Origin of the sequence: Burkholderia sp. (assembly GCF_018375725.1) — a bacterium.
In the GTDB taxonomy this organism is placed as follows: Bacteria; Pseudomonadota; Gammaproteobacteria; order Burkholderiales; family Burkholderiaceae; genus Burkholderia.
The window spans coordinates 1-53,299 of sequence record NZ_JAHACR010000006.1 but is presented as its reverse complement, the minus strand read 5'-3'; the positions used below and the strand labels follow the sequence as shown (position 1 = coordinate 53,299).

At 65.3% G+C, this 53,299-nt stretch carries 46 protein-coding genes, 1 tRNA gene, 1 pseudogene and 1 riboswitch; of the genes and pseudogenes, 22 read left to right on the top strand and 26 right to left on the bottom strand.

From position 1 onward, the window contains the following. Positions 1–79: 79 nt before the first annotated feature. Entirely contained in the window at positions 80–271 is a 192-nt protein-coding gene (locus KH616_RS02930) for a hypothetical protein (RefSeq protein WP_292236229.1), read from the bottom strand. A gap of 318 nt (positions 272–589) precedes the next feature. On the opposite strand from KH616_RS02930, the gene KH616_RS02925 reads away from it, so the two are divergent. Continuing rightward, positions 590–4,180 (top strand): indolepyruvate ferredoxin oxidoreductase family protein, encoded by a 3,591-nt coding sequence (locus KH616_RS02925; RefSeq protein WP_292236228.1) that lies wholly within the window; start codon positions 590–592, stop codon positions 4,178–4,180. A gap of 127 nt (positions 4,181–4,307) precedes the next feature. Here the strand turns inward: KH616_RS02925 and KH616_RS02920 are convergent, their stop codons facing one another. Then, complete coding sequence (locus KH616_RS02920; RefSeq protein WP_292236226.1) at positions 4,308–6,578, bottom strand: NADP-dependent malic enzyme; 2,271 nt, start codon at positions 6,576–6,578, stop codon at positions 4,308–4,310. Between the two features lie 454 nt (positions 6,579–7,032). Here KH616_RS02920 and KH616_RS02915 point away from each other — a divergent pair, with 454 nt between their 5' ends. The 6 genes from KH616_RS02915 to KH616_RS02890 all read left to right on the top strand — a co-directional run bounded on the left by KH616_RS02915 (position 7,033) and on the right by KH616_RS02890 (position 13,750). After that, the gene (locus KH616_RS02915; RefSeq protein WP_292236225.1) at positions 7,033–7,719 is read left to right on the top strand and encodes an orotate phosphoribosyltransferase; all 687 of its coding nucleotides are present in this window, start codon (positions 7,033–7,035) and stop codon (positions 7,717–7,719) included. A 277-nt stretch (positions 7,720–7,996) separates the two neighbouring features. Further along, positions 7,997–8,587, top strand: coding sequence for a YbhB/YbcL family Raf kinase inhibitor-like protein (locus tag KH616_RS02910; RefSeq protein WP_292236223.1), 591 nt, complete (start codon positions 7,997–7,999; stop codon positions 8,585–8,587). A gap of 147 nt (positions 8,588–8,734) precedes the next feature. After that, positions 8,735–9,682 carry an N-acetyl-gamma-glutamyl-phosphate reductase gene (gene argC, locus KH616_RS02905; protein ID WP_292236220.1) on the top strand — a complete coding sequence of 316 codons (948 nt, stop codon included), beginning with the start codon at positions 8,735–8,737 and terminating at the stop codon, positions 9,680–9,682. A gap of 438 nt (positions 9,683–10,120) precedes the next feature. Beyond that, on the top strand, positions 10,121–11,539 hold the full coding sequence (locus KH616_RS02900) for a DUF2957 domain-containing protein (RefSeq protein WP_292236218.1): 1,419 nt from the start codon (positions 10,121–10,123) through the stop codon (positions 11,537–11,539). Positions 11,540–11,655: 116 nt separating this feature from the next. Continuing rightward, positions 11,656–12,897, top strand: a complete 1,242-nt coding sequence (locus KH616_RS02895) for a DUF2957 domain-containing protein (protein ID WP_292236216.1) — start codon at positions 11,656–11,658, stop codon at positions 12,895–12,897. A 19-nt stretch (positions 12,898–12,916) separates the two neighbouring features. Next, positions 12,917–13,750 (top strand): OmpW family outer membrane protein, encoded by an 834-nt coding sequence (locus KH616_RS02890; RefSeq protein ID WP_292236214.1) that lies wholly within the window; start codon positions 12,917–12,919, stop codon positions 13,748–13,750. Between the two features lie 352 nt (positions 13,751–14,102). On the opposite strand, the gene KH616_RS02885 is transcribed toward KH616_RS02890, so the two are convergent. Continuing rightward, positions 14,103–14,741, bottom strand: coding sequence for a LysE family translocator (locus tag KH616_RS02885; protein ID WP_292236212.1), 639 nt, complete (start codon positions 14,739–14,741; stop codon positions 14,103–14,105). A gap of 149 nt (positions 14,742–14,890) precedes the next feature. On the opposite strand from KH616_RS02885, the gene KH616_RS02880 reads away from it, so the two are divergent. Beyond that, the gene (locus KH616_RS02880; RefSeq protein WP_292236210.1) at positions 14,891–15,628 is read left to right on the top strand and encodes a Mut7-C RNAse domain-containing protein; all 738 of its coding nucleotides are present in this window, start codon (positions 14,891–14,893) and stop codon (positions 15,626–15,628) included. Between the two features lie 72 nt (positions 15,629–15,700). Here the strand turns inward: KH616_RS02880 and KH616_RS02875 are convergent, their stop codons facing one another. Beyond that, the gene (locus KH616_RS02875; protein WP_292236208.1) at positions 15,701–15,928 is read right to left on the bottom strand and encodes a hypothetical protein; all 228 of its coding nucleotides are present in this window, start codon (positions 15,926–15,928) and stop codon (positions 15,701–15,703) included. A gap of 521 nt (positions 15,929–16,449) precedes the next feature. Between KH616_RS02875 and KH616_RS02870 the strand changes: the two genes are divergently transcribed. From KH616_RS02870 to KH616_RS02855, 4 genes and pseudogenes are all read left to right on the top strand, one after another. Beyond that, positions 16,450–17,658 (top strand): efflux RND transporter periplasmic adaptor subunit, encoded by a 1,209-nt coding sequence (locus KH616_RS02870; RefSeq protein ID WP_292236234.1) that lies wholly within the window; start codon positions 16,450–16,452, stop codon positions 17,656–17,658. Between the two features lies 1 nt (position 17,659). Next, complete coding sequence (locus KH616_RS02865; RefSeq protein ID WP_292236206.1) at positions 17,660–18,352, top strand: ABC transporter ATP-binding protein; 693 nt, start codon at positions 17,660–17,662, stop codon at positions 18,350–18,352. A 21-nt stretch (positions 18,353–18,373) separates the two neighbouring features. Further along, a complete protein-coding gene (locus tag KH616_RS02860) occupies positions 18,374–19,528 on the top strand; it encodes an ABC transporter permease (protein WP_292236204.1) in 1,155 nt (384 codons plus the stop codon). 8 nt (positions 19,529–19,536) lie between these two features. Further along, positions 19,537–20,703 (top strand): annotated as a pseudogene (locus tag KH616_RS02855) (ABC transporter permease). A gap of 124 nt (positions 20,704–20,827) precedes the next feature. On the opposite strand, the gene KH616_RS02850 reads toward KH616_RS02855, so the two are convergent. The 3 genes from KH616_RS02850 to KH616_RS02840 form a co-directional block, all read right to left on the bottom strand. Then, the gene (locus KH616_RS02850; RefSeq protein ID WP_292236231.1) at positions 20,828–22,552 is read right to left on the bottom strand and encodes a methyl-accepting chemotaxis protein; all 1,725 of its coding nucleotides are present in this window, start codon (positions 22,550–22,552) and stop codon (positions 20,828–20,830) included. A gap of 328 nt (positions 22,553–22,880) precedes the next feature. Beyond that, positions 22,881–24,083, bottom strand: a complete 1,203-nt coding sequence (locus KH616_RS02845) for an exo-alpha-sialidase (RefSeq protein WP_292236202.1) — start codon at positions 24,081–24,083, stop codon at positions 22,881–22,883. 32 nt (positions 24,084–24,115) lie between these two features. Further along, positions 24,116–24,385, bottom strand: a complete 270-nt coding sequence (locus KH616_RS02840) for a MoaD/ThiS family protein (RefSeq protein ID WP_292236201.1) — start codon at positions 24,383–24,385, stop codon at positions 24,116–24,118. Positions 24,386–25,035: 650 nt separating this feature from the next. Between KH616_RS02840 and vsr the strand changes: the two genes are divergently transcribed. Beyond that, the gene (vsr, locus tag KH616_RS02835) at positions 25,036–25,494 is read left to right on the top strand and encodes a DNA mismatch endonuclease Vsr (protein WP_366834250.1); all 459 of its coding nucleotides are present in this window, start codon (positions 25,036–25,038) and stop codon (positions 25,492–25,494) included. Between the two features lie 258 nt (positions 25,495–25,752). After that, positions 25,753–27,240 (top strand): DNA cytosine methyltransferase, encoded by a 1,488-nt coding sequence (locus KH616_RS02830; protein WP_292236198.1) that lies wholly within the window; start codon positions 25,753–25,755, stop codon positions 27,238–27,240. On the opposite strand, the gene KH616_RS02825 is transcribed toward KH616_RS02830, so the two are convergent. The 6 genes from KH616_RS02825 to KH616_RS02800 all read right to left on the bottom strand — a co-directional run bounded on the left by KH616_RS02825 (position 27,237) and on the right by KH616_RS02800 (position 31,025). Further along, entirely contained in the window at positions 27,237–27,983 is a 747-nt protein-coding gene (locus tag KH616_RS02825; protein WP_292236197.1) for a SinI family restriction endonuclease, read from the bottom strand. The two genes, KH616_RS02830 and KH616_RS02825, sit on opposite strands and share 4 nt — an antisense overlap. Positions 27,984–28,423: 440 nt before the next feature. Then, positions 28,424–28,499: transfer RNA gene (locus tag KH616_RS02820), tRNA-Ala, on the bottom strand. 50 nt (positions 28,500–28,549) lie between these two features. Then, positions 28,550–28,894, bottom strand: a complete 345-nt coding sequence (locus tag KH616_RS02815) for a c-type cytochrome (RefSeq protein WP_292236195.1) — start codon at positions 28,892–28,894, stop codon at positions 28,550–28,552. Further along, positions 28,891–29,685, bottom strand: coding sequence for a BON domain-containing protein (locus tag KH616_RS02810; RefSeq protein WP_292236193.1), 795 nt, complete (start codon positions 29,683–29,685; stop codon positions 28,891–28,893). The genes KH616_RS02815 and KH616_RS02810 overlap by 4 nt, the downstream gene beginning before the upstream one ends. Before the next feature lie 17 nt (positions 29,686–29,702). Continuing rightward, positions 29,703–30,293, bottom strand: a complete 591-nt coding sequence (locus tag KH616_RS02805) for an SIS domain-containing protein (RefSeq protein ID WP_292236191.1) — start codon at positions 30,291–30,293, stop codon at positions 29,703–29,705. Positions 30,294–30,512: 219 nt separating this feature from the next. Then, on the bottom strand, positions 30,513–31,025 hold the full coding sequence (locus KH616_RS02800) for a YraN family protein (protein ID WP_292236189.1): 513 nt from the start codon (positions 31,023–31,025) through the stop codon (positions 30,513–30,515). Between KH616_RS02800 and rsmI the strand changes: the two genes are divergently transcribed. Then, a complete protein-coding gene (rsmI, locus tag KH616_RS02795; RefSeq protein ID WP_292236188.1) occupies positions 31,024–31,902 on the top strand; it encodes a 16S rRNA (cytidine(1402)-2'-O)-methyltransferase in 879 nt (292 codons plus the stop codon). The genes KH616_RS02800 and rsmI overlap by 2 nt on opposite strands. 156 nt (positions 31,903–32,058) lie before the next feature. On the opposite strand, the gene KH616_RS02790 is transcribed toward rsmI, so the two are convergent. After that, on the bottom strand, positions 32,059–32,649 hold the full coding sequence (locus KH616_RS02790; RefSeq protein ID WP_292236186.1) for a septal ring lytic transglycosylase RlpA family protein: 591 nt from the start codon (positions 32,647–32,649) through the stop codon (positions 32,059–32,061). A 620-nt stretch (positions 32,650–33,269) separates the two neighbouring features. On the opposite strand from KH616_RS02790, the gene KH616_RS02785 reads away from it, so the two are divergent. From KH616_RS02785 to KH616_RS02775, 3 genes are all read left to right on the top strand, one after another. Beyond that, positions 33,270–33,914 (top strand): MBL fold metallo-hydrolase, encoded by a 645-nt coding sequence (locus KH616_RS02785; protein ID WP_292236184.1) that lies wholly within the window; start codon positions 33,270–33,272, stop codon positions 33,912–33,914. Beyond that, entirely contained in the window at positions 33,911–34,561 is a 651-nt protein-coding gene (locus tag KH616_RS02780) for an exonuclease (protein ID WP_292236183.1), read from the top strand. Before KH616_RS02785 ends, KH616_RS02780 begins: the two co-directional genes overlap by 4 nt. 79 nt (positions 34,562–34,640) lie before the next feature. Then, a complete protein-coding gene (locus KH616_RS02775; RefSeq protein WP_241294990.1) occupies positions 34,641–35,111 on the top strand; it encodes an Lrp/AsnC family transcriptional regulator in 471 nt (156 codons plus the stop codon). A gap of 54 nt (positions 35,112–35,165) precedes the next feature. On the opposite strand, the gene KH616_RS02770 is transcribed toward KH616_RS02775, so the two are convergent. Then, positions 35,166–36,326 carry a cation diffusion facilitator family transporter gene (locus tag KH616_RS02770; protein ID WP_292236178.1) on the bottom strand — a complete coding sequence of 387 codons (1,161 nt, stop codon included), beginning with the start codon at positions 36,324–36,326 and terminating at the stop codon, positions 35,166–35,168. On the opposite strand from KH616_RS02770, the gene KH616_RS02765 reads away from it, so the two are divergent. Further along, complete coding sequence (locus tag KH616_RS02765) at positions 36,325–36,552, top strand: hypothetical protein (protein WP_292236176.1); 228 nt, start codon at positions 36,325–36,327, stop codon at positions 36,550–36,552. The genes KH616_RS02770 and KH616_RS02765 overlap by 2 nt on opposite strands. 8 nt (positions 36,553–36,560) lie before the next feature. Here KH616_RS02765 and KH616_RS02760 read toward each other — a convergent pair whose 3' ends face one another. Together KH616_RS02760 and KH616_RS02755 are read right to left on the bottom strand one after the other, a co-directional pair. After that, entirely contained in the window at positions 36,561–36,854 is a 294-nt protein-coding gene (locus tag KH616_RS02760) for an H-NS histone family protein (protein ID WP_292236174.1), read from the bottom strand. Between the two features lie 409 nt (positions 36,855–37,263). Continuing rightward, positions 37,264–37,923 carry a pyridoxamine 5'-phosphate oxidase family protein gene (locus KH616_RS02755; RefSeq protein ID WP_292236173.1) on the bottom strand — a complete coding sequence of 220 codons (660 nt, stop codon included), beginning with the start codon at positions 37,921–37,923 and terminating at the stop codon, positions 37,264–37,266. Between the two features lie 199 nt (positions 37,924–38,122). On the opposite strand from KH616_RS02755, the gene KH616_RS02750 reads away from it, so the two are divergent. Beyond that, the gene (locus KH616_RS02750; RefSeq protein WP_292236170.1) at positions 38,123–39,325 is read left to right on the top strand and encodes an MFS transporter; all 1,203 of its coding nucleotides are present in this window, start codon (positions 38,123–38,125) and stop codon (positions 39,323–39,325) included. 79 nt (positions 39,326–39,404) lie between these two features. Here KH616_RS02750 and KH616_RS02745 read toward each other — a convergent pair whose 3' ends face one another. After that, positions 39,405–40,547 (bottom strand): branched-chain amino acid ABC transporter substrate-binding protein, encoded by a 1,143-nt coding sequence (locus tag KH616_RS02745; protein WP_292236168.1) that lies wholly within the window; start codon positions 40,545–40,547, stop codon positions 39,405–39,407. 604 nt (positions 40,548–41,151) lie between these two features. On the opposite strand from KH616_RS02745, the gene KH616_RS02740 reads away from it, so the two are divergent. Further along, complete coding sequence (locus KH616_RS02740; protein ID WP_292236166.1) at positions 41,152–41,844, top strand: dienelactone hydrolase family protein; 693 nt, start codon at positions 41,152–41,154, stop codon at positions 41,842–41,844. An 84-nt stretch (positions 41,845–41,928) separates the two neighbouring features. After that, positions 41,929–43,404 (top strand): amidase family protein, encoded by a 1,476-nt coding sequence (locus KH616_RS02735; RefSeq protein ID WP_292236164.1) that lies wholly within the window; start codon positions 41,929–41,931, stop codon positions 43,402–43,404. A gap of 165 nt (positions 43,405–43,569) precedes the next feature. Here the strand turns inward: KH616_RS02735 and metF are convergent, their stop codons facing one another. The 8 genes from metF to KH616_RS02695 all read right to left on the bottom strand — a co-directional run. Continuing rightward, entirely contained in the window at positions 43,570–44,400 is an 831-nt protein-coding gene (gene metF / locus KH616_RS02730) for a methylenetetrahydrofolate reductase [NAD(P)H] (RefSeq protein WP_292236163.1), read from the bottom strand. Positions 44,401–44,419: 19 nt separating this feature from the next. After that, on the bottom strand, positions 44,420–44,773 hold the full coding sequence (locus KH616_RS02725) for a phage holin family protein (RefSeq protein WP_292236161.1): 354 nt from the start codon (positions 44,771–44,773) through the stop codon (positions 44,420–44,422). 213 nt (positions 44,774–44,986) lie between these two features. Next, positions 44,987–46,408, bottom strand: a complete 1,422-nt coding sequence (gene ahcY, locus KH616_RS02720; protein ID WP_292236160.1) for an adenosylhomocysteinase — start codon at positions 46,406–46,408, stop codon at positions 44,987–44,989. A 30-nt stretch (positions 46,409–46,438) separates the two neighbouring features. Beyond that, positions 46,439–46,558: riboswitch (S-adenosyl-L-homocysteine riboswitch) on the bottom strand. A gap of 180 nt (positions 46,559–46,738) precedes the next feature. Beyond that, positions 46,739–47,473 carry an RNA polymerase sigma factor FliA gene (locus KH616_RS02715; RefSeq protein WP_292236158.1) on the bottom strand — a complete coding sequence of 245 codons (735 nt, stop codon included), beginning with the start codon at positions 47,471–47,473 and terminating at the stop codon, positions 46,739–46,741. Between the two features lie 22 nt (positions 47,474–47,495). Then, positions 47,496–48,308: a MinD/ParA family protein gene (locus tag KH616_RS02710; protein ID WP_292236156.1), complete on the bottom strand. Its 813-nt coding sequence runs from the start codon at positions 48,306–48,308 to the stop codon at positions 47,496–47,498. After that, positions 48,301–50,052 carry a flagellar biosynthesis protein FlhF gene (gene flhF, locus KH616_RS02705; RefSeq protein WP_292236154.1) on the bottom strand — a complete coding sequence of 584 codons (1,752 nt, stop codon included), beginning with the start codon at positions 50,050–50,052 and terminating at the stop codon, positions 48,301–48,303. The genes KH616_RS02710 and flhF overlap by 8 nt, the downstream gene beginning before the upstream one ends. Next, complete coding sequence (gene flhA / locus KH616_RS02700) at positions 50,049–52,151, bottom strand: flagellar biosynthesis protein FlhA (protein WP_292236152.1); 2,103 nt, start codon at positions 52,149–52,151, stop codon at positions 50,049–50,051. Before flhA ends, flhF begins: the two co-directional genes overlap by 4 nt. A 61-nt stretch (positions 52,152–52,212) precedes the next feature. After that, positions 52,213–53,299 (bottom strand): flagellar type III secretion system protein FlhB (locus tag KH616_RS02695; RefSeq protein ID WP_292236150.1); only part of this gene is annotated, 1,087 nt, incomplete at its 5' end.

The window sequence follows — 53,299 nt, the reverse complement described above, 5'->3', positions numbered from 1 at the left end:
TCCGGTGAAAAAGAAAGGGCGGGAATCGCGCGATTCCCGCCCTTTTTCGTTGGCACGGCCGGCAGGCCGCGCGATTGGATCAATGCGCGTTCATGCGCCGCGCGCAAAGACGCGCCGCCGGTTGCGCCGCTGCATCGCGGGACGGCGCGACCTGGCGCATCGGCGCGCGGGCGATCGCCAACGCGTTCGCGCCCTGCGCGTGCGCCGGGCCGCTCATCGCGAAAAACGCGGCGGACACCGTCAGGAAACTCTGGATATGACGTGTATTCATGGCACCTCCTTTTGAACTGCCGGCGCCTCCCTGTACGCATCGAACAACCGGATGCGGACAGGCACCTCCGACAGGACTGCCAAGACTAACGGCAATTGGCGGCAGATGCGTTCGGCTTTACATGCTTTTACATGCTGTAACGCCCGCCCGCCAAGGATTCGCGATCGCGACCCGTATTTTTCGACGGTCAGCGGCGGGTTTGTACCAGTGCTACGATCGACCAAAACCGGCCAAACTCCGGCCACGGCGGACGCGTCCACAAGATGCCGACGCAATCGAGGTTTTGGCGATCCCAAACTGGGTGGAGGAGATTTGACAATGAATGCCCCGCTAGACGCAGGCCAACGCGCGTCCCTGGAAGCCGCGCTGCAGTCCGTCACGCTAGATGACAAATACACGCTCGAACGCGGCCGCGCGTACATGAGCGGCATCCAGGCGCTCGTGCGGCTGCCGATGCTCCAGCAGGAACGCGACCGCGCCGCCGGCCTGAACACCGCCGGCTTCATCTCCGGTTATCGCGGCTCGCCGCTCGGCGGTCTCGACCAGTCGCTGTGGAAAGCCAAGAAGCACCTGTCCGCCCACCAGATCGTCTTTCAGCCCGGCCTCAACGAAGACCTCGCCGCCACCGCCGTGTGGGGCTCGCAGCAGGTCAACCTGTATCCCGGCGCGAAGTACGACGGCGTCTTCGGCATGTGGTACGGCAAGGGCCCGGGCGTCGATCGCACCGGCGACGTGTTCAAGCACGCCAACTCGGCCGGCTCGTCGCAGCATGGCGGCGTGCTGGTGCTCGCCGGCGACGACCACGCGGCGAAATCGTCCACGCTCGCGCACCAGTCCGAGCACATCTTCAAGGCCTGCGGCCTGCCGGTGCTGTTCCCGTCCAACGTCCAGGAATACCTCGACTTCGGCCTGCATGGCTGGGCGATGAGCCGCTATTCGGGCCTGTGGGTCGCGCTCAAATGCGTGACCGACGTGGTCGAATCGTCGGCATCGGTCGACATCGACCCGCATCGCACGCAGATCGTGCTGCCGACCGATTTCATCATGCCGGACGGCGGCCTGAATATCCGCTGGCCGGATCCGCCGCTCGTGCAGGAAGCCCGCCTGCTCGACTACAAGTGGTACGCGGCGCTTGCCTACGTGCGCGCGAACAAGCTCGACCGGATCGAGATCGATTCGCCGAACGCGCGCTTCGGGATCATGACCGGCGGCAAGGCATATCTCGACGTGCGCCAGGCGCTCACCGACCTCGGCCTCGACGACGAAACCTGCGCGCGCATCGGCATCCGCCTGTACAAGGTCGGCTGCGTGTGGCCGCTCGAAGCGCAGGGTGCCCAGGCATTCGCGCGCGGCCTCGACGAGATTCTCGTCGTCGAGGAAAAGCGCCAGATCCTCGAATACGCGATCAAGGAAGAGCTGTACAACTGGCCGGACACGCAACGGCCGCGCGTCTACGGCAAGTTCGACGAGAAGGACGGCGCAGGCGGCGAATGGTCGGTGCCGATGGGCAACTGGCTGCTGCCCGCGCACTACGAGCTGTCGCCCGCGATCATCGCGAAGGCGATCGCGACGCGCCTCGAGAAGTTCGAGCTGCCGTCCGACGTGCGTGCGCGCATCGCCGCGCGGCTCGCCGTGATCAACGCGAAGGAAGCCGCGCTCGCGAAGCCGCACGTGACGACCGAGCGCAAGCCGTGGTTCTGTTCCGGCTGCCCGCACAACACGTCGACCAACGTGCCGGAAGGCTCGCGCGCAATCGCCGGCATCGGCTGCCACTATATGACCGTGTGGATGGACCGCAGCACGAGCACCTTCAGCCAGATGGGCGGCGAAGGCGTGCCGTGGATCGGACAGGAGCCGTTCACCGACGAGAAACACGTGTTCGCGAACCTCGGCGACGGCACCTACTTCCACTCGGGCCTGCTCGCGGTGCGCGCCGCCATCTCGTCGAAAGCGAACATCACCTACAAGATCCTCTACAACGATGCGGTCGCGATGACGGGCGGCCAGCCGGTCGACGGCGTGCTGACGGTGCCGCAGATCACGCATCAGCTCGCGTCCGAAGGCGCGAAGAAGATCGTGATCGTCACCGACGAGCCGGAAAAGTACGACGGCCAGACGTCGCTGCTCGCGCCGGGCGTGACGATCCATCACCGCAACCAGCTCGACGACGTGCAGCGCGAACTGCGTGAAATCGAAGGCACGACGATCCTCATCTACGACCAGACCTGCGCGACCGAGAAGCGCCGCCGCCGCAAGCGCGGCGCGTATCCCGATCCGGCGAAGCGCGCCGTCATCAACGAGGCGGTGTGCGAAGGCTGCGGCGACTGTTCGGTGAAGTCGAACTGTTTGTCCGTCGAACCGCTCGAGACGGAATTCGGCACCAAGCGCCAGATCAACCAGTCGAGCTGCAACAAGGACTTCTCGTGCGTGAACGGCTTCTGCCCGAGCTTCGTCACTGTCGAGGGCGGGCAGCTCAAGAAGCCGAAGGCCGTATCGGTCGACGGCGCCGCACTCCCGCCGATTCCTGAACCGGCGCTGCCGGCGATCGATCGCGCGTACGGCGTGCTGGTGACGGGCGTCGGCGGCACCGGCGTCGTCACGATCGGCGCGCTGCTCGGGATGGCCGCGCACCTCGAAAACAAGGGCGTGACCGTGCTCGACGTGACCGGCCTTGCGCAGAAAGGCGGCGCCGTGATGAGCCACGTGCAGATCTCGCATGCGCCGACCGACATCCACGCAACGCGGATCGCGATGGGCGAGGCGGATCTCGTGATTGGCTGCGATGCGATCGTCACCGCCGGCGACGAGTGCACGTCGCGGATGCGTCACAACGCGACGCGCGTGGTCGTCAACAGCGCGAAGACGCCGACCGCCGACTTCATCAAGAACCCGAACTGGGCGTTCCCGGGCCTTTCCGCCGAACAGGACATCCGTGCGGCGGCCGGCGACGCGGTCGATCTCGTCGATGCAAGCCATTTCGCGGTCGCGCTGCTCGGCGACGCGATCTACACGAACCCGTTCGTGCTCGGCTATGCATGGCAGCGCGGCTGGCTGCCGCTGTCGCTCGCATCGCTCGAGCGCGCGATCGAACTGAACGGCGTATCGGTCGACAAGAACCGTGCGGCGTTCGACTGGGGCCGCCGCGCGGCGTTCGACCTCGCAAGCGTCAAGCAGGCTGCGGCAGGCGATGCGCGCACCGCCCAGACCGGCGCGACGGTGATTGCACTGCACACGAAGAAGGCCGTCGATGCGCTGATCGCGAAGCGGGTGGCGTTCCTCACCGCTTATCAGGACGCGGCCTACGCGGCGCGTTATGCCGCGTTCGTCGACAAGGTGCGGGCTGCCGAGCGCGCGGTCGTCGACAGCGACGGCCAGGAACTGTTGACCGAGTCGGTTGCGCGCAACCTGTTCAAGCTGATGGCGTACAAGGACGAATACGAGGTCGCGCGGCTGCAGTCCGATCCGGCGTTCCTCGCCCGTCTGGCCGCGCAGTTCGAGGGCGACTGGAAGCTGAAATTCCACCTCGCGCCGCCGATGTTCGCGAAGAAGGACGCACACGGTCAGCCGATCAAGAAAGCGTATGGCCCGTGGATGATGAGCGCGTTCCGGATGCTCGCGAAGCTGAAGTTCCTGCGCGGCACCGGGCTCGATCCGTTCGGCCGCACCGAGGAACGCCGCACCGAGCGCGCACTGATTGGCGAGTACGAAGCGCTGATCGACGAAGTGACGGCCAGGCTGACCGCCGCGAACCGCCCGCTCGCGCTCGACCTGGCTGCGCTGCCCGACGGCATTCGCGGTTATGGCCACGTGAAGGAGAACAACCTGCGCGCGGTACGTCAGAAATGGAGCACGCTGCTCGCGCAATGGCGCGCGCCGGCGGGCGGCCAGAGCCGGCAGCAGGTAGCCTGACGCGAAGGGCGCGGCGACAGGCGCCGCGCCCTTCGCGCCTCGCCACAAAAAACGCCACGGAACGCAAGTTCCGTGGCGTTTTTCATTGCACCGCGCGGAAAACGCGGTGCGGGGGCATGCGTGAGCGTTACTTCGTGTTCACGTTCGCGGCGGCAACGGCCGTCATGTTGATGATCCGACGGACGGTCGCAGCCGGCGTCAGGATATGGACCGGCTTCGCGGCGCCGAGCAGGAACGGCCCGACCGTCACGCCTTCGCCGCCGACCATCTTCAGCAGGTTGTACGCGATGTTCGCCGCTTCGACGTTCGGCATGATCAGCAGGTTCGCTTCGCCCGACAGCGTCGTGCCCGGGAACGCGGCCTTGCGAACCGCCTCGGACAGCGCGGCGTCGCCGTGCATTTCACCGTCGACTTCCAGCGACGGCGCGCGCGCGACGATCAGCTTGCGAGCCTCCGCCATCCGGCGCGACGACGCCGACGGCACGCTGCCGAAGTTCGAGTTCGACAGCAGCGCCGCCTTCGGCGTGATGCCGAAGCGCTCGATCTCGGCTGCGGCCTGGATCGTCATGTCGGCGAGCTGCTCGGCGCTCGGCTGCTCGTTGACGTACGTGTCGCACAGGAACAGGTTGCGGCCCGGCAGCATCAGCAGGTTCATCGCCGCATAGTGCTCGGCGTCCTTCGCGCGGCCCAGCACCTGCTCGATGAACTTCAGGTGGCTGTGATACGTGTCGATCATCCCGCAGATCATCCCGTCCGCGTCGCCGAGATGCACCAGCATCGCGCCGATCAGCGTATTGAACTTGCGCAGCGCCGCCTTCGCGACTTCCGGCGTCACGCCATCTCGCGCGCCGATCTCGTGGTAAGCCTGCCAGTAGCGGTGATAGCGCGTGTCGTCTTCCGGATTGACGATCTCGAAATCGACGCCGGCCTTCAGCTTCGAGCCGATCTTCTGCAGGCGCATTTCGACGACCGACGGACGGCCGACGATGATCGGCTTCGCGATCTTTTCCTGCAGCACGAACTGCGCCGCACGCAGCACGCGCTCGTCCTCGCCCTCGGCGAACACGATGCGGGCCTGCTTCTTCTTCGCGGTCGCGAACACCGGGCGCATCACCATGCCCGTGCGATACACGGTCGCGCCGAGCTGCTCGCGGTACGCATCCATGTCCAGGATCGGACGCGTCGCCACGCCCGAATCCATCGCCGCCTGCGCGACGGCCGGCGCGATCTTGATGATGAGGCGCGGATCGAACGGCTTCGGGATCAGGTATTCCGGGCCGAACTCGAGCGAGTGGCCTTCATACGCCTTCGCGACTTCCTCGCTCTGGTCGGTTTCCTCGGCCAGCTCGGCGATCGCGCGCACACACGCGAGCTTCATCTCTTCCGTGATCGTCGTCGCGCCGACATCCAGCGCGCCGCGGAAGATGAACGGGAAGCACAGCACGTTGTTGACCTGGTTCGGGTAGTCCGAACGGCCGGTCGCGATGATCACGTCGGCGCGCGCCGCCTTCGCGTCTTCCGGGCGGATTTCCGGTTCCGGGTTCGCCAGCGCGAGGATCAGCGGACGGTCGGCAATCGTCTTGACCATGTCCTGCTTCAGCACGCCCGCGCTCGAGCAGCCAAGGAACACGTCCGCGCCGACGATCGCGTCGCCGAGCGTGCGCGCGTCGGTAGTCGCCGCGTAGCGCTGCTTCGACGGATCGAGATTGCCGCGGCCTTCGTAGATCACGCCCTTCGAATCGGCCACGAGCACGTTCGCCTTGTTCAGGCCGAGCTTCACGAGCAGGTCGAGACACGCGATCGCCGCCGCGCCCGCGCCCGAGCAGACGAGCTTCACTTCGCCCAGCTTCTTGCCGACCACTTTCAGGCCGTTCAGGATCGCGGCCGACGCGATGATCGCGGTGCCGTGCTGGTCGTCGTGGAAGACCGGGATCTTCATCCGCTCACGCAGCTTCTGCTCGATGTAGAAGCATTCCGGCGCCTTGATGTCCTCGAGGTTGATGCCGCCGAGCGTCGGCTCGAGCATCGCGATCGCGTCGACGAGCTTGTCCGGATCGGATTCCGACAGTTCGATGTCGAACACGTCGATGCCCGCGAACTTCTTGAACAGGCAGCCCTTGCCTTCCATCACCGGCTTTGCCGCGAGCGGGCCTATGTTGCCGAGGCCGAGCACCGCCGTGCCGTTCGTCACGACGCCGACGAGGTTGCCGCGCGACGTGTATTTCTGGGCGTCGAGCGGATCAGCGTGGATCGCCTCGCAGGCAGCCGCGACGCCCGGCGAATAGGCGAGCGACAGATCGAGCTGGTTCGACAGCGGTTTGGTCGGCGTCACCGAAATCTTCCCGGGTTTCGGATTCTGGTGATAAGCGAGGGCGGCCTGCTTCAGTTGTTCGTCCATGATTGACCTGCGAGAGACTTGCGATATATGAATGCCCGGCACGCCGCACCTGGAGCCGCGTGTGCATGAATCGAGGGGATGGTCGACTGCGACGGCCGCTGCACGCCGGATCGGCGCACGATCGAACCTTGGCGGATGGCAAGAAGGAAGTACACAGTACCGGGCGATTTTCTGGAACCGACTAGTGTACACCTCGCGCATGACGAAAGTTGTTGCGCCGCGGTATCCCGGACGCGATGCGCCGGCGCCGTGATCGCCCCCCGCTTATTCCGGGTGTCGCCGCGCCGGCCGCGAATGCCCGTCGAAATTCAGCCTGAATCGGGTAAAATGGCGGACTACGCGCGCAGCGATGCGATCAGGCGACCGATCGCGCCCCTGGCCCTCGCGGGCAGGCTCCCCTTGCTGCGCCACCGGGCCCGCGCCCGCTCCCCCGCTCACCATCCAAGGAATGCCCATGACAGGCTTCGATCGTCAGACGATCTCCGACACGACCGCCAAAATCCTGCTCGAAGTGCAGGCGGTGCACTTCAACGCCGAGAAGCCGTTCATCTTCACGTCCGTCTGGGCCAGCCCGGTCTACATCGACTGCCGCAAGCTGATCTCGTATCCGCGCGTGCGCCGTGCACTGATGGAAATGGCGGAAACGACGATCACGCGCGACGTCGGCTTCGAACAGATCGACGCGGTGGCAGGCGGCGAAACCGCCGGCATCCCGTTCGCGGCGTGGATCGCCGACCGCATGATGCTGCCGATGCAGTACGTGCGCAAGAAGCCGAAGGGTTTCGGCCGCAACGCGCAGATCGAAGGCCATCTGGAAGAAGGCTCGCGCGTGCTGCTCGTCGAGGACCTGACGACCGACAGCCGCAGCAAGATCAACTTCGTCAACGCGCTGCGTACGGCGGGCGCGGAAGTGAACCACTGCTTCGTGCTGTTCCACTACAACATCTTCAAGGAAAGCGTGTCGGTGCTGAAGGACATCGGCGTCGATCTGCACGCGCTCGCGACCTGGTGGGATGTGCTGCGCGTCGCGAAGGCGTCGGGCTACTTCGAGACGAAGACGCTCGACGAAGTCGAGAAATTCCTGCACGCGCCGGCCGAGTGGTCGGCGGCGCACGGCGGCGCCACAGGCGCCCAGGAGTGACCCGCGCCGGCGGGAACGCCGGCGTCTGGCTGCATCAAGCCGCCCGCAGCGATGCGGGCGGCTTTTTTTGCGCGCGGCGTCGTGACGCCATCGCATACACCGGATCCGCACCAGGCCCGGCGCCGTTGCCGGAACGCATCGCAATCGGCTCGAATCGTACCGGTACGCATACGTCCCCTAATGTTGGGTTAGACTTGTCCCATCGTCGGGATCACCCTTGCGACAATGACCGATGCCGGGCGCGTCAGCCCGGCCCACGTGACGGGAGAAGCGCCATATGCGTGTGGATCGCCGGATCGCTCCGCCAGCGCCATCGGGCCGTCCGTTCCCGCTCGCCGTCCTCCTCGGTCTCTCCATCTTCGTGTGCGCGCCGCTCCATGCGGAATCCGCCTTCACCGTCACCAGCGACGATCTGTCGCCCGGCGGCCGCGTCGGCACCGCGCAAGTCTTCGATCGCGGCGACTGCAAGGGCGCGAACCGCTCGCCGCAACTGTCGTGGAGCAATCCGCCGACCGGCACGCACGGTTACGCGGTCACGTTCATCGACCAGGATGCGCCCGGCCGCGGCTGGTGGCATTGGGCCGTCGCGGGCATTCCGGCAACCGTCACGAGCCTGCCCGTCAATGCCAGCGCGTCGGGCTTCCTGCGCCAGATCGGGGCCAGCGAGGCGCGCAACGATTTCGGCATCGACGGCTACGGCGGCCCTTGCCCGCCGCCGGGCAAACCGCATCGCTACATCGTCACCGTTCACGCGCTGAAGAGTCTCGACCTGCGCGTCAGCCCGGGCCGCCCCGCGCCGATGTTCGAGCACGAGATCGCCACGCAGACGATCGGCACCGCCCGGCTCGTCGTGAACTACGGGCAGTAGGCCGGCGCGGCGCGTCGATAAAGGGACACAAGACGGCCCGCCCGCCGTCTTTTTTTCGCCCGGTGCGCCGCCGGGCCGCCGCACGTGGTCTTAAAATGACGGTTTTCGGGCGCGAAAGCGCCGCGGCCCCGTTTCAGTGAGAGCGAAATGAGCACCAAAGTTTTTGTCGACGGCCAGGAAGGCACGACCGGCCTCAAAATCTTCGAATATCTGTCGGCGCGTAACGACATCGAAATCCTGCGTATCGACGAAGCCAAGCGCAAGGATGTCGACGAGCGCCGTCGCCTGATCAACGCGTCGGATGTCACGTTCCTGTGCCTGCCCGACGCCGCGTCGCGCGAATCGGCGTCGCTCGTCGAAAATCCGGACACGACGCTGATCGACGCGAGCACCGCGTTTCGCACCAGCGCGGACTGGGCGTACGGGCTGCCGGAGCTGTCGCGCACGCAGCGCGAGCGGATCCGCACGTCGAAGCGCATCGCGGTGCCGGGCTGCCATGCCTCGGCATTCGTGCTCGCCATGCGTCCGCTCGTCGACGCCGGCATCGTCGCGCCGACGTTTTCCGCGCACAGCTATTCGATCACCGGCTACAGCGGCGGCGGCAAGAAGATGATCGCCGACTACGAAAGCGACGCGACCGGCAAGCTCGCGAGCCCGCGGCCGTACGCGCTCGCGCTCACGCACAAGCATCTGCCGGAAATGGCTGCGCACACCGGCCTCGCGAATGCGCCGATCTTCACGCCGATCGTCGGCCCGTTCTACAAGGGCCTCGCAGTGACGACCTACTTCACGCCGTCGCAACTCGCGAAGCACGCGACGCCGCAGGACGTGCAGCGCATCTTCGCCGAGTACTACGCGGATGAGGCGTTCGTGCGCGTTGCCCCGTTCGACGCCGCCGCGAATCTCGACGACGGCTTTTTCGACGTGCAGGCGAACAACGATACGAACCGCGTCGACCTGTTCGTGTTCGGCAACGAAGAGCGCTTCGTCACCGTCGCGCGTCTCGACAATCTGGGCAAGGGCGCGTCGGGCGCGGCGATCCAGTGCATGAACATCAATATCGGCGCGGCCGAGGATAGCGGACTCAAGCGCTGAACGTCCTCGCATGCGATGCAAGCCGGCCCAGCGCCGGCTTTTTTATTTATTCGAAGCTTGCAATACGTAATTTTCTCGCACGCATTTACAAATATTTTCAATCTTTCAATTCCAAATTCCAAATTTCATCGCGATTAATGACGACTCTCGCATCTACTGTGAATCCCGATCAGGGATAAACCGGATACAGCCGCTTTAACCCATGGCCGATATACGCCGCGCAGGCTTTCACAACGCGCGTTGTCCGTCGCATCGCTACCACTTCGCCCGCCTTCCCTCACACGCCTGCCGTTTTAATTCTTACTCGAGGCCAACACCGATACGGCCCAATTCCGTGCGCATTGTTTCAATCAGCTTTTTTAGACGACTTCGTCAATTGACAGCAAAAATCCGCGCAGCGACATTACATCGCACAATTAAATGATTGGAGACAGCGGCATGTCGCACGCCTTATCGAAGGGAGTGGCAACGGCCTTTGCCATCGCCCCTTTTCTCGTTGCATGTGGCGGAGGAGATTCGGGCGGCCCCGCCCCGATCGCATCGCCACAATGCTCCGGATCGACCTGCGGCACGCAAGGGTCGCCTCCGTCGCAACCGGTCAACATCTCGCTGTGTCCGGCCAACGCCGACATCGTGAAAAGCACGTATCTCGGCGGCGCAGGTAGCGGCGAGGTCGTCAGCGTCAACATCGACGCGGTCGCGATGACCTACACGCTGACGTGGCTCGACTCGCCGATTCCGCTCAAGACGGGCACCGTCACGCCGACGCGCGTGGGCACGACGATCACCGGCCATGTCATGCACCCGCCGGCCGGCATGCTGCCGACCGCCGAGCAGACACGTTGCGCCTTCATTCTCACGCCGGGTGCGGGCAAGGCCTCGGACGGCTCCACGTATTCGACCGCCGCCGATTTCAACCCGGCGAACCCGCCGATGCTGCTGGTCGGTCAGGGCGTCGCGGGCGGCGGCATCCCGGGAGCGACGATCCAGTACGACGGCCTCACGATCGTCCCGGGACTCCTGCAGAACATCGGCCAGGTGCCGAACCGTCACTTCGACTTCTATCCGTATCTGGGCTTCGCGAGCACGACGAACGACCTGTCGAAGCTCCCGGGCACGTACAACGCGCTGCTGTATCACCTCGTGCCGTCGTCGGGCTATGCGACCAGGGGCACGAACTCGACCGAGACTTTCGACGCGAACGGCGCATGCACGTCGTCGGGTTCGTCCGGATGCCTGACGACCGGCGATCCGTGGAAAGCCAGCACGAAGGGCGGCTACTTCGACAGCACGAAGGCGCCGCAAATCCTGCCGCAGACGTCGTTGCCGATGCTCGGCGCAACCGGCAAGTCGGCGACCGCGCATATGGTGATCGGCCAGCTGAACGGTGCGACGGTGCCCGTGATCGTGCGCACCGGCAACGTCTATCTCGGCACGGCTCCGCTGCACGCCGACGCACAGGTCGACGACGAATCGGGCATCGCGGTGCTCGGCTCGGCGGCGGCGCTCAAGTCGGGCGGCATCGATGGCGGCTACGCGGGTGCGGATTCCAACTTCAAGTACACCGCAGCGCTGATCCGCGGGACGAGCGGCACGTTCGTCAACCCGACGACGCAGGCCGCCGAGGACGGCTTCACGCTGGACTACAGCCAGTCGACGCCGGGCCTGCTGGGCATGATGACCGTGCCGCCGAGCGGCGCGGGCTATGCCGCCGGCTCGGGCCTCGTGATCGCGACCGGCGGCCTGTATGCGGCGCTGGTGCAGGGCACGGTGAATGGCGGCGTCACATCGACGTCGGCCAATTCGGGCACCTCGTCGGCACCGTATTTCGGCGTCGGCGCGCAGATCAGCAAGTAACGAACGGCAGCACGCATCGCGACGGCAAGGCGCCCGGCACGGCGCCGGCAGGGCAATAGCAAGAAGCGGCCGCCAGGGAGCGGGCCGCCACACAAGACACATTCTGGAGGAGCAACATGAAGCGGAACCTCGTCCTGGCGGCGGCTATTGCCGCGCCCCTTCTTTCGGCCTGCGGCGGCGGCAGCGGCGACAACCCGCCGCCGCTCGTCGAAGAACGCCTGTGCCCGGCCTCGCTCGACTACAACACGGTCTATACGGGCGGCGCCGGCAGCGGTGAGCTCGTCAAGCTGCAACTCGACACCGTCAAGATGACCTGGCAGGTCACCTATGTCGAATCGCCGGTGCCGCGCACGACCGGCACCGTCTCACCGACGCGCGCCGGCACGGTCGACAGCGGCACGCTCACGATGGAAACGCTGCTGCCCACGAGCAAGCTCAACGAGTGCGCATTCCGCCTCAACGGCGCGAGCCTCGACCCGAGCCGGCCGGCGCGCATCTTCGTCGGCTTCGGCGTGGCGGGCGGCACGATTCCCGGCAAGGAAATCCAGTTCGGCGGCGTGCTCGGTCAGGCCGCGGTGCCCGACACCAAGTTCCCGTACTACCCGTTCATCGGCTTCTCGTCGATCGAGACCGATCTCTCGAAAGTGGCCGGCAAGTACAGCCACCTCGGCTTCGGCGAGGTGCCGTCGCAGAATTTCGCGCCGGTGTCGATCGATGCGACGGTGACGATCAATGCCGACGGCACGTGGGTGAAGTGCGACTCGACCGGCCAGTTCGCCGGCGTGTGCCGCCAGCCGGGCACGAACCTCGCCGTGTCTGCCGACGGCAGCGGCGCGTTCCAGACCAACAACTACCAGAGCCAGCTGAAGCCGACGCTGTCGGCAACGCCGCAAGGCAAAGGCTTCATGGTCGTCGGCAAACTGCGCAACCAGCTCGTGCCGATCCTCGTGCGCACCGGCGTCGCGAACCCGAACCCGCAGCCGGACAATGGCGTGCCGGGCCTCACCGCCGACGACGAATCGAGCATCTCGATCCTCGCGCCGCAAACGGCGATCGCACTCGGCTCGCAAAACGGCGAGTACATCGGCGTCGACAGCCAGTTCAACTACCGGACTACCGCGCTGATCGGCAAGCAGGCCACGCTGCTCGATCCGTTCCAGGCATCCCAGGCGTCGCTCGCGACGGCACTCGACCTCGACTACACGCAGAAAGTGGCAGGCACGGTCACGACGACGCACGCCGGCGCGAACAGTTCGACGCCGACCGGCAAGCTCATCTTCACGGGTGGCGTGCTCGGCTTCCTCGACACGAGCAATGCGTCGTCGCCGTATTTCACGATCGGCGCATTCGTCCAGTAAGCGGGCACCGGAGGCCGTCATGAAAACCATGCTTCTCTGCGCGGCGGCAGGCGCCGCCGCGCTGGCCCCGCTCGCCGCTCACGCGCAGAGCGCCGGCAGCAACCTCGTCACGCTCGGCTGGTTCCACATCATGCCGCAGCAAAGCAGCACGCCGCTCACGACCAACGTCGCGCCGACGCCGATCAACACCCCGCTGCGACTGCAGGGATCGTTCACGTCGGCCGGCACCGGACTGCGCACGAGCGGCGCGGACACCGTCGGCCTCACGGTCAGCCACTTCCTGACCGACCACATCGCGGTGACGTCGGTAGCGGGCGTGCCGCCGGTATTCAAGGTGTCGGGCCGCGGCACGATCCGGCCGCCCGGCCCGGCCGGCGCGCTCGGCACGCAGAACATCGGGCTCGAGGAAGTCAATCCGATCGTGAAAAGCGTGCGCCAGTGGAGCCCGGCGCTGATCTTCCAGTACTACTTTGCGCAGGCCGACGCGAAGTTCCGGCCGTTCCTGGGCCTCGGCGTGTCGTACAACTGGTTCAGCGACCTTCAGCTCAACACGAACTTCATCAAGCAGACGCGCGACAACCTCGGCGCGGTGCTCGCCGCGGGCGCCGGCAAGCCGGGACAGACTCAGGTGGAGGCGAAGGCGTCGTCGTCGTGGCAGCCGGTGTTCAACGCGGGCGTGCAATACAACATCACCGAGCATTTCGGGTTGATCGCGTCGGTCACGTACATCCCGCTGAAGACGACGTCGACCGTGACGATCAAGGCCGCCGACGGCACGGTGCTGGCGGAGTCGAAATCGGATCTGAAGGCGGATCCGATCATCAGCTACGTCGCGATGTCGTACAAATTCTGACGATCGATGGACGAAAAAAAGCCCGCCTGATGAGGCGGGCTGAATCCATATCAGAGGAGACATGGAGGAGACAGGTGCAACTATAGCGAATCAATTTCCGCAACGCAACATTTCCGTAGAGAAAATAAGGATTTTCCCTCGAATCCTGACTCTAAATTGCCACACCTCTTCTGACCCTGTTCGCCTCTCTCGGCAAGCGTCGTCCGCAACAGCGGAACCGGCGACCCCGGCCGCCCTGCCCTGAAACGCCGCCTGACCCGGCCAGCGCCGCCTCATCCATGCCGCCGGCACACCGGAAGCCGGCCCCGGAAAGACGAATGCCCCGCCGTCTTGCGAAGACGGGGCATCGCGATCAGTGTCGAACGAGCGCCATCATCGCGCCGAAACCGACGAACAGGCCGCCCGTCAGCCGGTTGAACACCTTCGCGACGCTCTGGCTCTTCAGCGTCGCGCCGATGCGCGTGCCGAACGACGCATAGACGAGATACCAGCTGACTTCGATCACCGCGAACGTGACGACCAGTACGCCGAACTGCGGCAGCGTCGGCTCGGACGGATTGATGAACTGCGGCAACAATGCGGCGGCAAACAGAATGGCCTTCGGATTGCTTCCTGCGACCAGGAAACCGTTACGGAACAACGCCCCGCGCGATGCCGACGCCGTTGCGCGCTGCGTGGCGGCAGTATCGGCGGCCGGCGCGTCGTCGACGCGCGCCCGCCAGGCTTTCACGCCCAGGTAGATCAGGTACGCGGCGCCGGCGAAGCGCAGCGCATTGAACATCGCCGGCCATGCCTCGAGGAACGCGCCGAGCCCGGCTGCGGACACCGACAGCATCAGCACCAGCGCAAACAGGCAGCCCGCCATCGTCGACGACGCGCGCCGCAGGCCGTGCCGCGCGCCATGCGTCATCACGAGCAGCATGTTCGGGCCGGGAATCGCCGACACGACGAATACCGTCGCCACGTACAGCCACCATGTATGCAAACTCATTGCCGCCCCCGCTCAGAAGAAAACGAAAGGAGATTATGCCGGGAGCGCTGCAGGTTTGTCCCGGGGCGCCGGGTCAGTGCCGGGGCTGCGCGCCGCGCCGCGAGAAATCCCGCTCGCCGCCGCCGCGCGCACGATGCGATACTGCGGCGATGGCGACCGCGACTTTCCGTTTCCACGGCGAACTGAACACGTTCCTCGCGCGAACGCTGCGCGAGCGCGCGTTCGCCCGCACGTTCGCGAGCGAGGCGACCGTCAAGCATATGGTCGAGGCGATCGGCGTGCCGCATACCGAAATCGGGCGCCTCTGCGTGAACGGCGCGCCGGCATCGCTGGGCCGGCGGCTCGCGGACGGCGACCATATCGACGTCTACCCGGAGCGCGCGGCCCGTCCCCTGGACGGCGCGCCCATCGCTCCGGAATGGCGCTTCGTCGCCGACGCGCACCTGGGCGGCCTCGCGCAACTGCTGCGTCTCGCCGGCTTCGACACCTGCTACGACAACCACTTCAGCGACGACGCCATCGCCGCGCTCGCCGAGCACGACGGGCGGATCGTCCTCACCCGCGACCGCGAACTGCTCAAGCGGCGCGCGGTCGTGCGCGGCTGCTACCTGCACGCGCTGCAACCGGCCGCGCAATTGCGCGAGCTGTTCACGCGGCTCGACCTCGCGCCGTCCATGCGGCCGTTCCGCCTGTGCCTGCGCTGCAATGCGCCGCTACATCCGCTCAGCGCCGACGATGCGGCGTCGCGCGTGCCGGCCGGCGTGCGGCAACGCCACCGGCGCTTCGCCGAATGCGGCGTATGCCGGCGCGTCTTCTGGGAAGGCTCGCACTGGCAGCGCATGCGCGCGGTCGTCGACGCCATGCGCACGGCCGCATCCGGCGCCTGAAAAAAAACCCCGCATGCCGAGACATGCGGGGTTTCGACGTCCAGCCGGAAAACCCGGCCGAGGGCGGACGACTTAGTTCTGCGTGCCCTTGTCGTTCGTGCCAGCGGCGGAAGCAGCAGCTTCACGCGCCTGGCCCTTCTTCGAGCCGTGCATCTTCAGCTGGTGCTTCGGCTTGCTCTTGTCGTGCTTGACCGGAGCCGATGCGGCTGCCGGTGCTGCCGGTGCCGAAGCCTGTGCGAATGCCGAAACCGATGCCAGTGCGAATGCGGCGGTCATGATCGAAGCGAGCGTCTTCTTCATCGTTCTTCCTCTGTCAGGGAAATACATCAAACGTATCGATACAAAAAGATGCGAGGCATTCGCATCGGGGCCAGGCGCCAGCCATGCCGGTATTTCCGGCACTGTCGAGCAGGTTTTTTTTCAACACCCTTTCACGACAAACGCTGACACACTGTTTCCATAACGCGAGGCCTGCGCGGTAAGTTGACAAGCGGCTTGCGATGCACGCGCATGTCCGCGGACAGTTTGCGTGCGATCGCGCTTGCCCGGCCATTATCGGGTCGGAGTTGCACACACGCGACTCAGCATGAATCCGGGTTGCGCCGGAGCGCCGGCCATGCTCGCGCCCCAGTTCCAGATCGCGCCGCCGCGGTCGGACGCCCGGATCGCCCCGCAGCGCACACGGCACGCATCGCGCCCCACGCCGCCGACGCTATACTGGGCATTCGTCCATTTCCCCGGAAAGCGGATTGCGATCGGTCGTGGCGACCCTGTCGTACGGCGCTGACGAACGAGCCGCCGCCGGCATGAGGCGCCCCAAATTGCCCGATCACAATCTGGACAGGTTGAAAATCGACCGGTCGCCGGCTGCCGCGGCACCGCGGCGGCGCACCTGGATCCGCTATGCGGCCCTCGCATCGGTCATCGCCGCCGCCGTGGCGGGTGCAGCCATTGTCCTGACCGGCCGGCCGACGGTCGAAACCGCAACCGTCACCTCCGTTTATCCATTCCAGAACGACACCCTGCTCAACGCGACCGGCTACGTCGTGCCGCAGCGCAAGGCCTCGGTCGCATCGAAGGCGCAAGGACGCGTCGAATGGCTGGGCGTGCTGGAAGGCACGCGCGTCAAAAAGAACGAAATCATCGCGCGCCTCGAAAGCCGCGACGTCGAGGCGGCGCTCGATCAGGCACTCGCACAGGTGAAAGTCGCCGAGGCCAATCTGGCGCTCCAGCAAGCCGAACTCAGGGACGCCGAAGCCAGTTTCCACCGCACCGCCATCCTGGTGCCGAAAGGCGCGCTGCCCGCGGCGCAGTACGACGCCGACCTCGCCCGCCTGAACAAGGCGCGCGCCGCGGTCAGCAGCAACCGCGCGACCATCGCGTCGGCACAGGCCAATGCGCGGGCCGCCCGGGTCGCGGTCGACCAGACCGTGATCCGCGCCCCGTTCGACGGCGTCGTGATCGTCAAGCACGCGAACGTCGGCGACAACATCACGCCGTTTTCATCCGCGTCGGACAGCAAGGGCGCGGTCGTGACGATCGCCGACATGGACACGCTCGAGGTCGAGGCCGATGTGGCGGAATCCAACATCGCCGGGATCCACGTCGACCAGCCCTGCCAGATCCAGCTCGATGCGCTGCCCGATGTGAGACTGGCCGGCCGCGTCTCGCGCATCGTGCCGACGGTGGACCGGTCGAAGGCAACCGTGCTGGTCAAGGTGCGCTTCGTGGATCGGGACCCGCGTGTGCTGCCGGACATGAGCGCCAAGATCGCATTTCTGTCCCGGCCCGCGTCGCCGCAGGACAAGCAGCCCGTGACAGCCGTGCAAGCCAGCGCGATCGTCGAGCGCGACGGCCGGAAGGTGATCTTCACAATAAAAGACGGCATCGTCCACGAGACCGCCGTGACGACAGGCGCGCGAATCGGCGAGCGGGTGGCGATCCGGGGCGTCGCGCCGGGCGACACGGTTGTCCTGTCGCCGAACCCGCAACTCAAGGACGGCGCCCGGGTAACCGTCGAGAAGAAATAGCGTGAAACCCGCCCCGCTCGTCGAAATCAGCCACGTCGCCAAGTCGTACCGGCGCGGCGCGCAGATCGTGCCGGTCCTGACCGACATCACGCTCGACATCGGCGAGGGCGATTTCGTCGCCCTGATGGGACCGTCGGGCTCCGGCAAGAGCACGCTGCTCAATCTGGTGGCGGGCATCGACCGTCCGGACAGCGGCGAATTGCGCGTGGGCGGCCTCGATATCACGCGGCTCGCCGAAGCGGCGCTGGCCGAATGGCGTGCGGCGAACGTCGGCTTCGTCTTCCAGTTCTACAACCTGATGCCGGTGCTGACCGCGTTCGAGAACGTCGAGCTGCCGCTGATGCTCACGCGGCTGACCCGCAAAGAGCGGCGCGAACGCGTCGAACTCGTGCTCGACATGGTGAAGCTGGGCGATCGCACGAGCCATTACCCATCCGAGCTGTCCGGCGGCCAGCAGCAGCGCGTCGCCATCGCGCGCGCGCTGATCACCGATCCGCGGCTGATCGTCGCGGACGAACCGACCGGCGACCTCGACCGCGCGTCCGCCACCGACGTGCTCTCGCTGCTGAAACGGCTCAACACGGAACTCGGCAAGACCCTCATCATGGTGACGCACGATGCGCATGCGGCCGGCGCGGCGCAGTCGCTCGTGCATCTGGAAAAAGGCGAGCTGATCGATGGACATGTTCGCTGAGCGATTCCGAGGCCGCGCGCCATGTATACGCTGAAGCTGATCACGCGCAACGCGCTGCGGCACAAGCTGCGCACCCTTCTGACCGTGGCGGGCCTGGCCATCGCGGTGCTGGCCTACGGACTGCTGCACACGGTGGTGGACGCCTGGTACGCGGGCGCCGCCGCGGCCTCCAATGCACGACTCGTCACGCGCAACGCCATCTCGCTCGTCTTTCCGCTGCCGGTGAGCTACGAAAACCGCATTCGCGGCATCGACGGCGTGACGATCGTCGCGCGCTCCAACTGGTTCGGCGGCATCTATCGCGAGCCGAAAAACTTCTTCGCGCAATTCGCCGTGTCGGACAACTATCTCGACCTGTACCCCGAGCTGCGCCTGCCCGCGCAGCAGCGCGCCGACTATCAGCGCGACCGCAAGGGCTGCCTCGTGGGACGGCAACTCGCAAACCGGTTCGGCTTCAGGGTCGGCGACGTGATCCCGATCAAGGGCACCCTTTATCCCGGCACCTGGGAATTCGTGGTGCGCGGCATCCTCGACGGACGAGATGACACGACGATCACGCGGCAGCTCATCTTCCACTGGGACTACCTGAACGAGACCGTGCGCAAGACAACGCCCCGCCTGGCGGATCAGGTGGGCGTGTACGTGTTCGGGATATCGCATCCCGACGAAGCCGCCGCGATTTCGCGCAACGTCGACGCCGTCTTCAGGAATTCGCTCGCCGAAACCCTGACCGAAACCGAGCAGGCGTTCCAGCTCGGCTTCGTCGCGATGTCGAATCAGATCATTGCGGCGATCCGCGTCGTCTCGTATGTGGTGATCGTGATCATCATGGCCGTGATGGCCAATGCGATGGCGATGAGCGCGCGCGAGCGCACCGTCGAGTACGCGACGCTCAAGGCGCTCGGCTTCGGGCCGGCATTCCTGGCGCTGCTCGTGTTCGGCGAATCGATCGTCATCAGCGTGATCGGCGGCGCCCTCGGCATGCTCGCAATGCCGCCGGCGGCGAGCCTGTTCAAGCAGGCGACGGGCGGCGTGTTTCCCGTGTTCAACGTGTCGGCGAACACCTACATGCTGCAGGCGGCCTGCGCCCTTGCGGTCGGCATCGCCGCCGCGATCGTGCCGGCCTGGCAAGCGGCGCGGGTGCGTGTCGTCGAAGGCCTGCGGGCCATCGGCTAGGAGCGGCCGTGGCGATTCCGTTCGCGTACATCGCACGCAATCTGTGGACACGCCGACTGACCACCGCGCTGACCGCGGGCGGCATGGCGCTCGTCGTCTTCGTGTTCGCGACCGTGCTGATGCTCGACGCCGGCCTCACCCGGACACTTGTGTCGACGGGCGAACACGACAACGTCGTCGTGATCCGCAAGGGCGCGGAAACCGAAATCCAGAGCGCGATCGACCACAACCAGGCGAGCATCGTCGAAATGCACCCGTCGATCGCCCTCGGTGCGCAGGGCCGGCCGCTGGCGTCGAAGGAAGCCGTCGTGCTGATCTCGCTCGTCAAGACCGGCGCACAAAAACCGTCGAACGTCGTGATTCGGGGCGTCTCGCCGGCCGGCTTCGGCCTGCGTCCGCAAGTGAAACTCGTGGCCGGACGGATGTTCGGCGCAGGATAGTCCGAGATCATCGTCGGCAGCGCGATCGCGAAAGGATTCAGCGGCACGCGGATCGGCGACCGCCTGCATTTCGCGCAGCGCGACTGGACTGTCGTCGGTGAATTCGACGCGGACGGCAGCGGCTTCGACTCGGAAATCTGGGGCGACGTCGATCAGCTGATGCAGTCGTTCCGGCGCACCACGTATTCGTCGATGGTCGTCCGCATTCCGCAGGCGGACGACTTCGCGCGCTTCAGCGCCGACATCGACGCCGATCCACGGCTGGCCGAGCAAGCGAAGCGCGAGCGGACGTTCTATGGCGATCAGTCGAAGGCGCTGTCGACCTTCATCAATATTCTGGGGATCACGCTGTCGACGATCTTTTCGATTGCGGCGATGATCGGCGCGATGATCACGATGTACGCGTCGGTGGCCAACCGGGTCGCGGAAATCGGCACATTGCGGGCGCTCGGCTTCAAGCGCGTCAACATGCTCGCGGCCTTTCTGATCGAGGCGTTGCTGCTCGGACTGGTGGGCGGTGTCGCCGGGTTGGGATGTGCGGCGCTGATGCAGCTGGCGTCGTTCTCCACGACCAACTTCCAGACGTTTTCGGATCTGTCGTTTCGGTTCCTGCTCACGCCGGGCATTGCGGTGAAAACGATCGCGTTTTCACTGGCGATGGGATTGATTGGCGGGTTTCTTCCCGCCATGCGGGCGGCACGGATGGATATTGTCGATGCGCTGCGGACGCGGTGAGGCGCGTTGCGCCGATAGCGCGCCGCCCGCCCCCGCTCCATCGGGTGCGGCGAGCCACTCTGGCCGCGCCCGGAACCGACCGGGCGACCAGCCGGATCGCCGTGCTGTCAGCGCAAGCAGAAACTCAGAACGTTTCCCAGTCCGTGGCGTTGCCCGCGCCCTCCGCGACCGCCGACGCCGAGACGGCGCTCTCCGAAGCGACCGCCGTGCGCGCGGCGGCAATCGGACGAGCCGGACGGACTGCGACAGGCGCGGCGGCCTCCGGCGACACCCGTGATTGCACGCGCTCGCGCCGGTTTTCCGCCGCGTCGAGACGGAAGAACGCGATCGCCTCCGTCAACTGCCGCCCCTGCTCGCCGAGCGACCGGGACGCAGCGGCGGCTTCCTCGACCAGCGCGGCGTTCTGCTGCGTCACCTGATCCATCTGCGCGACCGCGTGGTTGACCTGCTCGATCCCGGTGTGCTGCTCTTCGGACGCCGCGGTGATCTCGCCCATCAGATCCGCGACACGCTGCGCGGATTTGACCACCTCGTCGATCGTGACGCCGGCCTCATCGACGAGCTTCGAACCACTGTTGACCTGAGCGACGGATCGGTCGATCAGATCCTTGATTTCCTTCGCCGCACTCGCGCTGCGCTGAGCCAGACTGCGAACCTCGGCGGCGACGACCGCGAAGCCGCGCCCGTGCTCGCCGGCCCGCGCCGACTCCACCGCGGCATTCAGCGCGAGGATGTTGGTCTGGAAAGCGATGGCGTCGATCACGCTGGTGATCTGCGACACGCGCTCCGAGGTGTCGGCGATCTCGTGCATCGTGTCGACCACGCGCCGGACGACCTCGCCGCCGCGGGCCGCGACTTGCGACGCGTTCGAGGCGAGCGTATTGCCTTGACGCGCGTTGTCCGTGTTGTGCTTGACGGTCGCCGTGAGCTCTTCGATGCTCGCGGCCGTCTGCTGCAAGGACGCCGCCTGCTGCTCGGTGCGCGCCGACAGATCCATGTTGCCCGCCGCGATCTGATGCGCGCCGGACGAAATCGCCTCCGCCGACAACTGGATCCGGCTGACCGTCTCGGTCAGCTGACGCTGCATCCCGCTCATTGCGTGCAGCAGGCTGCGGTCGTCGCCATTGGCGAGCTTGACCTGAGCGGTCAGGTTGCCGGACGCAATGCGCTTGCAGAGATCGGCCGCATAGTCGGGCTCACCGCCCAGACTGGTTCGAATGCTGCGGATCAGCCAGAGCAGACCGAGCGTCAGCGTGACCCCGATCAACCCGACGAGCGCGAGATTGCGCAGCAGTTCGGCATAGAACGCCTGATCGATGTCGTCGACATAGACACCCGTATAAACGTGCCAGTCCCAGTTGGGCACGAAATCGCTATAGGTGATTTTCGGCACCGGGGCATCCTGCCCCGGCTTCGACCAGACATAGGAACTGAAGTGACCGCCGTCGCCCGACGAACGCTTGACGATTTCGACCGCGATGTGTGTTCCGTGCGGATCGACCAGATCGGTCAGGTTCTTCGACTCGAGTTCCGGTTTCGGCGGCAGCAGCACCGCGACGACGGACGAATCGTAGATGCCGAAGTAGCCGCTCTGATCCGCGCCGTAGCGCAGCCCGCGCAGCGCGGCGATGGCGAGCGCCTTGGCTTCGGCCGTCGTGAGCTCGTTCGTGGCGGCCTTCTTCTGATAGAAGGCGATGATGCCCATTGCGACTTGCGTTTGCTGGGCAAGCACGGCTTTTCGGGCTTCAAGCATCGACGTGCGCGTCATGATCGCGTTCACGACGACCAGAACGACCAGGGAAATCCAGAGCAGACCTACGATGCTCCACGCTTTCCGACTCAACGACATTCGCGACATTTTTCAGATTTTCCGGAAACGATCAGGAGAGAGAGCTTCAGGGCCGGCAACTGGGCGCGATGACCCGAATTCTTCGTTAACGGCGGGTCGGAAGGGTTCTTGATCGGGCGTGCAAGCGAGACGGGAGCTGGGCCACCGAGATCGGCTGCGGCAGAGGCTCCGGAACCGAAATGGCTTGAGGAAACCGGGCGGCTTGGGGATCGCTCGCCGGAGGTGGATGCGAGAGGCGAGCGGCGATGACCGGTCGGTGCGGCGCGCCAGACAGCGACGGACGACGCACAGTGCGATGCGCGGCCCGCTACCGGCCACGCCTCCGGGTTCAGCCAAAACTCACATGGTAGATCGGTGGCAGATGCGCGGAGACTTCCTGCCAACTTTCGCCGGCATCGTCGGAGACCCACAGCCCGCCCGTCGTCGAACCCATCGCGAGCCGGGTACCCGACGCATCGACGGCCAGCCCGTGCCGGTAGACCAGATCGTAAGCAGGCGCCGGCGGCAAGCCTTCGGAGAAGGGCTCGAATGTGCGCCCTCCGTCATGCGTGCGCGTGACGACAAAGCGCCCGTCGACGGGAATGCGGCAAGCGTCCTTGACGGCGGGCACGAACCACGCCGTATCCGGATCCTGCGGATGAACGGCCACGGCGAAGCCGAAATTCGACGGTTGCGCCTCGATGCGCGTCCAATGCTCGCCACCGTCCGTCGACCGGAAGATCGCGCAGTGATGCTGCGTCCAGAGCACGTCCGGCGCCGCTTTGCACTGGACGACGCGATGCGGATCCTGGACATTCGGCTCATCGCTCCGCTCGGGCGGCATGTAGTCCGCATGCATGCCTTTCGTCGTCGCGCGCCACGTGGCGCCGCCGTCGGTCGTTTGCCAGATGCCGCCCGACGAGACGCCGACCGTCACATGGCGGCTGTCACGCGGATCGATCATCACCGAGTGGATGCCGGCGTGATCATATCCGCCGCCCATCCACTCGAGGCGCTCGGGGCGATCCCACAACGCGCGGTTCAACGTCCAGCTTTCGCCGCCGTCGTCCGAACGGAACAGACCGCCCGGGATCGTGCCGGCCCAGAGCGTTCCAGGCTCATCGAGGCCGCCCGGCTCCAGCGTCCAGATCTGCTCGAGCGACCACAGGGGTTCGCTTGCTGTCGGCCGATCTTCGTTACTGGCTTGCGAGGCAGGATCGGCCGCCCCGTCAGATCTGACGGACGCATCGGCAGTCCCGCTCAAGGTTGCCGCGCCGGACGCTGCGTCGGCTTCCGGCTGATGAGGATAAACGGGCGTCGTGCACGGCTCCCACTCGCTCGCATCCGCGCGCAGACGATGCAGTTTCACGCCGAAATGACCGAGATTGAGCGCGGCATAAAGCGTGCCGTCGCGCGGATCGGCAAGCGCGGAACTGACCGGCTCGCCGATGAAATGAAGCGCGGCCTGCTTCCATCGGCTCGGGCTGGCCTCATCCGCTTCGAAAACGAACAGTCCTTTGCGGGTACCTACGATCAGGCGGTCGTCATTCACGATGTGCACTCCGATGTCGTCCACGCGCGACGTCAGCCGCCCGACAGCGCTTGCACGACGTAGATGCGGCTGTCCGCGCCGACCGGATCCGACAGATGACGACGGTCGCGCATTGGTTTACCGTCGACGAACACCCGCAGATGGCGGCGCAGCCCACCCTGATCATCGAGGATGTAGCCGCGCAGCCGCGGCTCGTCGGCGAACGCGGCAGCCAGCGCCTCGTCGACCGAATGCGCGGTGACGTCGCGTTCCGGCATCGCGATGTGCCGTTGGATCGAGGCCGCGAAAAACAGGTGCGCCATGATGGTGGCTGGCTTTGAGGCTGGGGGTTTAAGTTTAGTCCAATGCGGCGGGGGATTCGGCTGCGGTTGGACGCACCTGTCGGCGCTTTTCGGGTTGCGGCGATTTCGTCGCGCTAGAAGATTCACCGCCTGTGACGTGTGGGGTAATCCGTCGCTCTATGTCTTCTACATGTAAAAGAAGCAGCTTCGTGTTGAGAAGACGATAGATCGGCGGAAGAGACCGAGGATTGCGGGTCGTATCGCTACGAATGCTGACAACGGATTTCTGTAGGTGTCCAGCTCGCTGATCGACTGTGAGTAGAGCTTGCATGGACATTGGCCCATTCGGACCGTGCCGCAGTCATAGGCACCGTCGCAGTGGTTGATAGATGTTCGTGAGATCCGCTGGAGGCATCTGGACAGCACTGTCGCTTTGCGTTGTATGCTGTGTTGTTTAGCTTCCGCGACCAGGTAATTAGAAATTTCGGCTGGAATTGGCTCGGGGGTTTGCCGAACAATGTCATGCCCCCTTTCATGGAGATGGCTCGTGCCCCTGCGTGTGGCGCCTGCGAAGTTGAGTAAAAGATTGGCCGCAGCTTCCCATATGGTCGCGGGGAAGGTGCTGAGCATGGTTCTCAAACCGATGGCAAAGCCCGGTTGAACTGCCCCTGATGGTCGTAACAATGGATCCACTCAGCCCAGCAGCCCGAAGCGCGTTGATGAGTCGCATCCGATCGACGAATAGCCGTGGCGAGTGCGCTCTCCGCAGCCTACTGCATCGCGCGGGCTTCAGATTCCGACTCCATCGCAGAGATCTGCCCGGGACACCCGACATTGTTCTGCCGAAATACAGCGCAGTAGTTTTCATGCACGGCTGCTTTTGGCACCAGCATCCAGGCTGTAGAAGCGCAAGAATACCCCACACCAATACTGATTTCTGGGCTCGGAAGCTGAACGCCAACGTCGTGCGATTTGAGCGTCAACGCAAAGCTCTGCGCGATGCAGGTTGGCGTGTGTTCGTTGTGTGGGAGTGCGAGCTCCGTCAGCCCGAACTGGTCGAGCGCCGCCTTGTAAGGCAACTTAAATCCGATGGCAAACACGATACGAAACGCTCGAGGCCGTCAAGCTAATCGACGATTTCCGCGGTTCGGTATTTTGCAGCCTGAATGTACAGAACATCGCCGGCCCGCTGCATCAATTCAGACGACCTTGCAGGCCATGTCCACCGCGAACCATCACGCCATAGCGCAATGCGACGCAACCAATTGATTTATATAAACAAACTATCAATATGGCGTTGACCGACAATATGTTGCGACCCGATATTAGTACGAGCGGCGCTGTTGGTATAATTTCGCTTTCGACGGCGAAACACAGAACATTCCAAGATGAACATCCCAGATTTTCTATCCGTGAAGGACGCCGCCGAGCGCTTGGGCGTTTCGCAGCAACGCGTTCGCTCAATGCTTCGCTCCGGCCAACTCGACGGCCGTCAAATTGGCAAGCAATGGCTCATATCCCCTTCTTCCGTGGAAGTTTACGCGAGCAGCAATCGCGGTGAGCCGGAGGATCACGCCACGCGGCGCAAAGGACCGTTGCCAGATCTGAGGGTTCTCTCGTTTTTCTCTGGGGCTATGGGTCTCGATCAGGGCTTGGAAAGAGCAGGGCTGCATGTTCTGCTTGCGTGCGAAGTCGACAGGCACTGCCGCAAAACAATAGAGATGAACCGGCCCGACCTGGCTCTTCTCGGCGACATCTGGAAGTATTCGGCAACGGACATTCGAGAAGCTGCGGGACTATCACAAACCGACGAGATCGATGTCATCGTCGGGGGGCCGCCGTGCCAGGCATTTTCGACGGCCGGCTCACGTCGGGGCTTTGAAGATGCCCGTGGCAACGTCTTCCTGAAATTCATCGATTTGATTCTCGAGCTCAAACCGAAATACGCCGTCATCGAGAACGTGCGAGGTTTACTCTCGGCCCCGCTTTCACATCGGCCACACGCCGAGCGCGACGAGCAGTGGGATCCCGGCTATGAAGAAAAACCAGGTGGAGCCTTGCTCCATATTCTTGAGATGCTGCGTGCCGGCGGCTATGGAGTGTCGTTCAACCTCTATAACTCAGCGAATTTTGGAGTGCCTCAAGTGCGCGAACGAGTTATCTTGCTCTGTTCGCGAGACGGCAAAGAACTCCCCCATTTGAATCCGACCCACAGCCAAGATGGTTCGTTCGGTTTGCCGAAATGGAACACGCTGCGCGACGCCATCGAACAAGTTGATGGCTGCGACCACGTGGATTTCCCCGAGGATCGGCTGCGCTATTACCGCCTGCTTGGGCCTGGGCAGTATTGGAAGCACTTGCCCGAGGATCTCCAAAAGGAGGCTCTGGGGAAAAGCTACTACTCAGGGGGGGGTAAAACCGGCTTCCTGCGCCGTCTGGCCTGGGAGAAGCCGAGCTGTACGTTGGTGACGGCACCGAACATGCCTGCGACGGATATTTGTCACCCGGAGGAAAACCGTCCGCTTTCGATTCAGGAGTACAAGCGAATTCAGATGTTTCCAGATGACTGGCAACTTGGCGGGAAACTCATCGATCAGTATCGCCAAGTCGGCAACGCGGTTCCAGTCGGCCTCGGCGAAGCTGTCGGCCGAGCGATTCTCGCGCATATGGCCGGGGACGAAATCCAGCCTCCGGCCGGCTTTCCGTTCTCCCGCTACAAGGGAACGGATGAACTTAGTTGGGAAAGGAACACGAGGAAAGCCCTCGGGCTCTTCCCCGACCAATCCAAGCCGGAAAAGCCGGAAAAGAAACAGCGCAAGCCACAGGAGGTGCCCGTTTCGCAACTCGCTCTTTTCGAAACAGAGGGACACCACTAACCATGTCTTGCTTTTTCAATAGCGATGAGACGATCCAGCGTCACACGGACACGCAATCGAGTTACGGCAGAGCGTCCAGATAGGTCTTGACGTATCTGTTGAACCCTTCCGTAGAAAGAAAGGGGACGAATTTCCTCGTCGGGGAAAGCTTGCCAATTGGAATCCTGCCTTTTCGAAAACGTTCGGAACCACTTTTCAATGGTGGTTCCGTTCCGAATTGCCGAGCTGGAAGAGTTCTCCGAATTGTCGCGATTTTTTACTTGCAGCAGCCTCCACAAGCCATCCGGCGTTGTAGGCGGCTTGATGAAATCAACTGCTTTGACGGTCGAACCTGAGCACCAAATCCAGCCGCGCGGTTCCATGACGGCGGCGAGATAACGCTCAAGAAGCTCTCCGACGAGGTTCTCGGCCCCCATCGAGAGCTGGTGCTCATTCCTAGCTCGCTCCAGGTTAGCCTCAGGGACGTCGAAGTGGTTATGCAGAATGAAAGACACCATCTCGTCCGGCACTGTCGCTGGCGGCTCCGGAGCTCTCGGAGTCCTGCTGCCATGGAAGTTTACTGCCTGGGCTCTGATATAGTCAGCCGATCCGACGGGCGGGGACTTTTTGCTGCGCATTTTCGATGCCGCGCCCGGATTGAGAACGAGCAGTTGAATCAATCCCACGTATTTTTCAGTAAGCGATGGATCGATTGCTTGCATTGCCAACCGAGCGACTTCCTCTGCATTTGCTACGAAGCTCATTTCATCTCAATTTTTATGGCTGGGGTGCGAACTGTAGCGCAGCCATGGTGGTGCGGCAACTGTTCGCTGTCTCCTGAAGACAATGGGGCTCAAAGCAACGTGCGCATTTCGCATGAAAATGAATAGACGACTCCGGAAACATGCCTGAATACATGTGGCACGCCCAGAGTTTTTAGGCATTGCTGCTAGTACACGGGTGCATCAATGATGCATGCGCCTGTCACGGCGATGCCGTCCCCTTATGTGTTTCCCGAGAAAGTGGCCGCCTACTACGAATTAGCAGTATTGAAGATGTCTCAACTCTGCAGAAACAACAAAGCCGGCACAAGGCCGGCTTTGTTGCAAAATCATAAGGCCTCAGTTCGTCAGAGACCGATATTTTTGCATACGCTGAAAAAATATCGGTCTAGTCTCAGTGGCCGGTTTCAAAGGGAATTTATTGGTGGAGCGGAGGAGGATCGAACTCCCGACCTTCGCATTGCGAACGCGACGCTCTCCCAGCTGAGCTACCGCCCCAACGACAAAACATCATACACACGCATTTGCGCGGCTGACAATAGAGCCCGTTACCTAGACGGCGCCCCCGCCCGAACCCACTCCACCACCGAGCGAATATCCTCATCGCTCATCCGCGGATGCGCCGGCATCGGAATCGCGCCCCATGCACCAGCGCCGCCCTCTTTCACCTTTTTCGACAACTTCGCCACAGCCTGCGGATCAGTCTTATAACGTTCCGCAACGTCATGGAACGACGGCCCGACCAGCTTGCGGTCGACCGCGTGGCATCCCATGCACGCATTGCTGCGCGCAACCTTGAGTCCGTCGCCGACATCCGCATGCGCAACCGCGCCGAACGTCCCCGCCAGCAGCGCCGCCATCATGGCGCCTTGCATCCAGCCCCTCAGCCTCATTGCGGCACCGCCTTCGGGTTGCCCGGATGCACATTGGTCGAATTCGAGATCGGCGCGGGCGGCTGCAGCGGCGTCGCCGTCACCGACGCGTCGGGCACCGCGCCCACCGTCGCGCTGTCAACCGGCGCCGCCGACGTGCCGGCCGCGCCGTCTGCCGGCGTCGCCGCCTGCAGCGCCTGCGAGTCCTGCGGCTTGATGTACTGGAAAACCTTCACGACCTTTTCAACACCCGGCACCTGGCTCGCGACTTCCGCGCCACGGTTGCCTTCGTCGACCGTCACCAGCCCCAGCAAATAGATGTTGCCGCGCTCGCTGACGACCTTGTAGTTGTTCGCGGAAATCCCCTTTTCGGCGATCATCGCGGCCTTCACCCGGCCTTCGAGATACGAGTCGTTCGCGCGCGACGAAAGCGACGCAGCCGGCTCGACCGACAGTTCGTTGATGATGCCGTTCACGTTGTTGAGGCCGCGCACGATCTCCTCCGCACGCTGCTTCGACGCGTTGTTCGGCACTTCGCCCGTCAGCAGCACCCGGCGGTTGAACACGGTCACATTGACATGCGACTGGTCCGGCAGGCCGTTGTTGATCTGCGTGAGCGACTTGACCTGGATCTCGCGATCCTCCGTCTGTGCGCCGAGCGTACGGCGGTCGGTGGCGACCAGCGCGCCGCCGCCGGCGGCCGCACCCGCCACCGCGAGCACGCAGCCTTGCAGCGAGACGGCCAGACCGGCGGTCAGGGCAGCCAGCAGCGTGGTTCTGACAAGCGTCTGTTTGACGCGGCTTTCATTCATCGACGGCTCTCCTTCGTTCAATCTTCACCCAGCAGCATCGCGTCGATGCCGTCGCACAGGCAGTGAATGGTCAACAGATGGACTTCGTGAATGCGCGCCGCACGTTCGGCGGGCACGCTGATCGGGATGTCGGTGTCTGACAGCGCTGCGGCGAGCGCGTTCTCGATGGCGCTGCCGCCTGTCAGCGCGACCACGGTCATCTCGCGCTCGTGCGCCTCGTCGACCGCGGCCAGCACACGCGCCGATGCACCGGTCGGGTCGAGCACCAGCAGGATGTCGCCGGTCTGCCCGAGCACGCGCACCTGTTGCGCGAAGATCTGCTCGGCGTCGGCTTCGCCGGCGAGGCCGGCATGGGACGCATCGGTGGCGAGCACGATCGCGGGCAGGCCCGGACGTTCGCGCTCGAAGCCGCCGATCAGCGAGATGGCGAGATGCTGCGCGGCGGCGGCCGACGGGCCGCTCCCGCAGGCGACGATTTTGTTGCCGTTCGCCAGTGCGGCGAACATCGCGTCGACCGCTGCGGCGATCGGCAGCGACAGCGCATCGACGGCTTCGAGGAGAAGCGCGGTGCTATCGCGGAAATGTTGCTGAATACGTTCGACTGACATCGATTCCTGATCCGGTACGACGCGTGATGGACATCGCGCGACATCATGGGTGCGGCGAGTTTACCGTACTCCGGCACCCAAACCGGCGGCCCGGCAAGATCTACTTACATCTCTATATAGATCGAAGCGGTCAATACGGTTCGCCCAACGCGGTGTCGCCCGCCACGTTCGAGCGTCCTGGCGGAGCGCAACGCGACGCCCACCGGACGCCGCGCCCGGCTATATATCGTCCGCGCGAAACGCATCGCGCAACCACGCAAGCCGCCCGGCCTCGAACGCGATCACATCGAAGCGGCACGCAGCGCCCGCGCCATGCCGCACCCAGAAGCGCTGCGCTGCCTGGACCAGCCGCCTGCGTTTGTGCCTGCCGACACTCGCCGCCGCGCCGCCGTGCCTGACGCTGCGCCGCGCGCGCACCTCGACGAACACCAGCGTGCCGTCCGGCTCGCGCATCACGAGATCCAGTTCGCCGGCGCGCATGGTCACGTTCGCAGCAACCAACACGAGGCCGCGCCGCTCGAGGAATAGCCGAGCGCGCGTCTCGAACGCCGCGCCGATCGATCGCGGAGCCGCCGCGCCCGGAACATCGCCGGCACGAACGGCGGCCGGTGCGCCTGCACATGGGGCGCCGCGCACGATATGCCGCGCTTCGCCAGCCGATGCGGACGCCTCCGCATGGCACAATGCCGACCTTGTTCCGCTTGCGCCGCGCCCGCGCGCCTTGTCTGCCATGACCGCCCTCCTCGAACTTGCGCACACGCAGCACTATCCGACGGCTGCGCTCTATGTCGTCGCGACGCCCATCGGCAACACCGCCGACATCACGCTGCGCGCCCTCCACGTGCTCGGCCTCGCCGACCGGATCGCAGCCGAAGACACCCGCAATACCGGCCAGCTGCTCGCCCGCTACGGCATTTCGAAACCGCTCGTCGCAGTGCACGAGCACAACGAACGCGAAGCGGCGCTGCGCGTGATCGAGCATCTGCGCGCGGGCGAACGCATCGCATATGTGTCCGACGCCGGCACGCCGGGCATTTCCGATCCGGGCGCACGGCTTGTCGACGCGGTGCTCGCCGCCGGTTTTGAAGTGATTCCTCTGCCCGGCCCGAGTGCTGCAGTTACCGCCCTGAGCGTCGCGGGCGACTGGGCCGGCGCGTTCACATTCGCGGGTTTCCTGCCGCCGAAAGCCAAGCAGCGCGCCGCCGCGCTTCAGGCGCTCCGGTCGCATCCGTATGCGCTCGTGTTCTACGAAGCGCCGCACCGGATCATCGAGACCGTCGCCGCGCTGGCCGAGTCGCTCGGCGGCACGCGCCGGCTGCTGATCGCGCGCGAACTGACCAAGCTACACGAGCAGCTGTTCCAGGGCACCCTGGCCGAAGGGCTGACGTGGCTCGAAGGCGATCCGAACCGCCAGCGCGGCGAATTCGTGCTGGTCGTCGAAGGCGCGCCTGCGGACGAAGGAGCCGCCGACGAAACGGCGCACGACGCCCTGCTCAAGCTGCTGCTGGAAGAAGTGCCGGTGAAAAGCGCGGCGAAACTCGCGGCCGCGCTGACGGGCGCATCGCGCAACGCGCTCTATGCGCGCGCGCTCGCGCTGAAGGAAGGTTGAGCACCGTCGCGGCAATGAAAAAGGGCTGAGTCCTGCGCAAGACAGAACTCAGCCCTTGACGGCCTGATCACCGATTCCGATCGTCAGACTGACTGGCGTCAGTTCGGGATATAGCCCTTTCGCTCGAGCGGGGAACTCGCCGCTTACGTTATGACGTTACTTCACGGAGTTCGAGGCGAGCATCTCGTCGCGCGCCAGGCGCGCTTCCTGCGGAGACAGGCCTTCGATCTTCACGCGCCCGGTGCCCGCGTGCACGAGACCGATCACCTTGGCTGCCGCGTACGACAGGTCGAGCACCCGGCCGCGCTTGTAGGGACCGCGATCGTTGACCTTCACGACGACCCACTTGCCGTTCGACGGATTGGTCACCCGGATGAACGACGACAACGGCAGCGTGCGGTGCGCGGCGGTCAGCGCGTTCATGTTGAAGCGCTCGCCGTTCGCCGTGCGGCGCCCGTGAAAATCCCTGCCGTACCACGATGCCCGGCCGGTCTGGCGGAAATCCGACGCGTCGGCGGCGTCGATCGGTTGCGCGTCGGCGAGCGACGGGCTTTTCGCATCCTTGCTGTCGGCGGCCGGCATCGATGCCAGGGCCGAGTCGAAATTGAGTTGCGTGTTGTTGTCCGCGGTCGTGCGGACCGCATTCTTCTGATTCGTGCTGCTCGTCTGGCTGGGCGGGACGGCACAACCCGTCAGCGCGAGAAAAACAGCCACAGTACCGAATCGGATCGGTAATCGAAATTTCATCGACGTGTCGCCTTCTGGTTCGGGCCGCTCCTTCACAGCTTTGATACGCGGCCCGGACGGCAAATGCGTGCACGCCCCGCTCGATCGCGAGCAGGCGGCTTTGCATGGACGCGGCTATCGTACTCGCCGCAACCGTCCTGATTAGCTTTCACGTCTGGCACAACCTGTCCCCGGCAGCCTGACCAGACCCCACATGCCGCCATCGAACATGGCTTCCAGGTTCGCGCGCGTCGATACAGCCAACGCACAGGAACGGCGGCACAGGCCTCATCCGGCGTCGCGGCAGCAGGGCCGCAGCGGGCGCGCAGCACCCGGCCGGACAAGACGTGAGCACCGAACGCTCGGTGCTTGATTCACCGCCGGACTCAAACCGGCGGGCTTGCTTTGACGGTGCCCTCGGCCCCTCGCAAATGGGGCTTGAACACCAGCGGATCGCGTGGTTTTCACGCGGAATGGACGGCATTATACATAAAACGAAATGCCGGTCCGAAAAACGGGTTCCCCGCCCCGCCGATTCTCACGGCGGCCGTAACAATCAGCATGGGCGTGCGCCCGACACATCACATGATGCGCCGGGCGCACCGCCGGTACAATCTGGGCTTTTAGCCGCCGGTGCTTCCATGAAAGTCACGCTCATCCCGGTCACGCCGTTCCAGCAGAACTGCTCGCTGCTCGTCTGCGAAAAGACGGGGCGCGCCGCCGTCGTCGATCCCGGCGGCGATCTCGAACTGATCGAACAGGAAATCGCCCGACAGAACGTGCAGGTCGAGAAGGTGCTGCTCACGCACGGGCACATTGATCACTGCGCGGGCGCAAAGACGCTCGCCACGCGCTACGGCGTGCCGATCGAGGGCCCGCAGGAAGACGAGCGTTTCTGGATCGAGAAGCTGCCCGCGCAGAGCGAGCGCTTCGGCTTCCCGGCCGCCGATGCATTCGAGCCCGATCGCTGGCTGAACGACGGCGATACCGTGCAGTTCGGCGACGAAACGCTCGAGGTCTATCACTGTCCCGGCCACACGCCCGGTCACGTCGTGTTCTTCAGCCGTCCGCACCGGCTCGCGATCGTCGGCGACGTGCTGTTCGCCGGCTCGATCGGCCGCACCGATTTCCCGCGCGGCAATCACGCCGATCTCGTCCGCTCGATCAAGGAAAAACTCTGGCCGCTCGGCGACGACGTCACGTTCGTGCCCGGCCACGGCCCGGTCTCCACCTTCGGCGAAGAACGCCGCACGAATCCGTTCGTCTCGGACAAGGTGTTCGGATGAGCCAGGAGATTTACGTCAGCACCGACGTCGAGGCGGACGGCCCGATTCCCGGGCCGCACTCGATGCTGAGCTTCGCGTCCGCGGCGTATACCGCGGACAAGCAGTTGATCGCGACGTTTTCCGCGAACCTCGACACCTTGCCCGGCGCGCAGCCGCATCCGGTGCAGGAAGCCTGGTGGAAGACCCAGCCCGACGCGTGGGCCGCATGCCGGCGCGACCTGCAGGCGCCCGAGGCGGCGCTGGTCGCCTATGTCGAATGGGTCGAGGCGCTTCCCGGCAAGCCGGTGTTCGTCGCGATGCCGGCCGGCTTCGATTTCACGTTCATGTTCTGGTACATGATGCGCTTCACGGGACGCTGTCCGTTCTCGTGGTCCGCGCTCGACATCAAGACGCTCGCGTTCGCGATGACCGGCCTGCCGTACCGCAAGGCGATCAAGCCGCGCTTTCCGAAGCACTGGTTCGACGATCATCCGCATACGCACGTCGCACTCGACGACGCGATCGAGCAAGGCGCCCTCTTCTGCAACATGCTCGCCGACCTGCGCGCGCAGCAGGCCGTGCTCGCCGGGCACGCCGAAGCGGTCGCGGCGGCGGCGGCCGACAACGGCACCGCGGGACAAAATCCTACGGATCCGCGCGCAAATTAGCGAATCTCGCTCAACGACGGCGCACCAGATTGCCTTTCCTTTCGCGCGGCTCTAACATTCAGCGTGTTGTAGCTGCCGCATGGAGGCGCTGGTGACGCTCGATTCCTTTTCGCAAAAAATCCTTCGCCTGTTGCAGCTCGACGCGCGTCGCTCGGTTCAGGAAATCTCCGATCAGGTCGGACTGTCCAGCACGCCGTGCTGGCGCCGCATCAAGGACATGGAGCAGTCCGGCGTGATCCAGCGCTATACCGCGCTGCTCGACCGCGAAAAGCTCGGCCTGCACGTCTGCGCGCTCGCGCACGTGCACCTGACCCGGCACAACGAAGGCGGCGTCGAGCAGTTCGAGCGCGAGATCGCCACCTGTCCGGAAGTCACCGAGTGCTACAGCACGACGGGTGAAGCCGACTACATCCTCAAGATCGTCGCACCCGACATCAAGGCGTACGACGTGTTCCTGCACGAACGCATCTTCAAGATTCCAGCCGTGTCGCAAGTCCGCACGAGCGTCGTGCTGCGCGAAATCAAGTTCGACACGCAGCTGCCGCTCTGACGTATCGGCGCGGCCCACGCGGGCTGCGCCGACTCGCGCCGGCCTTCGCCCGCGTTACGCGTGCAGCGACCGCGTGAAGCGGATCCGGCTCGCGCCGAACTCGCGCTTCAGCGCATCGACGTCGAGCCGATCGGCCAGCGCCGTATCGGCACCGCCGTGCGACTGCGGATCCGCGGCGAGCGTCACGTCGATTTCGAGTCCCGTGCTCAGGTAATGAAGATTGATCGCCGACGCACGCAGGCCGCGGCGCGCAAGCTCGGCCTCGACCCGCGCGGCGACCTCGCTGCGCGGCGGCAACGCGAGCGCCGGCCGGCGGGCCATGTCGTTTTCCGGATCGACGTGGATCAGCGCATCGAGCACGCGCCGGTCCGACAGCGCGCGCGCGCGCGCGGTCTCGGCGATGTAATGCCCTTCCGAAACGGAGATCATCGGATCGACGAGGATATGCGCGTCGACGAGCGCCGAGTCGCCCATCTTGCGGGTGCGCAGATCGTGCACGTCGCGCACGCCGGGCGTCGCCGCCAGCAGCGCGCGGATCTCGGCGGTGTCGGTCTCGTCGAGGGCGCGGTCGGACAGATCCTGCAACGCGTCATAGCCGAACGTCCAACCCATGCGCGCCACCATGAAACCGACGATCGCCGCCGCGATCGGGTCGAGCAGACGCACGCCGGCGAGACTGCCGACGATGCCGATCGCGACGACGAGCGACGACGCCGCATCCGAGCGCGCGTGCCACGCATTGGCGACGAGCATCGCCGAACGCACGCGCCGCGCCTCGCGCAGCATGTAGCGGAACAGCGCCTCCTTCGATACCAGCACCGTCACCGCGACGATCAGCGCGGAAAAATGCACGGGCGGAATATCCTCGAGATGCACGAGCCGGTCGCCCGCGCGCCATAACATGCCGATCCCCACCGCGATCAGGATCGCGCCGAGAAACAGCGACGCGACGGTCTCATAACGGCTGTGCCCGTAATTATGATCGGCATCCGGCAGTGCGCCGCTATGGCGATTCGCAACCAATACGACAAAATCCGAGATCAAATCGGAAATCGAATGCACGCCGTCAGCAATCAGCGCCTGCGAATGTGCAATCACGCCGACAGCAATCTGAAATGTTGCAAGCACGACATTCAGCACGATGCTGACGAATGTGCTCTTGCGCGCGACCGCGTGTTTTTCTCCGCTTTGCGCGTCGCCGGAAAGGGTGGACATGAAATATGAGATATCGAGGCTGGAGAGTGAATTCTATCAAACCCGCGCGTCACACCTCGCCAACACCCGAAAAATCCCCATTCAAATCAAACGGTTATGCGAACAGCTCGCATTTGCATTCACGCCGGTTCACGACAGCCGGCTGAGCGTATGCACGGCCGGCAACCGCATCAAAAGCAAAAAGCCACGCACCCGTCACGGGTCGTGGCTTTTTCTGCAAATTTAAACGAATGTTTAAATTGCGAACTGCTCGCGATCCTTGCCTGCGATCCAGCGCGGCGGTTTGCCACGGCCCGACCACGTCGCACCGGTTTCCGGATCGCGATACTTCGCTGCGACGCCGGCACGCGGACGGCCGATCTTGCCGGCTTTCACGCGGCTCAGGCCGAGTTCGGCGAGCGTAAATCCGTAATCGGCGATTTTCTGCTTCACGTCATTGAGCACTTCGGCGTATTCGCGCGCCTTCGCTTCTTCGATTTGCTTCTCCAGCTTCTCTCGCTGGGCCAGCAGGTCCTTGTAAGAAGACATGGTTTTCCTTTCAGATCTGACCAAATGACACCGTTCTTGAGCCGGCTTGCCATTCAAAAATATCACTACCTCGGCTTTTGAGCGCAGAGATTAACACAAAACAGAATTGATTGAGTACGAATCAATGAAACTACCGATCCCACATTACATTTTCATTTGTGTCATTTTGACCGGATTTGCATCTTTCAATTACTCCAGTCCTAACATGCAGATTAGGACATAAGACGGCACGCATTGAGGTTATCAATATACGCAATTACCCTGCATCTCTAAAAATGAAAGTTCTCATCTGACGACAAGATACGCAAAGGGCCGTCTGGACGCCTTGATGCCTTGATGCCTTGATGCCTTGATGCCTTGATGCCTTGATGCCTTGATGCCTTGATTGCAAGACAAACGTCTATCCGTCTCAAATCAACTGCCGCGCACACGAGACAAGCGACTGGCGCAACGCATCCGCTTCCGTCTGAGGTGCATCGAACGCCGTCCGCACTCGCCGGCCCTCGTGCCGCCAGTCGGCGCCATAGCGATCCACGCCGAGCAGCGCGAGATCGGGACGCCACCCGGCGTCGGCTTCGTATGCGTCCCAGAGCACGCGCTCTTCATCGAAGGCGAGCGGCGCAAGCGCATCGAGCGCCGTGCCGTCGACCCAGCCCATGCGGCCGAACCCGCCGATATAGCGCAGCCGCTCGATGTCGAGCGCCCAGAATGCGAAATCGCCGAGCGCGAGATAACGCTCCGCGCCCGGCTCGTAGCGCAGGTAGCGCGCGACGAGATGCGGATCGGCGTCGACCGGCGTGAAGCGGCCGAGCAGCGTCGCGCGCTCGGCGCTCAGCACGTCGCCGTCCGGCGCATCGACCACGAGAAAACCTGCGCGCGGATCGGTGTCGAGATTGCGCGTGTGTTCGGCGAGGTGGCTCACGAGAATCACCGGCCGGTGACGCGCGTCGGGCGCGAACGGCACGACGGTCGGATAGGGAAAGCCTTGCGGCTCGCGCGTATGCGTGGCGAGCGTCGCGAGTGCGCAGCGATGCAACAGGTGCAGCGGAAGGACGGGATCAATGTTCACGAGAACTCCTGCAATCGGAATCGGTGTGCCGTGCCGCATGTCGCGCGCGAGCGCCGACCGGACGTGGCGGCCGGCGCTTCGATAGAATCGGACCCATCGCAAGCGCCCGCGCCAGCCGCGCCGCACGATTCGGTGCGCGTGACGGATCGCTTATTTTGGCGCACATGCGCACCGATTATTTCATTCCGACGAGCCTTCCGTGTCCGACGCCTCACCCGAACTTGCCGCGCCGCCGGCAGCACACCGCACGCTTTCCCTTCCGGTACGTCAACGGGCGCGCACCGCCACGATGGCGCTCTTCTTCGTCGCCGGCATGATGTACGCGTCGTGGGGCGTACACGTGCCGACCGTGCGCGACATGTTCGCACTGAGCCCGGCGATGCTGTCCGTCGCGCTGTTTGCGGTCGCCGGCGGCTCGATCGCCGCGATGCTGACGGTCGCCCGCTGGATCGCGCGCGTCGGCTCACGTACCGCGTGTCTCGCGGGCGGGCTGGCGATGTCGGCTTGCGCGGCGCTGATCCTCGTCGTGCCGGACTTCCCGCTGTTGCTCGCCGTGCTCGCCCTGTTCGGCTTTTCGATGGCAACGCTCGACGTCGCGATGAACGCCGAGGCGAGCGCGGTCGAAATCGCGCTCGGCAAGCCGGTCATGTCGATGCTGCACGGGATGTTCAGCATCGGCGGAATGGCCGGCGCAGCCGCCGGCGGCGCACTGCTGTCGGCCGGCATGCCGCCCGCCCTGCATCTCGCGCTCGCCGCGGGCGTCGGCGCCACCGTGCTCGTCGTCGCATGCCCGGCGGTGCTGCCGCATATCCCGCATCACGCGCACGCGCATGGCAGCGGCAACCGCTGGCGCTCGCCCGCACTGTGGATGCTCGGCGGCATCGCGCTCGTCGCACTGATTGCCGAAGGCGCGATGTACGACTGGGCGACGGTCTATATGCGCGACGTCGTCGCGGCGAGCCCCGCGCTCGCGAGCGCGGCCTACGCCGCGTTCTCGGGCGGGATGGCAGCCGCGCGTTTCGCAGGCGACAAGGTGCGCGCCCGCTTCGGCGCGCCGCAGCTCGTGTTCGCAAGCGCCTCGCTCGCCTGCGCGGGCATGATCGGCGCCCTGCTGCTGCCCTACCCGGCCGCCGCGCTGACGGGCTTCACACTGATGGGCCTCGGCCTGGCGAACATGATGCCGGTGCTGTTTGCCGCCGCGGCACGCGTGAAGGGCATCCACGCAGCCGAAGGGCTCGCGCACGTCGCCGGACTCGCCTATTTCGGGCTGCTGTTCGGCCCGGTGGCAATCGGGGCGGTCGCGCAGGTGGCGAACCTGACGGTCGGTTTGTCGGTCGTCGCGCTGTGCGCCGCGCTCGTCGCGGCCGTCGCGCCGCGGGTGCTCGCCCGCCTGAAGGTCTGACGCCGGCCCGCCACCCTAAAAAAAGAAGCGCGCAAGCGTTGCCGCATGCGCGCTTCTCCCCCTTCTGTCGACCGCTCGATTACATCTTCACTTCGTCGAGCAGCGTCTTCTTGCCGCTCTTGTAGTTGTAGAGCGAAATCACGCCGTGCTGCAGATCGCCCTTCGAATCGAAGGTCGTCGTGCCGATCACGCCCGTGTAGTTCGTCTTCGGCATTTCGCCGAGGATCTTCGCCGGCTCGGTCGAATTCGCACGCTTCATCGCATCGACGACGATATAGACCGCGTCATACGTGAACGGTGCGTAGATCTGGATCGGCTGACCGAAGCGCTTCTGGTACTTCGCCTTGAACGCGCCGCCGCCCGGCATCTTCTCGAGCGAAGCGCCCGCTTCCGAGCATACGACGTTGTCGGTCGCGTCGCCGGCCAGGTCGGCCAGCTTTTCCGTGCATACGCCGTCGCCCGCGAGAATCTTCGCGCGCAGGCCGAGCTGCTTCGCCTGTTTCGCGAACGGGCCGCCCGTCGCGTCCATGCCGCCGTACATGATCGCGTCCGGATTCTCGCCCTTGATCTTGGTCAGAATCGCGCGGAAGTCGACCGCCTTGTCGTTCGTCGCGTCATGCGACACCACCTTCAGGCCGAGCGACTTGGCCTTCTTCTCGAACTCGTTCGCGAGACCCTGGCCGTAAGCGGTCGAATCGTCGACCACCGCGACGCTCTTGATGCCCTTCTTGTGCGCATAGTCGGCCAGTGCCGGACCTTGCTGCGCATCGGTCGCCACGACGCGGTACGTCGTCTTGAAGCCCTGTTGCGTGTAGGCCGGGTTGGTCGCCGACGGCGAGATCTGCACGATGCCCGCATCGCTGTAGATCTTCGAAGCCGGGATCGACGTGCCCGAGTTCAGGTGGCCGATCACCGCGACAACCTTGTCGTCGACGAGCTTCTGCGCCACTTGCGTTGCCTGACGCGGGTCGGCCGCGTCGTCCTGCGGATCGAGTTGCAGCGTGATCTTCTGGCCGCCGATCGTGAGACCCTTGGCGTTGATCTCCTCGACTGCGAGACGTGCGCCGTTTTCGTTATCCTTGCCCAGGTGTGCAATACCGCCCGTCAACGGCGCGACGTGGCCGATCTTGATGACTTGATCGGCGGACGCGTTGCTTGCGGCAGCAGCACACAGCATCGCCGCTGCAGTGATCGGCAACAGCTTTTGCATCTTGATATTCATGTAAGTCTCCAGTTTCGGTCCCAAAAAACGCCATCGCCCGGTGCCCCGCTGCCATCCCCGTGTTTGCATCACTGGACGATTCGCCGGTTGCATCGTTCATGCACTTGGCCTCAAGCACGTGAAACCGCCGCTTTTAGCAGCTGCCCGACCGTACTTGCGGGCCAGTGTAGGCGATCAAATTAATTTGTGGGACTTTTTTGAGGTAGTGGTAACACTACCGATTCAGGCAGGTTGAAATACATGCTCGAATATCGCCGCAATCCCCGTGGGATAAGGGTTTCCGCTAGTTTTTCACGGCAGGCGAAAGGCCTGTTTAAAGTGTTTCCTCGGTGTTTCGAATCGGTATTGGCGGATAGGATCGTTAATTGAAACGAAACGCGCATGCCGGCATGCGCCCTGGCGTCCTATTCGAATCGGTGCAGTTTTCGATCAGGCCGCCGCGCGCCATTCGCGCGTCGAGCACGCCGCCCGTTGCGCGGTGGCATGTCGCCACGCCACCGCACCGAGCCCAGACTGCGGCACCTGGCGATTGATGGCACACTGACCCGCCCCTTTTACCTCATCGAGGCGCACGCGATGCTGCCTCGCTCGCCAGGAGTACAACGTGACTGCCCAATGGATCGACATCCCGACCGGTAACGACCGCTTCGGCGGCTACCTCGCGCTGCCTAAGCGCAGCAACGGACCGGCCGTCATCATCATCCAGGAGATCTTCGGCGTGAACGCGCATATCCGCGCGGTCGCCGACCAGTATGCGGCCGACGGCTACGTCGCGCTCGCGCCGGACGTGTTCTGGCGCACCCGGCCCCGCGTCGAGCTGGCCTACGAAGGCGCGGACCGCGACACCGGCATCGAGCTGCTGCAGAAGACCGACGTGAACCTCGCGGTCGCGGACATCGGCGCCGCCGCCGATCTGCTGCGCGCGCGGCCGGAAGTCGAAGGCCGGGTCGCCGCGATCGGCTACTGCTTCGGCGGCCGCCTCGCGTATCTCGCGGCCGCGGCCGGCAAGGTAGATGCGACCGTCGCGTATTACGGCGGCGGCATCCAGAACGCGCTCGATGTCGCGGACGAGATCACGCAGCCGATCCTGTTCCATTACGCGGAAAACGATCACGGCATTCCGCTGTCGGCGGTCGAGCAGGTCGAGGCGCGCTTCGCCGGCCGCCGCAACGCGACCTTCCATGTGTATCCGGGCGCCGAGCACGGCTTCAACTGCCCGGATCGGGCGTCGTACAACCAGCGCGCCGCCGCGCTCGCGCACGGCCGCACGCTGATTTTCCTCGCCGAGCATCTGTAATGCCGGCGCGAGCCCGGCGCACGCACCGGGCTCGCGCACGTTCCGTTCATCGCCACCCGACATAACAAAGCAAAAGGGGAGACTGTGGTACATCCGGACTATCTCGCTCACGACGCCATCGGCCTCGCCGATCTCGTCCGCCAACGTCAGGTCAGCCCGCGCGAATTGATCGATGCCGCGATCGCGCAGGCCGAAGCCGTCAATCCCGCGATCAACGCGATCGTGCTGCGCGACTACGATGCGGCGCGCGAGCGCGCGGCCACGATGCACGCGCCCGACGGCCCGTTCGCCGGCGTGCCGTATCTCGTCAAGGATCTCGACGCGGCCGTGGCCGGCCTGCCGATGTCGATGGGCAGCCGCCATTACCGCTACTTCGTGCCCGCCGCCGATTCGCCGCTGATCGCGAAAAGCCGTGCCGCCGGACTCAATGTCTTCGGCAAGACCAACACGCCGGAATTCGGCCAGATGCCGTACACGGAGCCGGAGCTGTTCGGCGCATGCCGCAATCCGTGGAACCTCGATCACACGCCGGGCGGCTCGAGCGGCGGCGCGGCCGCGGCCGTCGCGGCCGGGATCGTGCCGCTCGCGCACGCGTCCGACGGCGGCGGCTCGATCCGCATCCCCGCATCGTGCTGCGGGCTGTTCGGCCTCAAGCCGAGCCGCAACCCCGCGCTGGTCGACCGGCAGATGAACGGCGATCTCGTCGTCCAGCACGCGGTCGCACGCAGCGTGCGCGACAGCGCGCTGCTGCTCGACGTCACGACCGGCCAGACACTGCCGCCGGGCGCGCCCGGCACGTTCCTCGGCGCGCTCGACACGCCGCCCGAGCCGCTGCGGATCGGGCTCGTCGTTGATCCGATGTTCGCGCCCGCGCTCGATGACGACGCCCGCGCGGCGCTCGACGATGCCGCCGCGCTCGCCGCGTCGCTCGGCCATCACGTCGAGCCGGCCATGCTGAACATCGACTTCGCGCGCGCCGGCGAGATTTTTCTGACGCTGTGGTCGACGATCGCCGACGAGATGGTGCTCGGCGCACGGCAACGGACCGGCCGCACGCCGCGGCGCAGCGAATTCGAACCCGCGTCGTGGGCGATGGCCGTCGTCGGCAAACGGCTCGGGCGCGAGCGACTACCGGAAGCGCTCGAATTTCAGCGACAGTTGACCGCGCAGATCGCCAGCCTCGTCGCACGCTACGACGTGATTCTGTGCGCGTCGCTCGCGGGGCCGCCCGTCAAGATCGGCTCGATGCTGCCAACGCCGTTCGAACAGGCGCAGATGAAGATTCTCGCGGCGTTGCCGCTCAAGCCGCTCTTGAAGGAAATGCTCGCGAAGTCGTCACAGAAGGCGTTCGCGTGGGCCGGCTGCACCGAGCTTTTCAACCTGACCGGTCAGCCGGCGATGTCGGTGCCGCTCTACTGGAATGCGCGCGGGCTGCCGGTCGGCGTGCAGTTCGCCGCGCGCCACGGCGACGACGCGCTGCTGCTCAGGCTCGCGCGGCAGTTCGAACAGGCGCGGCCGTGGTTCGACAGGCGCCCGCCGCTGACGCAGGCACAGCCGTGATGCGCGCGCGCCGTTCCGGCGTGTGCGGTCGCGACGGTGCGCAACGTGTCACGCAATCCGCACCGGTCGCTACGCGCAGCCAGGCACGTTCTTCCCGGATTCGCGCGAAAAAAAACGGCCTGCCGGCAATGCCGGCAGGCCGTGTCATGTCGAGCGGCGAGTCGCTTACAGACTGAGCCGTTCGCAGATCGTCTTGGTCGCAGCCGCGCCGTTCAGCGTATAGAAATGCAGCCCCGGCACGCCGGCGTCGACGAGACGCTGGCACAGGCCCGTCACGACATCCGCACCGAACGCACGGATCGCGTCGCGATCGTCGCCGAAGCTTTCGAGCCGGCGCGCGACCCAGCGCGGCACTTCGGCGCCGCACATTTCCGAGAAGCGCATCAGCTGCGAGAAGTTCGTGATCGGCATGATGCCCGGCACGATCGGCACCTCGACGCCGAGCTTGCGCGCATCGTCGACGAAACGGAAATACGCGTCCGCGTTGAAGAAATACTGGGTGATCGCGGAATTCGCGCCCGCCTTCACCTTGCGCGCGAAATTCTCGAGATCGGCCTTCGGCGAGCGCGCCTGCGGGTGGTATTCCGGATACGCGGCGACTTCGATGTGGAACCAGTCGCCATGCTCCGCGCGGATGAAGCTGACCAGCTCGGACGCGTAGCGCAGCTCGCCGACCTCGCCCATGCCGGACGGCAGGTCGCCGCGGAGCGCGACGATGTGGCGGATGCCGTGCGAGCGGTACTGGTCGAGGATCGCGCGCAGGCTGTCCTTCGACGAGCCGATGCACGACAGATGAGGCGCGGCTTCGAGGCCGTCCTTCTGCATGTCGAGCACGGTATCGAGCGTGCCCTGCTGCGTCGAGCCGCCTGCGCCGAACGTCACCGAGACGAATTTCGGCTTCAGCGGCATCAGCTGCGCACGGGTCCCGCGCAGCTTCTCGACGCCTTCCGCCGTCTTCGGCGGGAAGAATTCAAAGGAGAGTTCGATCGGTTTCATGATGGGGATTTCAACCCTTTCAGCCGATGTTGCGCTGGCCGAAGATCAGGGCGGACAGCAGCCAGGACACGATGCTGTACAGGATCGAACCGAAGAACGCGGACCAGAACCCCGACACTTCGAAACCTTTCAGCAGCGACGACGCGAACCAGAAGCACAGCGCGTTCACGACGAGGATGAACAGCCCGAGCGTGACGACCGTGACGGGCAGTGTCAGCAGGATCAGCACCGGCCGGATCACCGTGTTGATGAGGCCGAGCACGATCGCGATGATCAGCGCGGTGCCGAAGCTCTTGATGTGAATCGACGGCACCAGATAGGTGATGATCAGCAGGGCAAGGGCGTTGATGACCCAGGTCAGGATGAGTGTCATGAAATGCTCCGGTTCGGTTGATGGTCAGGCCGGGCCGCGTAGGCCGGGCCGCGTAGGCCGCGCCGCGCAGGCCGGGCCACGAAGCTGCCCGGATCGCGCAATGACAGCGGACGGTTCCGCCGGAACCCCGTCATCGTATCGTGCGGCGCCCGTGCGGCGAAACGGTGCACGGTACGGACGCCGCAGGCAGGCGACGGCGGTTCCGGCGTCCGCTCAATAGCGGTAGTGGTTCGGCTTGAACGGGCCTTCCTTCGACACGCCGATATACGAGGCCTGCTCGTCCGACAGCACCGACAGGTTCGCGCCGATGCGCGCGAGGTGCAGGCGTGCGACCTTCTCGTCGAGATGCTTCGGCAGCACGTACACCTTGTTCTCGTACTCGCCGCCGCGCGTGAACAGTTCGATCTGCGCGAGCACCTGGTTCGTAAACGAGTTCGACATCACGAACGACGGGTGGCCGGTCGCGCAGCCGAGGTTCACCAGACGGCCTTCCGCCAGCAGGATCACGCGCTTGCCGTCCGGGAAGATGATGTGGTCGACCTGCGGCTTGATGTTGTCCCACTGGTACTGGCGGGTCGAGGCGACGTCGATTTCCGAGTCGAAGTGACCGATGTTGCAGACGATCGCGTTGTGGCGCATCGCCTTCATGTGATCGTGGTTGATCACGTGGTAGTTGCCGGTCGCCGTCACGAAGATGTCGGCCTTGTCGGCCGCGTATTCCATCGTCACGACGCGGTAGCCTTCCATCGCCGCCTGCAGTGCGCAGATCGGATCGATTTCCGTCACCCACACCGTCGCGCCGAGGCCGCGCAGCGATTGCGCGCAGCCCTTGCCCACGTCGCCGTAGCCCGCGACGACCGCGATCTTGCCCGCGATCATCACGTCGGTCGCGCGCTTGATGCCGTCGACGAGCGACTCGCGGCAGCCGTACAGGTTGTCGAACTTCGACTTCGTGACCGAGTCGTTCACGTTGATCGCCGGGAACGGCAGGCGGCCTTCCTTCTCCATCTGGTACAGGCGGTGCACGCCGGTCGTCGTTTCCTCGGTGACGCCCTTGATGTGCGCGAGACGCTTCGAGTACCAGTTCGCGTCGAGGTCGAGGTGGCGCGCGATCGACTTGTACAGCGCGACTTCCTCTTCGTTCGTCGGCGTCGCGATCACCGAGCGATCCTTCTCGGCCTTCGCGCCGAGAATCAGCAGCAGCGTGGCATCGCCGCCGTCGTCGAGGATCATGTTCGCGAATTCGCCGTTCGGCCATTCGAAAATGCGGTGCGAGAATTCCCAGTATTCGTCGAGCGATTCGCCCTTGAACGCGAACACCGGCGTGCCGCCCGCGGCGATCGCCGCGGCAGCGTGGTCCTGCGTCGAGAAGATGTTGCACGAGGCCCAGCGCACGTCCGCGCCGAGCGCCTTCAGCGTCTCGATCAGCACGCCCGTCTGGATCGTCATGTGCAGCGAGCCGGCGATGCGCGCGCCCTTCAGCGGCTGCTGCGCCTTGTACTCTTCGCGGATCTGCACGAGGCCCGGCATTTCGGTCTCGGCGATGTCGAGTTCCTTGCGGCCCCAGCCGGCAAGCGACATGTCCGCGACGAGGTAATCGTTGGAAGCTTGGGAATCGATGATGGCGCTCATCACGCCCTCCTTTCTAATAAGTTCTAGAAAATGGTGACGTGAGCGCCGTTCAGGAAGCGGCCGGCCGGCGAAATCGTCGCCGCGCGAGCGCTTGGTGAAGCTTTCCGAGCCTGGCGGGGCAGGATCGCACCCGTCGCAACGCTCCTCGGAAAACGGGATGGATTGTAGCAAATCGGCGCGAAGCGTGCCTGTGCGGGCCATCTGTATCCGAGAACAGATCCGCGCATCGGCGTCGCGCCGGTGCCGCTCAGCCATGCCCGGCGCCGCACGCGCCCGGCTGGCTCGGCGCCGGATTGCCAAAGGCCGCGGGTGTCCCGCAACGGGACAACGAGGTCAGTTCTCCGCGCCGACCCAGGCCTGCTCGCGCAGCCGCGCACGCAGCCGCGCGACCGCCTGGCTGTGCAGCTGGCATACGCGCGACTCGCTCACCTCGAGCACGGCGCCGATCTCGCGCAGATTCAGTCCCTGGTCGTAGTACAGCGACATCAGCAGCTTCTCGCGCTCCGGCAGCCGTTCGATCGCCTCGATCAGCGCGTCGCGCAGATGCTCGTCGAGCAGCGCCGACAGCGGATCGGCATGATCGACGCGATAGCGGTCGAGAAACGGTTCGTCGTCGGCTGCGCGGTCGAAATCCTCGTAGTAGATCAGCTGGCTGCCGTGCAGGTCCTGCAGCATCCCCTGATATTCGTCGAGCGGCATGTCGAGGTGCTGCGCGATTTCCGTCTCGGACGCCGCGCGGCCCAGTTGCTGCTCGACCTGATGAACCGCGTGCTCGACCTCGCGCGACGTCTTGCGCAGGCTGCGCGGCAGCCAGTCGTTGCTGCGCAGCTCGTCGAGCATCGCGCCGCGGATCCGCTGCGTCGCGTAGGTCTCGAACTGCGCGCCCTGATCTTCCTTGTAGCGGCCGGCCGCATCCATCAGACCGATCATCCCGGCCTGGATCAGATCGTCGAGATCGACGCTCGCCGGCATCTTCGCGACGAGTTGCAGGCCCAGACGGCGCACGAGCGGTGCGTATTGCGTCAGGACGTCGGCCTGCGAAATCTTTCCCTGAGCGTTGTACATCATGGCTCTCTCCTTCCTGTGGCGCTCATGCGGCGTGCGCCGCTCCCGCGTCGAACGCCGGGCTGCCCGCAAGGGCTCGCCCCGTGCCCGGACGCGGGCGCAGCGGCCAGTACAGCAAGTCGCCGGCAATCTGCCGGTAGTCGCGCGCGGCCGGCGACGACGGGAACGCGTCGACGGCCGTGCGCACCAGCTCGCGCGCGTGCTCGACGAGCGGATCGGCGCTCACGCAGCCGGCATCGGCAATCGACACCGTCATGTAGCGGCTCGCGACCCCCGCGAGGTTGTCGAACGCGATCTTCGCGTCGGCGTGGCTGCCGACGTGGTTGGTCAAAACGCGGAACTGCGCGATCGCATGCGCGAAATGCAGCCGCTTCATGCAGGCATAGGCCTCGGTGATCGCCTGCGTGGCGACGCGCGTGACGATCAGCACGTCGTGCGCTTCGCGCGCGAGCGTCGAGAATGCGCCGTCGTCGTCGAGCCGGGCATCGACGAGCACGATGTCGGCCGGGCCGTCGATGAAATCGCTCAGCCGCGCTTCGCCGTAACCGTCGCGCGCGAGCCCCGCTGCGGCGCACACCGCGAATCCGGCGGCGACGCGCACCCGCGCGCCGTCGCACAGCCGCGCGCCGACGAGCGTAGCGGCGGCCGAGTGCGCATCCGTGCGTTCGTCGACGACAAGCACGTCCTTGCCGAGCGCCGCGAGCGCCGCCGCGAGGTTCACGACGGCCGACGTGCAGCCGACACCGGCAGGACCGCCCGTCACCGCGACAATCCGCGACGCACGCCCGGCCAGCAGGCGCCGCAGGCCTTCGGCCTGGTCGATCGTCCGTTTATCCAAAGCGCACCTCGTGCAGCTCGGCGGTGGAACGTGCAGTCAGCGCGGAAAGGAGCGCGGGCATGTCCTCGTCGTGCGGCACGAAAGGCGAGCCGTCGCGCGGCACACAGAACGCACTCTTCAGCAGGAACTTCGTCGTGGCGACATACAGGTTCTCCGGCACCTTCTGGCCGGTCGACACGTAATGGACCGGCAGCTTGTAGCGGATCACCGTGTCGAGCACGCCGCCGAGATTCGTCGCTTCGTCGAGCTTCGTCAGGATGCAGCCCGCGAGATCCGGCTGGCCGGGCGCGCTGCGGTAGGCCTGCACGACTTCGTTGAGCGTGTCGCCGTGGCTGGTCGCGTTCAGCAGCAGCAGACGCTGCACCGGCGTGTTCGCGCCATGCAGCATCGCGATCTGGTCGGATACCGCACGGTCGCGCTGGCTCATGCCGATCGTGTCGATCAGCACGATGTGCTTGTTGCGCAGTTCGGACAGCGCCAGCTGCAGGTCGCCGCCGTCCTTCACCGCATGCACCGGCACGCCGAGGATCTTGCCGAAGATGCGCAGCTGCTCGTGGCCGCCGATCCGGTAGCTGTCGGTCGTCAGCAGCGCGACCTTGCTCGCGCCGAAACGCATCACGCAACGCGCGGCGAGCTTCGCGGTGGTCGTCGTCTTGCCGGCGCCCGTCGGGCCCATCAGAGCGAACACGCCGCCGCGCTCCATCAGCGCGTCTTCGCTGTCGAGCACCGGCAGGTTCGCCGCGAGCACCGACTGCGCCCATTCGGCCGCCTGGTCGAGCGTCTGCGCGGCTTCGCCCTCCGGCAGGTTGTCGACCATCAGCCGCACCAGTTGCGCCGAAAAGCCGGCGGCAAACAGATGCTTCGTCAACGCGCCGTGCACGGGATTGCGGCGCTGGCGCTCGTTCCACATCAGGCCGGCGAACTGCTCTTCCATCATGCCGCGCATCGCGCCCAGCTCGTGCATCACCGTGTCGTTGACGATGCGCTCGATGCGGGCCTTCACGGCATCCGCGACCGCGGCAGCGGTTTCTTCAGGCAGGCCGGCCAGGGCGGCGGGATGCGCAGCAGCCGGGGCGGCCGCCGGCGCATCGGCCGCGCGGCGCGGCGCGGCGGCGTCGACCGGATAGCGGCGCGCGACGTTGCGCACGATGTCGTTCGCCCATTCGGGCGGCGTCGCGGCAGCGATGCCGTCGGCATGCGCGTCGCGAACCGGAGAGGCTTCCTTCGGAGCGCGCGCACCCGCGTCGTCGGTCTGCGCGATGGTCTGCGCACGCAAGATCAGCGCGTCGCGCTGTTGCGTCAGGCGCTTCGCGTGCTCGACGAGCCACGGCGCGGGCTCGGACGCGGGCGACGCCGCCGGCGCGGCGGCGGGCAATGCTGCATCGGCGGTCTCAGCGCTCGCGCCGAACACCGACGAGAACACGTCCGGCAGGCCGCCTTCGCCTGTCGCATAGGGATTCATGGCCGGACGCGCGGCAGGCTCACGCGCGGCGGACGCGGCCGGCTCGCCCGGCAGGATCGCCGCGGCAGACTGAACCGCCGCCCCATGCTGGGCGGCCGTGCCGTACCGCGCCGCGACGGGCGGCGTGATCGCGGCCAGTTCGGCATCGGCCAGCGCGACGATTTCGACGCTGCCGTCATCGAGCGTGCGGTTCGACAGCACGACGGCGTCGGCGCCCAGCGCTTCGCGCACGAGACGGAGTGCGTCGCGGCTCGTCGCGCCGGTGAATTTGCGAATGTTCAAGCGGAACCCCCGATGACGTTAACGACCTTGATCGTGCGTGTATCCGGCACTTCGGCATACGACAGCACTTTCAATTGCGGCAGGCTGCGGCGCAGGAACCGCGCGAGCATCGCGCGCAGCGCATGCGGCACGAGCAGCACGGGCGGCAGCCCCATGTTCTGTTGACGCAGCATCGCTTCCTGCGTGCCGGTCAGAAGCGTGTGCGCGAGGCCGGGCTCGAGGCCCGGATTCGCGCCGGTGGCGAGCGCCTGCGACAGCACGCGCTCGAGATTGGCGTCGAGGCCCATCACCTGCATCTCGCCCGCGCCCGGATACCACTGCTGCGTGATCGCGCGGCCGAGCGCCAGCCGCACGGCGGCCGTGATGTCGTAGGCATCGGTGACGCGGCCGGCCTGTTCGGATACGGCTTCGAGGATCGTGCGCATGTCGCGGATCGGCACGCCTTCGTCGAGCAGGTTTTGCAGCACTTTCTGCAGCGTCGTCAGCGAAATCGTCTTCGGCACGAGGTCCTCGACGAGCGACGGCGCGTCCTTGCCGGTGCGCTCGATCAGCGCCTGCACTTCCTGGCGGCCGAGCAGCTCGGCCGCATGCTGGACGACGAGATGATTCAGGTGCGTCGCGACGACCGTGCTCGCATCGACGACCGTATAGCCGTACACCTGCGCCTGCTCGCGCATGCCGACGTCGATCCAGACCGCCGGCAGGCCGAACGCCGGATCCTGCGTCGGCGCACCGGGCATCGCGGCCGTCACCTGGCCCGGGTTGATCGCGAGCCACTGGCCCGGAAACACTTCGCCCGCGCCGATCTCGACGCCCTTCAGCGCGATCCGGTAACCGTTCGGCCGCAGTTCAAGGTTGTCGCGGATATGGATCACCGGCGGCAGGAAACCGATTTCCTGCGCGAACTTCTTGCGGATGCTCTTGATGCGCTTCAGCAGCTCGCCGTCGCTGTTCTTGTCGACGAGCGGAATCAGCCGGTAGCCGACTTCGAGGCCGAGCGGATCGATCAGCTGCACGTCGTCCCAGGTCGCTTCGTGACTGTCGCCCGGCAGCGCGGCGGGCGGCGCGATGTCGGTGACGTCGCCGGCCGCCTTGCGGGCTTCGGCGCGCTTCGTCTGCACGCGGGCCAGCCAGATCGCGCCGCCGCCGAGCAGCAGGAACGCGAAGTGCGGCATGTTCGGAATCAGCCCCATCACCAGGATGATCGTGCCCGTGATCGTCAGCACGCGCGGGTTCGTGAACAGCTGGCTGGTGAGCTGCGTGCCGATGTCCTCGTCGGTCGCGACGCGCGACACGATCACGCCGGCCGCGGTCGAAATCACGAGCGACGGGATCTGCGCGACGAGACCGTCGCCGATCGTCAGCAGCGTGTAGTTCTTGCCGGCCGCCGCGAAGCTCATGTCATGCTGCAGCATCCCGACGATCAGGCCGCCGATCACGTTGATCGCCATGATGATCAGGCCGGCGATCGCGTCGCCGCGCACGAACTTCGACGCGCCGTCCATCGAGCCGTAGAACTCGGCTTCCTGCGACACCGCCTGGCGGCGCTTCCTCGCCTGCTCCTCGTTGATGAGGCCGGCGTTCAGGTCGGCGTCGATCGCCATCTGCTTGCCGGGCATCGCATCGAGCGTGAAGCGCGCGGACACTTCCGCGATCCGCCCCGCGCCCTTCGTGATCACCATGAAGTTGATGATCATCAGGATCACGAACACGACGATGCCGACTGCGAAGTTGCCGCCGACGAGGAAGTGGCCGAACGCCTCGATCACCTGCCCGGCCGCGTCCGGCCCCGTGTGGCCTTCGAGCAGCACGATACGCGTCGACGCGACGTTCAGCGACAGCCGCAGCAGCGTCGAGAACAGCAGCACGCTCGGGAACGCCGCGAAGTCGAGCGGCTTCATCGTGTACATGCTGACGAGCAGCACCATCACGGACAGCGCGATGTTGAACGTGAACAGCAGATCCAGCAGCATCGGCGGCAGCGGCAGGATCATCATCCCCAGGATCATGCAGATGAGGATCGGGCCCGACAGCGCGCGCAGGTTCGTCCCGGCGAACGGGTTCGCGCGCTTCGCGAACAGACCGGACGGCGTGCTCATGCTGCCTCCCGCCCGGCCGCCGCGTCAGGCGGCAGCGAACGAATGGACGCGTATCGGCCGATCATGCCCGGCCTCCTTGCGTGCGCGCATTCGCGCCGAGGACGTCCTCGGCCTCTTCCTGCTCGTCGTCGGCGGACACCGTCGCGCCCTTGTCGAGTTCGGCCGGCACGTCGAGATCGACCGGCACCTCGGGCGCCTCGCCGCCTTCCAGACGGAAACGCTTGAGCTGATAGACCCACGCGAGCACTTCGGCGACGGCCGAATACAGCGAGCCGGGAATCTCGCGTTCGAGTTCGACGTTGTGATAGAGCGCACGCGCGAGCGGCGGCGCTTCGAGCATCGGCACGCCGTGCTCGGCGGCAAGCTCGCGAATGCGCGCGGCGACGAGGTTGACGCCCTTCGCGACGACCTTCGGCGCGCGCATCTCGCCGTCCGTGTACTGCAACGCGACCGCGAAGTGCGTCGGGTTCGTGACGACCACGTCCGCCTTCGGCACGGCCGCCATCATGCGGCGGCGGGCGATCGCGCGCTGCTGCTGGCGGATCCGGCCTTTCACGTGCGGATCGCCTTCGTTCTCGCGATGTTCGCGCTTCACTTCTTCCTTCGTCATGCGCAGCTTCTTGTTGTACTGCCAGAGTTGATACGGCACGTCGAGCCCGGCGACCACCAGCATCCCCGCGACCGTCGCGCCGCAGCACACGGCGACGAGATGCAGCGCGTCGGCGAGCGCCGCGTCGAGCGGCTGCGTCGCGAGACCGAGCAATTCGTCCTTGCTGCGCCAGATCGCCACGCCGCCGATCCCGCCGACGACCAGCGTCTTCGCGAGCGACATGCCGAGCTGGATCGGCCCCTGGATCGAGAACATCCGGCCGAGGCCCGACACCGGATTCAGGCGGTCGAATTTCAGCTCGAAAGTCTTCGACGAGATCAGCCAGCCGCCGAGCGCCATCGGCGCGAGCAGCGCGGCAATGCCGGTGAGCGCGAGGAGCGGCGCGAGCGCGGCGAGCCCTTCGAGGCTCGCGCTGCCGGCCGCGGACAGCATCCGGCTCGTGTCGAACGCCGTCGCGCGGTCGAACGAGAACGCCCCGCGCAGCATCGTCCGGAAATGACCTCCGATCGGGCCGGCGAGCAGCCAGGCACCGTAGAAG

Excerpts from the sequence above, each read along its gene's own strand:
- KH616_RS02930 (WP_292236229.1), bottom strand. The coding sequence starts at position 271 with ATGAATACACGTCATATCCAGAGTTTCCTGACGGTGTCCGCCGCGTTT.
- KH616_RS02925 (WP_292236228.1), top strand. The coding sequence starts at position 590 with ATGAATGCCCCGCTAGACGCAGGCCAACGCGCGTCCCTGGAAGCCGCG.
- KH616_RS02920 (WP_292236226.1), bottom strand. The coding sequence starts at position 6,578 with ATGGACGAACAACTGAAGCAGGCCGCCCTCGCTTATCACCAGAATCCG.
- KH616_RS02915 (WP_292236225.1), top strand. The coding sequence starts at position 7,033 with ATGACAGGCTTCGATCGTCAGACGATCTCCGACACGACCGCCAAAATC.
- KH616_RS02910 (WP_292236223.1), top strand. The coding sequence starts at position 7,997 with ATGCGTGTGGATCGCCGGATCGCTCCGCCAGCGCCATCGGGCCGTCCG.
- argC (WP_292236220.1), top strand. The coding sequence starts at position 8,735 with ATGAGCACCAAAGTTTTTGTCGACGGCCAGGAAGGCACGACCGGCCTC.
- KH616_RS02900 (WP_292236218.1), top strand. The coding sequence starts at position 10,121 with ATGTCGCACGCCTTATCGAAGGGAGTGGCAACGGCCTTTGCCATCGCC.
- KH616_RS02895 (WP_292236216.1), top strand. The coding sequence starts at position 11,656 with ATGAAGCGGAACCTCGTCCTGGCGGCGGCTATTGCCGCGCCCCTTCTT.
- KH616_RS02890 (WP_292236214.1), top strand. The coding sequence starts at position 12,917 with ATGAAAACCATGCTTCTCTGCGCGGCGGCAGGCGCCGCCGCGCTGGCC.
- KH616_RS02885 (WP_292236212.1), bottom strand. The coding sequence starts at position 14,741 with ATGAGTTTGCATACATGGTGGCTGTACGTGGCGACGGTATTCGTCGTG.
- KH616_RS02880 (WP_292236210.1), top strand. The coding sequence starts at position 14,891 with ATGGCGACCGCGACTTTCCGTTTCCACGGCGAACTGAACACGTTCCTC.
- KH616_RS02875 (WP_292236208.1), bottom strand. The coding sequence starts at position 15,928 with ATGAAGAAGACGCTCGCTTCGATCATGACCGCCGCATTCGCACTGGCA.
- KH616_RS02860 (WP_292236204.1), top strand. The coding sequence starts at position 18,374 with ATGTATACGCTGAAGCTGATCACGCGCAACGCGCTGCGGCACAAGCTG.
- KH616_RS02850 (WP_292236231.1), bottom strand. The coding sequence starts at position 22,552 with ATGTCGTTGAGTCGGAAAGCGTGGAGCATCGTAGGTCTGCTCTGGATT.
- KH616_RS02840 (WP_292236201.1), bottom strand. The coding sequence starts at position 24,385 with ATGGCGCACCTGTTTTTCGCGGCCTCGATCCAACGGCACATCGCGATG.
- vsr (WP_366834250.1), top strand. The coding sequence starts at position 25,036 with ATGGTCGTAACAATGGATCCACTCAGCCCAGCAGCCCGAAGCGCGTTG.
- KH616_RS02830 (WP_292236198.1), top strand. The coding sequence starts at position 25,753 with ATGAACATCCCAGATTTTCTATCCGTGAAGGACGCCGCCGAGCGCTTG.
- KH616_RS02825 (WP_292236197.1), bottom strand. The coding sequence starts at position 27,983 with ATGAGCTTCGTAGCAAATGCAGAGGAAGTCGCTCGGTTGGCAATGCAA.
- KH616_RS02815 (WP_292236195.1), bottom strand. The coding sequence starts at position 28,894 with ATGAGGCTGAGGGGCTGGATGCAAGGCGCCATGATGGCGGCGCTGCTG.
- KH616_RS02810 (WP_292236193.1), bottom strand. The coding sequence starts at position 29,685 with ATGAATGAAAGCCGCGTCAAACAGACGCTTGTCAGAACCACGCTGCTG.
- KH616_RS02805 (WP_292236191.1), bottom strand. The coding sequence starts at position 30,293 with ATGTCAGTCGAACGTATTCAGCAACATTTCCGCGATAGCACCGCGCTT.
- rsmI (WP_292236188.1), top strand. The coding sequence starts at position 31,024 with ATGACCGCCCTCCTCGAACTTGCGCACACGCAGCACTATCCGACGGCT.
- KH616_RS02800 (WP_292236189.1), bottom strand. The coding sequence starts at position 31,025 with ATGGCAGACAAGGCGCGCGGGCGCGGCGCAAGCGGAACAAGGTCGGCA.
- KH616_RS02790 (WP_292236186.1), bottom strand. The coding sequence starts at position 32,649 with ATGAAATTTCGATTACCGATCCGATTCGGTACTGTGGCTGTTTTTCTC.
- KH616_RS02785 (WP_292236184.1), top strand. The coding sequence starts at position 33,270 with ATGAAAGTCACGCTCATCCCGGTCACGCCGTTCCAGCAGAACTGCTCG.
- KH616_RS02780 (WP_292236183.1), top strand. The coding sequence starts at position 33,911 with ATGAGCCAGGAGATTTACGTCAGCACCGACGTCGAGGCGGACGGCCCG.
- KH616_RS02775 (WP_241294990.1), top strand. The coding sequence starts at position 34,641 with ATGGAGGCGCTGGTGACGCTCGATTCCTTTTCGCAAAAAATCCTTCGC.
- KH616_RS02765 (WP_292236176.1), top strand. The coding sequence starts at position 36,325 with ATGAAATATGAGATATCGAGGCTGGAGAGTGAATTCTATCAAACCCGC.
- KH616_RS02770 (WP_292236178.1), bottom strand. The coding sequence starts at position 36,326 with ATGTCCACCCTTTCCGGCGACGCGCAAAGCGGAGAAAAACACGCGGTC.
- KH616_RS02760 (WP_292236174.1), bottom strand. The coding sequence starts at position 36,854 with ATGTCTTCTTACAAGGACCTGCTGGCCCAGCGAGAGAAGCTGGAGAAG.
- KH616_RS02745 (WP_292236168.1), bottom strand. The coding sequence starts at position 40,547 with ATGAATATCAAGATGCAAAAGCTGTTGCCGATCACTGCAGCGGCGATG.
- metF (WP_292236163.1), bottom strand. The coding sequence starts at position 44,400 with ATGAAACCGATCGAACTCTCCTTTGAATTCTTCCCGCCGAAGACGGCG.
- KH616_RS02725 (WP_292236161.1), bottom strand. The coding sequence starts at position 44,773 with ATGACACTCATCCTGACCTGGGTCATCAACGCCCTTGCCCTGCTGATC.
- KH616_RS02715 (WP_292236158.1), bottom strand. The coding sequence starts at position 47,473 with ATGATGTACAACGCTCAGGGAAAGATTTCGCAGGCCGACGTCCTGACG.
- flhA (WP_292236152.1), bottom strand. The coding sequence starts at position 52,151 with ATGAGCACGCCGTCCGGTCTGTTCGCGAAGCGCGCGAACCCGTTCGCC.